The organism is Xanthomonas campestris pv. campestris str. ATCC 33913 (genome assembly GCF_000007145.1).
Lineage (GTDB): Bacteria > Pseudomonadota > Gammaproteobacteria > Xanthomonadales > Xanthomonadaceae > Xanthomonas > Xanthomonas campestris.
This window is the reverse complement of the sequence record NC_003902.1, coordinates 3,514,112-3,566,113: the sequence shown is the minus strand read 5'-3', so window position 1 is coordinate 3,566,113 and position 52,002 is coordinate 3,514,112. Positions and strand designations below refer to the sequence as shown.

At 62.5% G+C, this 52,002-nt stretch carries 71 protein-coding genes and 1 tRNA gene (1 of these 72 running past the window's edge); 19 read left to right on the top strand and 53 right to left on the bottom strand.

The window, feature by feature from the left end:
• From tolR to XCC_RS15620, 8 genes are all read left to right on the top strand, one after another.
• A protein-coding gene (gene tolR / locus XCC_RS15655) for a protein TolR (protein ID WP_011038136.1) crosses the window boundary here: on the top strand, window positions 1–37 show its final stretch. 413 nt of this gene lie to the left of the window's left edge; 37 of the gene's 450 nt are visible here — the last part of the coding sequence; its start codon lies beyond the left edge, outside the window; the stop codon is at window positions 35–37.
• Window positions 27–1,064, top strand: a complete 1,038-nt coding sequence (gene tolA, locus XCC_RS15650; RefSeq protein ID WP_011038135.1) for a cell envelope integrity protein TolA — start codon at window positions 27–29, stop codon at window positions 1,062–1,064. Before tolR ends, tolA begins: the two co-directional genes overlap by 11 nt.
• A gap of 264 nt (window positions 1,065–1,328) precedes the next feature.
• The gene (tolB, locus tag XCC_RS15645; RefSeq protein ID WP_011038134.1) at window positions 1,329–2,648 is read left to right on the top strand and encodes a Tol-Pal system beta propeller repeat protein TolB; all 1,320 of its coding nucleotides are present in this window, start codon (window positions 1,329–1,331) and stop codon (window positions 2,646–2,648) included.
• Between the two features lie 57 nt (window positions 2,649–2,705).
• A complete protein-coding gene (pal, locus tag XCC_RS15640; RefSeq protein ID WP_011038133.1) occupies window positions 2,706–3,224 on the top strand; it encodes a peptidoglycan-associated lipoprotein Pal in 519 nt (172 codons plus the stop codon).
• Window positions 3,225–3,230: 6 nt separating this feature from the next.
• Window positions 3,231–4,049 (top strand): tol-pal system protein YbgF, encoded by an 819-nt coding sequence (gene ybgF, locus XCC_RS15635; RefSeq protein ID WP_011038132.1) that lies wholly within the window; start codon window positions 3,231–3,233, stop codon window positions 4,047–4,049.
• A gap of 44 nt (window positions 4,050–4,093) precedes the next feature.
• The gene (gene queE, locus XCC_RS15630; protein ID WP_011038131.1) at window positions 4,094–4,777 is read left to right on the top strand and encodes a 7-carboxy-7-deazaguanine synthase QueE; all 684 of its coding nucleotides are present in this window, start codon (window positions 4,094–4,096) and stop codon (window positions 4,775–4,777) included.
• 196 nt (window positions 4,778–4,973) lie between these two features.
• Window positions 4,974–5,648, top strand: a complete 675-nt coding sequence (gene queC / locus XCC_RS15625; RefSeq protein ID WP_011038130.1) for a 7-cyano-7-deazaguanine synthase QueC — start codon at window positions 4,974–4,976, stop codon at window positions 5,646–5,648.
• Between the two features lie 46 nt (window positions 5,649–5,694).
• Window positions 5,695–5,770 (top strand) — tRNA-Lys (locus tag XCC_RS15620).
• A 145-nt stretch (window positions 5,771–5,915) separates the two neighbouring features.
• On the opposite strand, the gene XCC_RS15615 is transcribed toward XCC_RS15620, so the two are convergent.
• The 16 genes from XCC_RS15615 to XCC_RS15545 form a co-directional block, all read right to left on the bottom strand.
• Window positions 5,916–7,115: a tyrosine-type recombinase/integrase gene (locus tag XCC_RS15615; protein WP_011038129.1), complete on the bottom strand. Its 1,200-nt coding sequence runs from the start codon at window positions 7,113–7,115 to the stop codon at window positions 5,916–5,918.
• On the bottom strand, window positions 7,115–7,336 hold the full coding sequence (locus XCC_RS15610) for a hypothetical protein (protein WP_016851175.1): 222 nt from the start codon (window positions 7,334–7,336) through the stop codon (window positions 7,115–7,117). Before XCC_RS15610 ends, XCC_RS15615 begins: the two co-directional genes overlap by 1 nt.
• The gene (locus XCC_RS15605) at window positions 7,333–7,539 is read right to left on the bottom strand and encodes a DUF7696 family protein (RefSeq protein ID WP_011038127.1); all 207 of its coding nucleotides are present in this window, start codon (window positions 7,537–7,539) and stop codon (window positions 7,333–7,335) included. The genes XCC_RS15610 and XCC_RS15605 overlap by 4 nt, the downstream gene beginning before the upstream one ends.
• Window positions 7,536–7,808, bottom strand: coding sequence for a hypothetical protein (locus tag XCC_RS15600; RefSeq protein ID WP_164923346.1), 273 nt, complete (start codon window positions 7,806–7,808; stop codon window positions 7,536–7,538). The genes XCC_RS15605 and XCC_RS15600 overlap by 4 nt, the downstream gene beginning before the upstream one ends.
• Window positions 7,805–8,050 carry a hypothetical protein gene (locus tag XCC_RS15595; protein WP_104600173.1) on the bottom strand — a complete coding sequence of 82 codons (246 nt, stop codon included), beginning with the start codon at window positions 8,048–8,050 and terminating at the stop codon, window positions 7,805–7,807. The genes XCC_RS15600 and XCC_RS15595 overlap by 4 nt, the downstream gene beginning before the upstream one ends.
• Window positions 8,047–8,322 carry a hypothetical protein gene (locus XCC_RS15590; protein ID WP_011038124.1) on the bottom strand — a complete coding sequence of 92 codons (276 nt, stop codon included), beginning with the start codon at window positions 8,320–8,322 and terminating at the stop codon, window positions 8,047–8,049. The genes XCC_RS15595 and XCC_RS15590 overlap by 4 nt, the downstream gene beginning before the upstream one ends.
• On the bottom strand, window positions 8,315–8,491 hold the full coding sequence (locus XCC_RS22135) for a hypothetical protein (protein ID WP_165442010.1): 177 nt from the start codon (window positions 8,489–8,491) through the stop codon (window positions 8,315–8,317). Before XCC_RS22135 ends, XCC_RS15590 begins: the two co-directional genes overlap by 8 nt.
• A complete protein-coding gene (locus XCC_RS15585) occupies window positions 8,484–8,894 on the bottom strand; it encodes a hypothetical protein (protein ID WP_011038122.1) in 411 nt (136 codons plus the stop codon). The genes XCC_RS22135 and XCC_RS15585 overlap by 8 nt, the downstream gene beginning before the upstream one ends.
• Window positions 8,895–8,972: 78 nt before the next feature.
• Entirely contained in the window at window positions 8,973–9,236 is a 264-nt protein-coding gene (locus tag XCC_RS15580) for a hypothetical protein (protein WP_011038121.1), read from the bottom strand.
• Window positions 9,233–9,511 carry a hypothetical protein gene (locus XCC_RS15575; RefSeq protein ID WP_164923345.1) on the bottom strand — a complete coding sequence of 93 codons (279 nt, stop codon included), beginning with the start codon at window positions 9,509–9,511 and terminating at the stop codon, window positions 9,233–9,235. Before XCC_RS15575 ends, XCC_RS15580 begins: the two co-directional genes overlap by 4 nt.
• The gene (locus XCC_RS15570) at window positions 9,508–9,726 is read right to left on the bottom strand and encodes a hypothetical protein (protein ID WP_104533278.1); all 219 of its coding nucleotides are present in this window, start codon (window positions 9,724–9,726) and stop codon (window positions 9,508–9,510) included. The genes XCC_RS15575 and XCC_RS15570 overlap by 4 nt, the downstream gene beginning before the upstream one ends.
• 311 nt (window positions 9,727–10,037) lie before the next feature.
• Window positions 10,038–12,725 carry a toprim domain-containing protein gene (locus tag XCC_RS15565; RefSeq protein WP_164923344.1) on the bottom strand — a complete coding sequence of 896 codons (2,688 nt, stop codon included), beginning with the start codon at window positions 12,723–12,725 and terminating at the stop codon, window positions 10,038–10,040.
• A 3-nt stretch (window positions 12,726–12,728) separates the two neighbouring features.
• On the bottom strand, window positions 12,729–12,968 hold the full coding sequence (locus XCC_RS15560) for a hypothetical protein (RefSeq protein WP_011038118.1): 240 nt from the start codon (window positions 12,966–12,968) through the stop codon (window positions 12,729–12,731).
• Window positions 12,965–13,246: a hypothetical protein gene (locus XCC_RS15555; RefSeq protein WP_164923343.1), complete on the bottom strand. Its 282-nt coding sequence runs from the start codon at window positions 13,244–13,246 to the stop codon at window positions 12,965–12,967. The genes XCC_RS15560 and XCC_RS15555 overlap by 4 nt, the downstream gene beginning before the upstream one ends.
• 22 nt (window positions 13,247–13,268) lie before the next feature.
• Window positions 13,269–13,580 (bottom strand): ogr/Delta-like zinc finger family protein, encoded by a 312-nt coding sequence (locus XCC_RS15550; protein WP_074056808.1) that lies wholly within the window; start codon window positions 13,578–13,580, stop codon window positions 13,269–13,271.
• Window positions 13,581–13,586: 6 nt separating this feature from the next.
• Window positions 13,587–13,841: a DNA-binding protein gene (locus XCC_RS15545; protein WP_011038116.1), complete on the bottom strand. Its 255-nt coding sequence runs from the start codon at window positions 13,839–13,841 to the stop codon at window positions 13,587–13,589.
• Between the two features lie 66 nt (window positions 13,842–13,907).
• Here XCC_RS15545 and XCC_RS15540 point away from each other — a divergent pair, with 66 nt between their 5' ends.
• On the top strand, window positions 13,908–14,336 hold the full coding sequence (locus XCC_RS15540) for a helix-turn-helix domain-containing protein (RefSeq protein ID WP_011038115.1): 429 nt from the start codon (window positions 13,908–13,910) through the stop codon (window positions 14,334–14,336).
• A 306-nt stretch (window positions 14,337–14,642) separates the two neighbouring features.
• Here the strand turns inward: XCC_RS15540 and XCC_RS15535 are convergent, their stop codons facing one another.
• The 29 genes from XCC_RS15535 to XCC_RS15395 form a co-directional block, all read right to left on the bottom strand.
• Entirely contained in the window at window positions 14,643–15,032 is a 390-nt protein-coding gene (locus tag XCC_RS15535) for a hypothetical protein (protein WP_164923342.1), read from the bottom strand.
• 79 nt (window positions 15,033–15,111) lie between these two features.
• On the bottom strand, window positions 15,112–15,435 hold the full coding sequence (locus XCC_RS15530; RefSeq protein WP_157382238.1) for an STAS-like domain-containing protein: 324 nt from the start codon (window positions 15,433–15,435) through the stop codon (window positions 15,112–15,114).
• Complete coding sequence (locus XCC_RS15525; RefSeq protein ID WP_164923341.1) at window positions 15,416–16,564, bottom strand: hypothetical protein; 1,149 nt, start codon at window positions 16,562–16,564, stop codon at window positions 15,416–15,418. The genes XCC_RS15530 and XCC_RS15525 overlap by 20 nt, the downstream gene beginning before the upstream one ends.
• 85 nt (window positions 16,565–16,649) lie before the next feature.
• Entirely contained in the window at window positions 16,650–17,636 is a 987-nt protein-coding gene (locus tag XCC_RS15520) for a phage late control D family protein (protein ID WP_011038112.1), read from the bottom strand.
• Window positions 17,633–18,034 (bottom strand): phage tail protein, encoded by a 402-nt coding sequence (locus tag XCC_RS15515; RefSeq protein ID WP_011038111.1) that lies wholly within the window; start codon window positions 18,032–18,034, stop codon window positions 17,633–17,635. The genes XCC_RS15520 and XCC_RS15515 overlap by 4 nt, the downstream gene beginning before the upstream one ends.
• A 12-nt stretch (window positions 18,035–18,046) precedes the next feature.
• Complete coding sequence (locus XCC_RS15510; RefSeq protein WP_011038110.1) at window positions 18,047–20,917, bottom strand: phage tail tape measure protein; 2,871 nt, start codon at window positions 20,915–20,917, stop codon at window positions 18,047–18,049.
• 29 nt (window positions 20,918–20,946) lie between these two features.
• The gene (locus XCC_RS15505; protein WP_005922203.1) at window positions 20,947–21,060 is read right to left on the bottom strand and encodes a GpE family phage tail protein; all 114 of its coding nucleotides are present in this window, start codon (window positions 21,058–21,060) and stop codon (window positions 20,947–20,949) included.
• A gap of 8 nt (window positions 21,061–21,068) precedes the next feature.
• Window positions 21,069–21,371 carry a phage tail assembly protein gene (locus XCC_RS15500; protein ID WP_011038109.1) on the bottom strand — a complete coding sequence of 101 codons (303 nt, stop codon included), beginning with the start codon at window positions 21,369–21,371 and terminating at the stop codon, window positions 21,069–21,071.
• 45 nt (window positions 21,372–21,416) lie between these two features.
• Complete coding sequence (locus XCC_RS15495) at window positions 21,417–21,926, bottom strand: phage major tail tube protein (protein ID WP_011038108.1); 510 nt, start codon at window positions 21,924–21,926, stop codon at window positions 21,417–21,419.
• A gap of 30 nt (window positions 21,927–21,956) precedes the next feature.
• Complete coding sequence (locus XCC_RS15490; protein WP_011038107.1) at window positions 21,957–23,123, bottom strand: phage tail sheath protein; 1,167 nt, start codon at window positions 23,121–23,123, stop codon at window positions 21,957–21,959.
• Between the two features lie 11 nt (window positions 23,124–23,134).
• Entirely contained in the window at window positions 23,135–23,494 is a 360-nt protein-coding gene (locus tag XCC_RS15485) for a GPW/gp25 family protein (RefSeq protein WP_011038106.1), read from the bottom strand.
• Window positions 23,491–24,054, bottom strand: a complete 564-nt coding sequence (locus XCC_RS15480) for a phage baseplate assembly protein V (protein ID WP_011038105.1) — start codon at window positions 24,052–24,054, stop codon at window positions 23,491–23,493. Before XCC_RS15480 ends, XCC_RS15485 begins: the two co-directional genes overlap by 4 nt.
• 78 nt (window positions 24,055–24,132) lie before the next feature.
• Window positions 24,133–24,360: a hypothetical protein gene (locus XCC_RS15475; RefSeq protein WP_164923340.1), complete on the bottom strand. Its 228-nt coding sequence runs from the start codon at window positions 24,358–24,360 to the stop codon at window positions 24,133–24,135.
• Between the two features lies 1 nt (window position 24,361).
• Entirely contained in the window at window positions 24,362–25,567 is a 1,206-nt protein-coding gene (locus XCC_RS22570) for a tail protein (protein WP_011038103.1), read from the bottom strand.
• Window positions 25,568–25,570: 3 nt separating this feature from the next.
• A complete protein-coding gene (locus XCC_RS15465) occupies window positions 25,571–26,119 on the bottom strand; it encodes a phage tail protein I (RefSeq protein ID WP_011038102.1) in 549 nt (182 codons plus the stop codon).
• Window positions 26,112–27,002, bottom strand: coding sequence for a baseplate assembly protein (locus XCC_RS15460; protein ID WP_011038101.1), 891 nt, complete (start codon window positions 27,000–27,002; stop codon window positions 26,112–26,114). Before XCC_RS15460 ends, XCC_RS15465 begins: the two co-directional genes overlap by 8 nt.
• Window positions 27,003–27,159: 157 nt before the next feature.
• Complete coding sequence (locus XCC_RS15455; RefSeq protein ID WP_164923339.1) at window positions 27,160–27,846, bottom strand: hypothetical protein; 687 nt, start codon at window positions 27,844–27,846, stop codon at window positions 27,160–27,162.
• Between the two features lie 34 nt (window positions 27,847–27,880).
• Window positions 27,881–28,093 carry a hypothetical protein gene (locus XCC_RS15450; protein WP_164923338.1) on the bottom strand — a complete coding sequence of 71 codons (213 nt, stop codon included), beginning with the start codon at window positions 28,091–28,093 and terminating at the stop codon, window positions 27,881–27,883.
• 39 nt (window positions 28,094–28,132) lie between these two features.
• Window positions 28,133–28,591, bottom strand: coding sequence for a phage virion morphogenesis protein (locus XCC_RS15445; protein ID WP_011038100.1), 459 nt, complete (start codon window positions 28,589–28,591; stop codon window positions 28,133–28,135).
• The gene (locus tag XCC_RS15440) at window positions 28,579–28,998 is read right to left on the bottom strand and encodes a phage tail protein (protein WP_011038099.1); all 420 of its coding nucleotides are present in this window, start codon (window positions 28,996–28,998) and stop codon (window positions 28,579–28,581) included. The genes XCC_RS15445 and XCC_RS15440 overlap by 13 nt, the downstream gene beginning before the upstream one ends.
• The gene (locus tag XCC_RS15435; RefSeq protein WP_011038098.1) at window positions 28,995–29,483 is read right to left on the bottom strand and encodes a hypothetical protein; all 489 of its coding nucleotides are present in this window, start codon (window positions 29,481–29,483) and stop codon (window positions 28,995–28,997) included. The genes XCC_RS15440 and XCC_RS15435 overlap by 4 nt, the downstream gene beginning before the upstream one ends.
• Window positions 29,483–30,121, bottom strand: coding sequence for a glycoside hydrolase family 19 protein (locus tag XCC_RS15430; RefSeq protein ID WP_164923337.1), 639 nt, complete (start codon window positions 30,119–30,121; stop codon window positions 29,483–29,485). The genes XCC_RS15435 and XCC_RS15430 overlap by 1 nt, the downstream gene beginning before the upstream one ends.
• Entirely contained in the window at window positions 30,121–30,396 is a 276-nt protein-coding gene (locus XCC_RS15425) for a phage holin family protein (RefSeq protein ID WP_005922189.1), read from the bottom strand. The genes XCC_RS15430 and XCC_RS15425 overlap by 1 nt, the downstream gene beginning before the upstream one ends.
• The gene (locus XCC_RS15420) at window positions 30,389–30,745 is read right to left on the bottom strand and encodes a phage holin family protein (protein WP_005929454.1); all 357 of its coding nucleotides are present in this window, start codon (window positions 30,743–30,745) and stop codon (window positions 30,389–30,391) included. Before XCC_RS15420 ends, XCC_RS15425 begins: the two co-directional genes overlap by 8 nt.
• A 4-nt stretch (window positions 30,746–30,749) precedes the next feature.
• Window positions 30,750–30,959, bottom strand: coding sequence for a tail protein X (locus tag XCC_RS15415; RefSeq protein WP_005917735.1), 210 nt, complete (start codon window positions 30,957–30,959; stop codon window positions 30,750–30,752).
• On the bottom strand, window positions 30,959–31,426 hold the full coding sequence (locus XCC_RS15410) for a head completion/stabilization protein (RefSeq protein ID WP_011038096.1): 468 nt from the start codon (window positions 31,424–31,426) through the stop codon (window positions 30,959–30,961). The genes XCC_RS15415 and XCC_RS15410 overlap by 1 nt, the downstream gene beginning before the upstream one ends.
• A gap of 98 nt (window positions 31,427–31,524) precedes the next feature.
• Window positions 31,525–32,244 carry a phage terminase small subunit gene (gene gpM, locus XCC_RS15405; protein ID WP_011038095.1) on the bottom strand — a complete coding sequence of 240 codons (720 nt, stop codon included), beginning with the start codon at window positions 32,242–32,244 and terminating at the stop codon, window positions 31,525–31,527.
• A 3-nt stretch (window positions 32,245–32,247) separates the two neighbouring features.
• The gene (locus tag XCC_RS15400) at window positions 32,248–33,264 is read right to left on the bottom strand and encodes a phage major capsid protein, P2 family (protein WP_011038094.1); all 1,017 of its coding nucleotides are present in this window, start codon (window positions 33,262–33,264) and stop codon (window positions 32,248–32,250) included.
• Window positions 33,265–33,312: 48 nt separating this feature from the next.
• Window positions 33,313–34,155 (bottom strand): GPO family capsid scaffolding protein, encoded by an 843-nt coding sequence (locus XCC_RS15395; protein ID WP_011038093.1) that lies wholly within the window; start codon window positions 34,153–34,155, stop codon window positions 33,313–33,315.
• Between the two features lie 142 nt (window positions 34,156–34,297).
• Between XCC_RS15395 and XCC_RS15390 the strand changes: the two genes are divergently transcribed.
• From XCC_RS15390 to XCC_RS15375, 4 genes are all read left to right on the top strand, one after another.
• Window positions 34,298–36,061, top strand: a complete 1,764-nt coding sequence (locus XCC_RS15390) for a terminase ATPase subunit family protein (protein WP_208019992.1) — start codon at window positions 34,298–34,300, stop codon at window positions 36,059–36,061.
• Complete coding sequence (locus XCC_RS15385) at window positions 36,061–37,092, top strand: phage portal protein (protein ID WP_011038091.1); 1,032 nt, start codon at window positions 36,061–36,063, stop codon at window positions 37,090–37,092. The genes XCC_RS15390 and XCC_RS15385 overlap by 1 nt, the downstream gene beginning before the upstream one ends.
• Window positions 37,093–37,153: 61 nt before the next feature.
• Window positions 37,154–37,363: a Com family DNA-binding transcriptional regulator gene (locus tag XCC_RS15380; protein ID WP_243694116.1), complete on the top strand. Its 210-nt coding sequence runs from the start codon at window positions 37,154–37,156 to the stop codon at window positions 37,361–37,363.
• The gene (locus tag XCC_RS15375) at window positions 37,281–37,985 is read left to right on the top strand and encodes a DNA-methyltransferase (RefSeq protein ID WP_011038090.1); all 705 of its coding nucleotides are present in this window, start codon (window positions 37,281–37,283) and stop codon (window positions 37,983–37,985) included. The genes XCC_RS15380 and XCC_RS15375 overlap by 83 nt, the downstream gene beginning before the upstream one ends.
• Window positions 37,986–38,016: 31 nt before the next feature.
• Here the strand turns inward: XCC_RS15375 and XCC_RS15370 are convergent, their stop codons facing one another.
• The 4 genes from XCC_RS15370 to XCC_RS15355 all read right to left on the bottom strand — a co-directional run bounded on the left by XCC_RS15370 (window position 38,017) and on the right by XCC_RS15355 (window position 42,194).
• Window positions 38,017–38,484 carry a PIN domain-containing protein gene (locus tag XCC_RS15370; protein WP_011038089.1) on the bottom strand — a complete coding sequence of 156 codons (468 nt, stop codon included), beginning with the start codon at window positions 38,482–38,484 and terminating at the stop codon, window positions 38,017–38,019.
• The gene (locus tag XCC_RS15365; RefSeq protein WP_041471195.1) at window positions 38,484–39,662 is read right to left on the bottom strand and encodes an XRE family transcriptional regulator; all 1,179 of its coding nucleotides are present in this window, start codon (window positions 39,660–39,662) and stop codon (window positions 38,484–38,486) included. Before XCC_RS15365 ends, XCC_RS15370 begins: the two co-directional genes overlap by 1 nt.
• 766 nt (window positions 39,663–40,428) lie before the next feature.
• Window positions 40,429–41,715 (bottom strand): Y-family DNA polymerase, encoded by a 1,287-nt coding sequence (locus XCC_RS15360; protein WP_011038087.1) that lies wholly within the window; start codon window positions 41,713–41,715, stop codon window positions 40,429–40,431.
• A complete protein-coding gene (locus XCC_RS15355; protein WP_011038086.1) occupies window positions 41,715–42,194 on the bottom strand; it encodes a LexA family protein in 480 nt (159 codons plus the stop codon). Before XCC_RS15355 ends, XCC_RS15360 begins: the two co-directional genes overlap by 1 nt.
• A 350-nt stretch (window positions 42,195–42,544) precedes the next feature.
• Here XCC_RS15355 and XCC_RS15350 point away from each other — a divergent pair, with 350 nt between their 5' ends.
• Window positions 42,545–42,880 (top strand): hypothetical protein, encoded by a 336-nt coding sequence (locus XCC_RS15350; protein ID WP_011038085.1) that lies wholly within the window; start codon window positions 42,545–42,547, stop codon window positions 42,878–42,880.
• A 519-nt stretch (window positions 42,881–43,399) separates the two neighbouring features.
• Here XCC_RS15350 and XCC_RS22450 read toward each other — a convergent pair.
• Window positions 43,400–43,717, bottom strand: a complete 318-nt coding sequence (locus tag XCC_RS22450; RefSeq protein ID WP_158011231.1) for a hypothetical protein — start codon at window positions 43,715–43,717, stop codon at window positions 43,400–43,402.
• 189 nt (window positions 43,718–43,906) lie between these two features.
• Window positions 43,907–44,212: a hypothetical protein gene (locus tag XCC_RS15335; protein WP_225443879.1), complete on the bottom strand. Its 306-nt coding sequence runs from the start codon at window positions 44,210–44,212 to the stop codon at window positions 43,907–43,909.
• A 340-nt stretch (window positions 44,213–44,552) separates the two neighbouring features.
• Here XCC_RS15335 and XCC_RS15330 point away from each other — a divergent pair, with 340 nt between their 5' ends.
• Both XCC_RS15330 and XCC_RS15325 read left to right on the top strand, forming a co-directional pair.
• Window positions 44,553–45,560 (top strand): sensor histidine kinase, encoded by a 1,008-nt coding sequence (locus XCC_RS15330; RefSeq protein ID WP_029628883.1) that lies wholly within the window; start codon window positions 44,553–44,555, stop codon window positions 45,558–45,560.
• The gene (locus XCC_RS15325; RefSeq protein WP_011038081.1) at window positions 45,557–45,907 is read left to right on the top strand and encodes a response regulator; all 351 of its coding nucleotides are present in this window, start codon (window positions 45,557–45,559) and stop codon (window positions 45,905–45,907) included. The genes XCC_RS15330 and XCC_RS15325 overlap by 4 nt, the downstream gene beginning before the upstream one ends.
• Window positions 45,908–46,042: 135 nt before the next feature.
• On the opposite strand, the gene XCC_RS15320 is transcribed toward XCC_RS15325, so the two are convergent.
• Window positions 46,043–47,296, bottom strand: a complete 1,254-nt coding sequence (locus XCC_RS15320) for an alpha/beta fold hydrolase (RefSeq protein WP_011269569.1) — start codon at window positions 47,294–47,296, stop codon at window positions 46,043–46,045.
• Between the two features lie 569 nt (window positions 47,297–47,865).
• On the opposite strand from XCC_RS15320, the gene XCC_RS15315 reads away from it, so the two are divergent.
• On the top strand, window positions 47,866–49,665 hold the full coding sequence (locus tag XCC_RS15315) for a chloride channel protein (protein WP_011038079.1): 1,800 nt from the start codon (window positions 47,866–47,868) through the stop codon (window positions 49,663–49,665).
• 72 nt (window positions 49,666–49,737) lie between these two features.
• Here XCC_RS15315 and XCC_RS15310 read toward each other — a convergent pair whose 3' ends face one another.
• Window positions 49,738–50,655 carry a LysR family transcriptional regulator ArgP gene (locus tag XCC_RS15310; RefSeq protein ID WP_011038078.1) on the bottom strand — a complete coding sequence of 306 codons (918 nt, stop codon included), beginning with the start codon at window positions 50,653–50,655 and terminating at the stop codon, window positions 49,738–49,740.
• 107 nt (window positions 50,656–50,762) lie between these two features.
• Between XCC_RS15310 and XCC_RS15305 the strand changes: the two genes are divergently transcribed.
• On the top strand, window positions 50,763–51,389 hold the full coding sequence (locus XCC_RS15305; protein WP_011038077.1) for a LysE/ArgO family amino acid transporter: 627 nt from the start codon (window positions 50,763–50,765) through the stop codon (window positions 51,387–51,389).
• A 165-nt stretch (window positions 51,390–51,554) separates the two neighbouring features.
• On the top strand, window positions 51,555–51,980 hold the full coding sequence (locus tag XCC_RS15300) for a GNAT family N-acetyltransferase (RefSeq protein WP_011038076.1): 426 nt from the start codon (window positions 51,555–51,557) through the stop codon (window positions 51,978–51,980).
• Window positions 51,981–52,002 lie beyond the last annotated feature (22 nt).

Genomic DNA, 52,002 nt, shown 5'->3' with positions numbered 1-52,002 from the left:
CGACTCCGGCGGCGCTGCAGGCAGTGATGCACGCTGACGCTTTCCCCCAACAGACAGCGCGCGAGGATGGCTGGGCCCGCCCGGTCATGCTGGCTTTGGCTGTGCACATTCTGGTGGCGCTGGTGTTCATCGCCGGCTGGCTGTGGTCGCCCGAACGTTCGGTAGAGCCAGCCGCTGGCGACCCGAGCATGGAGGCCTCGCTGGATGTGTCGGCTGCCGAGGCCCGCGTTGCCCGCCAGGCATTGAACGCGACCCCGATCGCGCCACCTCCGCCGCCGGCCCCCTTGCCAGAGCCTGCGCCGGAAGACAGCGTGCCGCCGCCGCAGCCGATTCCCGAGCTACGCCCGCAGGATGCGCCGACGCAGCAGCAGGCGCAGGCGCAAGAGCGCGTCGCCCAGCCCGACAAGGTCGATCAGGACAAGGTCGATGCATTGGCCATTTCCGAGGAAAAGGCCAAGCAGGAGCAGGAAGCCAAGCGCCGCCAGGAGCAGATCGACCTCACCGAACGCAAGCGCCAGGAAGAAGCTGAGCAGAAGCTGCGCCTGGCCAAGCAACAAGAAGAGGAAGACGCCAAGAAGAAGCAGGCCGCCGCGCAGCAGGCCGCACAGGCCGAGCGCGAAAAGAAGATCGCCGACATCCGCCGCCAGCGCGAGCAGGCCGACAAGGAAGCCAAGCTGGCGGAGCAGAAGCTGCGCCAGGTGGCTGCGGCACGTGCGCAGCAGGCGTCTTCGGCCGCTGCCGCAACTGCCCAGCCCACGGCAGGGCAGGGCGGCACCAACACCGACCTGTCGGCCAAGTACGCCGCGGCGATCCAGCAGAAGGTGCTGGCGCAGTGGGTGCGTCCGCCGTCAGTCCCGCCGGGCCAGAAGTGCACCATCAACATCCGCCAACTCCCCGGCGGCCAGGTGATGGAGGCCAAGGTCGCGCCGGGCTGCCCGTACGACGAGGCAGGCCAGCGGTCGATCGAGGCCGCCGTGCTGAGCGCCCAACCATTGCCGTACCGCGGGTTCGAATCGGTGTTTCAGCGCAATCTGACCTTTGTGTTCACCGCGCAGGATCAGTAAGCGGGAGGTGTGTGCCGCGCGCCTGGCTCTGTGGCGCTGTACGCGCGAATCCCGCGCCGGGAGTTGCGCAGCACGCAGGCGCATGTGCCCGGACGCGGTGGCCGCAGCCAGGTCCCGCGCCGGGCAGCATCAGCGCCTGCAACGGTTTTGCGCAGTCCCGGCACCACTCGCTTCATTTTCACGTTGTCTCGTTCATGATTGCGAGTATGTTCACTCGCTGATTGGTATCCCTTGCCCACTTTTCCTGCCCGATCCGAGCCGTCCATGAAGAAACCGCTGCGTTGGTTAGCTGCCTTGACCGCCCTGTTGCTGCCGCTGAGCGCGTTCGCGCAACAGCAAGGGCTCACTATTGATATTGTCGGCGGCAGCGCCTCGGCCACGCCGATCACTGTCGTTCCCATGCCGTACCAGGGCTCCGGTACCGCGCCGCAGACCGACGTTTCCGCCGTGGTCAGTGCCGACCTGGACCGTTCCGGTCAGTTCCGCACCCTGCCGGCCGCGCAGATCGTTGAAAAGCCGACCCGCGGCACCGAGGTGCAGTTCCAGACCTGGCGCACGCTCAAGCAGAACTACATCGTGGTCGGCCGCGTGATGGACGCCGGTGAGGGCGCCTATCGCGTCGAATACGAGCTGTTCGACGTCGCCAAGGGCGAGCGCCTGCTGGGCCTGGCAATGACCGCACGCGCCAATGCGATGCGCGATGTCTCGCACCAGATGGCCGACGCCATCTATGAAAAAGTCACCGGCGTGCGTGGCGCGTTCTGGACCCGTATCGCTTACGTGACCGCCAGCGGCAGCGGCGGCTCGATGCGCTATGCGCTGATGGTGGCCGACTCCGATGGCTACAACCCGCAGACCATCGTGCGTTCGGCCGAGCCGTTGCTGTCGCCGAACTGGAGCCCGGACGGCAAGAAGCTGGCCTATGTGAGCTTCGAGCGTGGCAATTCCTCGATCTATCTGCAGGACATCGCCAGCGGCGCACGCGAACTGGTTTCCAGCTTCCGTGGCATCAACGGCGCGCCCTCGTTCTCGCCGGATGGCCGTCGCTTGGCGCTGGCCCTGTCGCGCAGCGGCAACCCGGAGATCTACGTGATGGACCTGGGCAGCAAGCAGCTGACCCAGCTGACCAACCACTTCGGCATCGATACCGAGCCGACCTGGGCACCGGACGGCGGCAGCATTTATTTCACCTCCGACCGTGGTGGCCGCCCGCAGATCTATCAGGTCGCAGCCAGTGGCGGCAGCGCCAACCGCGTGACCTTCCAGGGCAACTACAACGCTACCGCCAGTGTCTCGTTCGACGGCAAGAAGGTCGCCGTGGCACAGGGCAGCGGCAATACCTATCGCATCGCCATGATGGATCGCAGCCTGGGTTCGCCCAGCTGGAGCACGTTGTCGCCGGGTTCGCTGGACGAATCCCCGAGCTTCGCGCCGAATGCCAGCATGGTGCTGTACGCCGCACGTGAGGGTGGCCGGGGCGTCCTGTACGCCGTGTCTGCCGACGCACGGGTCCGCCAGCGCCTGGTTCTGGCCGACGGTGATGTAAGAGAACCCGCATGGGGGCCTTACCGAACCGCGCATTAATGTTAATATTTCGCTGCGTTAAACCACTCATTGGCCCAGAGCCTCCATAGGTATCCCATGAACAAGTCCACCCGCGTCTTGCTTGTCTCCCTGTTGTCCGTTGCAGTGCTGGCCGGTTGCTCCAAGAAGGTGAAGGAAACTCCGCCTCCCGCAACTGACACCACCGCCGGTTCCACCGCTCCGACCGGTCCGTCCACCTCTGGCCTGTACGGCCCGGGCGACCTGGATACCGATGCTTGCCTGCGCCAGCGCGTTGTCTACTTCGATCTGGATCAGGACTCCCTGAAGCCGGAATTCCAGGCCATCATGGCGTGCCACGCCAAGTACCTGCGTGACCGTCCGTCCTCGCGCATCACCCTGCAGGGCAATGCTGACGAGCGCGGTTCGCGTGAATACAACATGGGTCTGGGCGAGCGTCGCGGCAACGCCGTGTCGTCGGCTCTGCAGGCTGCCGGTGGTTCGGCCAGCCAGCTGACCGTTGTCAGCTACGGCGAAGAGCGTCCGGTCTGCACCGAAACCAGCGAAAGCTGCTGGTCGCAGAACCGCCGCGTCGAGATCGTGTACACGGCTCAGTAAGAAGCGATGCGCTTTCGAGTGACATCCCTGTTCGTCGCGGCGGCCCTTGTGGTCGCCGCGCCGGCATACGCGCAGCGGGCCAGTCTCGCTGACCGTGTTGCCGTGCTCGAGCAGCAGCAGGCCAATAGTCAGGCCAACAACGATCTCCTCAATCAGCTGCAGCAGGCGCGTTCGGACCTGCAGGCGTTGCGGGCGACAGTGGAACAGCTGCAGCATGACAACGAGCAACTCAAGCAACAGTCCAAGGACCAGTACCTGGATCTGGACGGGCGTCTGAATCGGCTGGAAGGTGCGGGTGGTGCGGTTCCGCCACTGCCATCGGCCACCGGCAGCGTCACCCCAGCCCCGGCACCGGCCGCGCGGCCTGCAGCGGCGGCGACTTCCGAGAAGCCGCCCACTGTCCACGGCGACCCTGGCACGCTGGCCATCAGCAACGAAGAGCGCACTGCCTACAACGTGGCCTTCGATGCATTGAAGAACGGCAAGTACGACGATGCGTCGCAGCTGTTCCTCAGCTTTCTCGAGCTGTACCCCAATGGCGTCTACACCCCCAATGCACTGTATTGGCTGGGTGAAAGTTATTACGCCACCCGAAATTTCCAGCTGGCCGAGGCGCAGTTTCGCGATCTCGTGAGCCGCTACCCCACGCATGACAAGGCCGCTGGCGGCCTGCTGAAGCTCGGCCTGTCGCAGTATGGCGAAGGCAAGAACACCGAAGCGCAGCAGACCCTGCAACAGGTCGCTACGCAGTACCCAGGCTCCGACGCGGCACGCGTTGCCCAGGAGCGTCTGCAGTCCATCCGCCTCGGTCAGCAACTGCGCTGAGCCGTTTCGCGCTGGCGCCTTCGGGCGCGGCGCATACTTTGCCCATGAACGCCGCCGCCGTCCCCAGCGAGATCGTCCAGTCGCCGTTGCCGCGATTGAAGATCACCGAGATTTTCCTTTCCTTGCAAGGCGAGGCCGAAGCGGCCGGCTGGCCGACGGTGTTCGTGCGCCTGACCGGCTGCCCGTTGCGCTGCACCTACTGCGATACCGCCTACGCCTTCCATGGTGGCGAGTGGCATGACATCGACGCGATCGTGGCCGAGGTCGCCAGCCACGGCGTGCGCCACGTCTGCGTCACCGGCGGCGAACCGTTGGCACAGAAGCGCTGCCTGGCGCTGCTGCACAAACTCTGCGACGCCGGCTTCGATGTCTCGCTGGAAACCTCCGGTGCGCTGGATGTGTCCGCTGTGGATGCGCGCGTCTCGCGCGTGGTGGACATCAAGACCCCTGCCTCGGGCGAGGACCACCGCAACCGCTGGGACAACCTTCCGTTGCTGACCGCGCGCGACCAGATCAAGTTCGTCATCTGCAGTCGCGCCGACTACGAATGGTCGCGCGATGTGGTCGCCACGCAGGCGCTGGATCGGCGGTGCACGGTATGGTTTTCGCCCAGCAAGGGGCAGGTGAGCGCGCGCGAGTTGGCCGACTGGATTGTCGCCGACCGGCTGCCGGTGCGTTTCCAGATGCAGCTGCACAAGATCCTCTGGGACGACGAACCGGGCCGCTGAAACGCCGGCCGTACCGCTGCGGTGCATGTGGAGGCGCGGATTGAGTTGAGGTGAGCGCCGCGGTGTGTGGTGTGTTGCTTGCGCCGGTGCGTCAGGCGCAGAAGATGAAAAGTCTTTTGCCTTATGCGCTGCGCTACCGCCTCACCGACCGACCCTGCTAGCCTTTCCGCTTCTGTTGTCTACTGCCTGATCCGTCATGAAAAAAGCCGTTGTTCTGTTGTCCGGGGGCATGGATTCCGCCGCCGTTATCGCGCTTGCGCAAGAGCAGGGCTTCGCGGTGCATGCGTTGAGCGTGCGCTATGGGCAGCGCCATACCTCCGAGCTGGACGCGGCGGCGCGCGTCGCCGCCGCGCAGGGCGTGGTGGCGCACAAGGTGGTGGACGTTGACCTGCGCAGCATCGGTGGCTCGGCGCTGACCGCTGACATCGACGTGCCGGAGGCAGGAGGCGCGGGAATCCCGGTCACCTACGTGCCGGCGCGCAACACCATCATGTTGTCGCTTGCCCTGGGTTGGGCCGAAGTGGTCGGCGCCAACGACCTGTTCTGCGGCGTCAACGCGGTCGACTATTCCGGCTACCCGGACTGCCGGCCAGAGTTCGTGCGTGCCTTCGAGGTGCTGGCGAATCTGGCCACCAAGGCCGGCGTGGAAGGCGCGGGCCTGCGCGTGCATGCGCCGCTGCAGTTCCTCAGCAAGGCCGACATCGTGCGTGCGGGCGTTCGCCTGGGCGTGGACTTCGGCCTCACCGTCTCGTGCTACAACGCCGACGCCGACGGACGTGCCTGCGGCCATTGCGATGCCTGTCGTCTGCGCGCAGCCGGCTTTGCCGACGCCGGCGTGCCGGACCCGACGCATTACGCGATTTCGTCTTGACGCCGGTGTAGGGTAGAATGCGCACCCCGGCGCACAGTCGGGCAGTGGGCCGTTAGCTCAGTCGGTAGAGCAGAAGACTTTTAATCTTTTGGTCGATGGTTCGAATCCATCACGGCCCACCAATAAATTCAATGACTTAGATGGCGCCGATGGCGCCTTTTTTGTGCGTTTGGAAAAATTGTTGAAAAAAAAAACTGAATTTCATTGTTCCACGGCCCCACTGAGTCGCGCTGCAGCCACGAGTTCGGCAACTGCAGCGCTGTGCGGTCACTGCTTTTTCGGCGGACTCACGACGGGCACCTGGTGGTCGTAACGTTGAGTCATATGAGGCGACTTGTGCCCAGCGGCGTCTTGCTTGTCGGCGCGGTTCCCAACCGTATCGGTGATGCCGCGATGCTTGAGACCGTGCAGCGAGAAGCGCTGATCTTCCCTGATGACCTTCTCTCGAATCGCCATCTGCATCATCCGCTGCCATGCGCTGTCCAGCGCCCCTTTACTTAGGGGTGTACCTGACTGATTGACCAGAAGGCGACGTTTTTCGGGCTTCAGCTCCACGGGGCGGCCGCGCGCCGACATTGCATCTTTCCGATAGCCGACCAGCCACTGCCAAGCCTCCCTCAATTCGTCATTCCACGTGGTGATGTTGTCCCGAGAGCCTTTGCGCCGGTTGCTCCGGATCCCGACCTCGTCAGCATGTGCGTCAGTGAGTTCGGTGACCTCAACCCCACGAAGTCGCAGGTTGTAAGCCAATTGCATCACCGCATGTAAGTAGGGAGAGACGCTGCCAAGGCTGTGTGCCTTGAGCCGGCCGCGCTGGCGAGCGAAGTCTAAAATCGTGGCAAACGCATCGGACTCCGGCATTTTATGCTCGGCCAGCTCCCTCGCCTGCCGCACGCCCTTGGCAGGATTGTGGGCGCAAAGCCCGAATCGCATCCCCCAAGAGAACAACCTTCTGAGGAAACGCAGGACGTGATTTGCCTTGCTTGGACGGGGCTCAATCAATGGCTGCGACGCACTGGCGGAGCGTCCGTTTGCCAGCGTCTCAACAAGACGCTGGATCATGGGGATATTCATCCGCGCAACTTGCATCTTTCCCAGGGTGGAACCGTCCTTCAGCACGTAGCTGCACGCCGCAGCAGCGCATTGGCGATAGTCTTTCTGCGTCCCCGCCGCGAGTTCCTTGAACTCACTGGATGCGGCAATCGGCGGGGTGCCAAGAAAATGATCGCAAAGATAGGCCAGCGTCCCTTGCGCGCTACCTCCCCTAGCCGCTTCGACAATCGCATGCAGCTCGGAGAGACGTGCACTGGCAAGCGCAACCGTTCGCTTCGTGAGACGCCCTCCTTCTTTATGAGGCTCATACATGAACCAGCGGTTGCTCTCCCAATAAAGCCCTTGAGGAAGGGCTTGTTGGTCAACATGGCTAGGAATGGCTGGGTTGAACTTCCGTTTTCTACCGCGTCCCATCAGATCAGCTCCATGGCATTTTCTTGGTTGGCCGCAGGCTCGGCGATGCCAAGCGCGGCATTCACTGCGTCGATCGTTGTCCATATCCGACCCTTGCGGTCGTAGCGGTAGCGGATGCCTTCGCGGTCAGCCCAGCGGCAGACGACGGTGAGGCGTGGCGCCGGGCCGTCCGGCGAACAGATGCGCTGCAGGTCGACGAAATGCAGGATTCGCCCGGTCATAGCAGCTGCTCCTTCTGCCACTGCCGGCGGCTCTTCCATTGCTCGCGCATCTCGTCGCGCAGATCCTGCGCCGCCTGGTCGCCACGCTTGGCGGCGACCAGTTGCTGCAACAGGGCGACCGATCTGGCGTCGGTGTACCCCTGTCGCAGCCAGTAACGCGCTTCGCATTGGCGCCGGTGTACTTCTGTTTCCTCATCGCTCATTGGCCGGTGCCTCCGCGCAGGCGTAGGCCCAGCTGCACCACGTTGCTGTCGGCTGGCGCCGTCTGTCGTAGTACGCGGATGCGGTGCATCCGCTTCCATTCGGCCAGTGCCTGGTCGAAGGCGGAGTGCTTCTTGGTGCGGCCGCATCGACACTCAATGACGTGTCCGCCGCCGGCCTGCAGGCGACGGCTATCAACGATGTGTCGGCCCACATGACCGGCCCTGCAGGCGGGAAGCGGCTCAGGGTGCGAGATCTCGCGCTGTGTCATGCGGTATTTTCCTCCGCTGCCCCCGCGCCGTTCCGGATCGCTCGCTCTGCCTGCCGTAGGTGCGCAGTGGTGTCTTCATCGATCCGATCGAGCGCCTGCGCGATGGTGTAATCCATGTCCGCGAGCCAGTCGTGCCGGTTGAGCACCAGGGCAGCGGTCAACGCTTCCCCGGTAGACAGCGGACCGGGGCCGTCGTTGCGCTGTGCAGCGCGGGATACAGCAATGACGCGATCAAGGTTCATCGCAGCGCCCTCCACGCGGCGCCAACCCGCAGACGAGCCTCGGTGATCGCAACCGTTTTGACACGCATGCGCTGCGCAGTGCGTTCGGCCAGCGCCTGGTCATTGGTCAACATGACCACATCGTTCTGGCTCAGTTGCCAGTCCTCGCCCTTGCGTTGCAGTCGCTCGTCCAACTCCACCACGCGTTTAAGGCCGTAGGCCTGGCAGATCGCCTCGGCGTTGAGCGACTTGCCGCTGGCCATCGGCCCATAGACCACGATTGACTCAGCCATGGGCCACCATCCGGCGCACGGCCATGGCGCGACGGCGGCGCAGGCGCTGCGGGATCTGCCCTACGGCCAGCCCGATATGTGCGGTACGCGTCGGGCGCGAGATCCATAGGCGGTAGAGCAGCGCGCCGCCGATCGTCGGCGCAATCATGATCAGGACCAAATTAAGCATGCGCCACCTCCCGCGCGGCAGCAGCGATCGCCGCCTCGGCAGCGGCGGTCGGGCGGCGCGGCAGCATGTTGGCCAGGTCGAAAGGAAAATCCAGATCGTCCATAAATTTGGCCAGCGCATTGCTGATCCGGTGGGCCTCGCTGGTGAACAGGCGTGGGCCGCTGATCAGCTTCCATCCTTTGCCAGGGCCTCGGCGGCGCTCCCAGCGCTGGGCGGCACTGCTGTGCTGCCCCATGGTCAGAGCGGCTACCACCACGACTGCGTCGTGGGTGATGTAGAGCGTGGCGATCGCGCTGCAATCCTTGCCTACGGCTAAGTCGAAAGCGGCTTCGACGGGCGTGGTAGCCTCCTGGCCGGGTCCGGCACTGGAAATCTGCGAGCGTGTGACAGCGTGCTGTTGCATGTGGCTCTCCTCGAGCTTCGTTGATGGAAGGTCCAGGGGCGGTGTTGACGCACCGCCCGCCGGACCCGCTGGAACAGGTCAGATCAAATCGGCGCCGGTTGGCGGCTTGGTGGGTTCGCGCACGTGCCTGGCGTTGCAGGCGATGTCGAGCAACTCTTCGCGCATGAAATCGGCAACAGCGGCAATGCCGTCGTGACTGATCCCTGCGCGTGTGGCGATGTCGTGATTGAGGGTGGCGAGCAAGCTGGCTGCTTGCTGCACGCGCCACAGGCGGTCGTGTTCTTCTTCGCTGATCGTATAGTCGGCGTCTTCTGGATAAGCGGTTGCACGCACGCTGTTCATCGTGCGGCTCCATTCGCGCGCGCCTGTTTCTGCAGCCAGGTGAGCACGTCGACGGCAAGATCCACACGCATGCAGACATGCAGCCGGCCTAGCACGACGCTATGCGCATCGCCCCCCAACAACACGTCATCAAAGCCCGTTGCTTCGCAAGCGATCAGCACAGGCGCCACATCGTGTTGCGCGTCGGAATGCAGCATTGCCAGCACATAGCCTTGCATCATCTCGAAGCTGAGGATGACGCCTGGGCAGACGCGAAATTGCTTGTTGGCACTCATCGCTGCGCCTCCGCAAACGCGGTATCAACGGCAGCAATCGCGGCTTCAACGTCGGCAAGCGTGAGGGCTTGGATAGCCTTGCCAGTGCCTTCGAGGCGAGCCATCAGGCTCAGCCACGCGGCATGGTTCCATTCAAGGGTGTTGGCGATCAGGCCGAAATAGTGTGCGACCTGGCGCGCCGCAGACGCGGGCGCTTCTTGGGTGTCGTAGGACATTTTGGATTCCGTTTGTGGTCTGGAATCCGCCCACTTGCTGCCAAGCAAGGTGGCGGACGGTGCGGGTTGGCAGACCGGACAAACGGAACCGGCAGGGCCGAAGCCCTCCACGCACCGCCCGCCATAGAACTGGCAGGCATGCGCCCAACTCGACGTCGGGCAATAAAAAAGCGCCAGACATCGGTCGATGGGCGCTATTGCGCCGCTTGTATTCAGGCTGCCAAGCCCGGTCACCGATTGTGCGGCGACGTAGGAATACTCGCTCCGATCCTTGGGGCGTGTCAACGGGAAAATGCGGAAATCTGCGGTACTCACTTCGAGAACACCCAGCACTTCACGGTTGTGCCGGCGCCGAAGCCGTTGGTGAGCACTGCGCTGTTGACGGCGGTGTTGGCCGACACCAGCTTGTGCCGGCGCGAATCCGCCAACAGGCCGCGCAGCACCTTGAGATCGGGCACAACCTGACTGAACTGCGCCGCCTTGGCTGCGAACTGATTGAGGTTGATCGCGATGCGGCTGGCATCGCGGCTATGGTTCACCACAGGCTTGCCGTTGCCGGTGGCCTCCAAGTACTCGTAGACCTCCCAGAACTCGTTTACTTGCGCGTGGTCGGCGCTGATCGCCTTCTGCCGCTCGAACGCCATCTCCAGCAACGCATCGCGCGTGGCCTTGATCATCTCTTCGGGAATGGTGATCACCATGCGCAGGCAATCCAGCAGCGCCAGCATCTGTGCGTGGTTCTTGATGACACGCTCCAGGCGCAGATCCGGCTTCTCGCGCAGGCGCGCCTCGTAAAACTTCACCCGCTCGGCAAACTTCTCCAGGATGGCACCTTCGCAACGCACCGCCTTGATCAGGAAATGGCTTAGTTCTTCGACCTGCAGCGCGTTGAGGTTATCGGCCGCGATGCGGCTTTCAGTGGTGACCTGTGGGCGCTTGAAGTGCAGCTTTACGATGCGGGTGAGGATCGCTTCTGACGCATCGACCGCTGCGTTCTGACTAATCACGATCGTGCCGCGAAATGGCGGCTCGTAGGTGTCGTTGCCGCCATTTCGCACGCCGCGTGTCGCCAGGGTGCCGCCACCGAAGAAGTCCTTCAGTTCGTCCCACTCAAACGTCTTTGCGTGTGCCTTGTCTGGCTCGCTGCGGTCCGCTTCCAGCAGCACTACCGGCATACCGGAGATCTGTCCCATGGCGCGTGCGCGGCCGGCCTTGGACGACTTTGCTGGGTCGAAGCCCTCGTAGTCGGAACGGCCCAGCAGCTTCCACAGGAAGGTCAGCAACGTGGTCTTGCCGGCGCCAGCTTCACCAGTAGCTTCGAGGAACGGGAAGCTCTTGTGCCCGGCGCGGATCTGCTCGGCGAACAGTGAGCCGAACCAGAACGTCATAGCGACCATGCCGTGCGTGCCAAAGCACTGCCACAGCCACGGCAGCCAATCCATGCGGAACGCCTCTGGATCGCGCTGGATCTCTAAGCGGATCGACTTCTGCGTGCTCTTCAGTCGTAGCTTCTTGAAGCTGAAGTAATCCTCTTCGTTGGCGGTGACTACCTCACCATCGCGCACCGCGATGTCGCCAAGCAGATAGGCACGGTGTTCCTTGGAGTAGCCAACAAAGTCGATGGCCTCCACGGTCTTGATTGCCTCGGTCTGCTCTTCAATCAGGCGATCGAGCTGGTGCCCGCTACCGGTGAACATCGCACCGGCGGCCAGGCTGATCAGGCGCTTCTTGAACTCACTGGCGCTGGAGATATGGCCGCCTGTAAAGGTGCCTTTGACACTGTTCGCGTCGTGAGGGAAGTCGATGCGGAAGTAGTACCAGCTTTCGTCGGTGACCTCCTGGCGCTGGAAATACAGCGCTTCCGGATAGCAGTTGGCGATCTTGTTCACCGAGCACGCGGCACGGCGGATCTTCGCCAGCTTGTCCGGATCGATCTCGCTGTCTTCTTCCGGCTCCACGTCGCGCAGCAGCTTCTCGAATCGCACCGTGTCGAACTCGAACCAGTACAAGCGCGAGCGATACTCCAGCCAGAAGTCGGAAGCCTGGTTGTGGTCGTACATGAGCAAGCCCTTCTCGATCGCCGAGCGGGCCATGAGCAAATCGCCCTGATAGCGCGCTTCGGTCAGCGCCGCGTCCCATTGCTTCTGGCTGTCGCCGCCTGCCTGTGCACGTAGGTGCAGATCGTTCCAGTCGATCTTTTTGCCGGTGACCGGCTGCGCGATCAGCGCCGCACGGCTATTGAAGCCCAGTGCATCGGCGCGGCGGGCATGCTTGTGGGTGTAGTCGCGCGCGCCAGGCTCGTTGTCCAGGCCCCACACCAGCGTCGGCAGATTGCCGGCGCGTAGCTTCGCCAGCTGCCGCAGGGACTCATCAGGAAAGGCATTGCACGACATGGCGGACACGGCGCAGACGCCGTGCTGCAGCAGCGCGATCGCATCGAAGATGCCCTCGACAATCCACACCTCGGTCGCCGTGCGCATCAATTCTGCAGCCGCCGGCGCGCACCACCATGCTCCCGCGTAGCTCTTGCCTGGCGCGAAGCGCGCCTTCTGCTTGCCGAACCTGTGCGGCCGATCGATCAGGCGTTCCCACCAGCCGCCCTTGTCGAGCGCGAAGCGCACCGTAGCGGTGCCCTCCTTGACCTTGATGTCGTAGTAGCTTTCCTGCGTGTACAGACCACGCAGCGGCGCCAGCGCGAAGCCGCGCGAGGATTCCAGATAGGCGTCTGCCGATGCGGTTGGCGAGGCCTGGGTCATCGGAAAGCGCTTGGACCAATCGTCGAACAGGTCGTCGTACAGATCCTTGACGTGCAATTCGTGGCCGCACTTGGCTTCGCGGCCGCATTTGATGACCCACGGCTTCGGCTCGAAGGTGTAGAGCTCCTTCTTGCTGCAGGCTGGGCACACGCCGCCGCGCATGTAGCTGGTACCGCTGCGATGCTTGAGGCCATAGTCGCGCTCAAGTCGCTGCAGCACCAGTTGCCGTAGATCCTCCTGCATGGATCAGCCGCCCTTGCGCACAGTGGAGCGCAGCGCCAGCGCAGCCAGGCTCTTGCCGATCGGGCGCGGTGTGGTGATCACCTCGTAAGCACCGCCGCTCGCCAGGTGCGCTTCCACCTGCAGGCGCAGCACATCGGCCTGTTCCCGCTTCTTGTGCGGTGCCACGTACTGCTGGCTGGCTTGCGAAGGCGCGTCAACAAAGCGCGGCGCCTGGGCGGTAGCCCATCCGTTGCTCTGGCTCATGCGCTGATCTCCCGCGCAACGCTGCCGTAGTCCAGCAGTTCCATTGCCGCATCGGTCGCCAGCGCATGCATGGAGTGTGTGCGGCTGCTCATGAGCAGACCGCGCAGCATCAACTGCGCCACGGTGGCTGTGTCGTAGGTGCGTCCAACTTCGCGCTCGTGGTGGTAACGCGGTGCGTATTCGGCACCGGTTTTGGTCAGACCACCGCAGCGAACGGCGGATTGCAGGCACAACTGTTGAGCGGACGTAAGGTCCGCAAGCTCGATCTTGCCCATCATGGATGCCCCCTGAGGCTGAAAACTACGGTGCTGCGGCGTCTAGAAGATCCATCTGCGCGGCATTGGCAACCTCGCGGTACGCTTTGAGTGCCATCGCGCGGAGGTAGCCTGGTGTCGGCGGCAAATCGCTGTGCGCGTGTGGCATGCCACTGGGGCTGCACAGGCCCGTCAGTTCGGTGTGACCGGTGTAGCTGGCACCGCACACCGGGTTGTCGCAGACGTACACGTCGTTGCGAAGAAATCGGTGTGTGAGATAGCTACTGCGCTTGTGCAGTGAGGACCCACAGCCTTCACAAATGAAGACCGCTTTGCGTCGTGGAAGGACGGCTGACATGCCCGCCTAGTTCCGCGAGGATTTCGGGGATTGTGTGGCAGAATCCGGGTTCGGTTTCAGGCCCAGCAGCACTGCTGCGCGGTGTGTGTCTCCGAAATTCCCAACTGTTCTGCCAAGTAGCAAATCGCCCACAACATCGCGGCTCAAGCCATGTTTGCGAGCGAATGAAGCAATGGTGATGCCATTGGCACGAAGCCAGGTTCGAGCTTCATCTGTGGTGCGTGTGGGAGGTGTGGCAGTGGTCTTGCGGCGTGCAGGCATATCGGTGCTTCACGTTGGTGTACGGCAAGAATAGGGAACTTAAGTGCACCTTTCAAGGAGATTTTTGTGTCGGTTGGTTTGAGGTTGAAGCAAGAGCGCAAACGCATTGGTCTGACACAGACCGAGTTGGCGGAACGCTGCGGGTTGACGAAGCGTGCTCAGGTCAACTTTGAAAAAGAAGAGGGCGAACAGTTGCCCGGTGGTGCATACCTGCTCGCGGCTACTACGCTGGGGATCGATGTGCTCTATGTGCTCACCGGCGAGCGCAATGGCATCAGCGCGGATGAGGCACAGGTGCTGTCGGCCTATCGTGTTGCATCGCCAGAGATCAAGTTGGCCGTCAGCGCGGCGCTAGGTGCGGCGGTGAAAGCATCAGGCCGGCACAAGTTCGTGATGCATGCCAACGAAGTTGGGCAAGCGCTAAGCGGCGATATCAGTCAGCCCGGACTGACCATCAACCTGGGCGGAAAGAAAGCCAAAAAAAAGAGCAGCTAGTGCAGCTGCTAGTGGGACAGATGGTCTTGGGAAATTGGCCGTTATCGGCTATACCTGCCTGAACTGTAGAGCTTGCTAGCTCGCAAAGAAAAAACCACCGACTTCTAACCGGTGGCTTCTTTAGGTGTCGGCGCGTGGCTCCGTGCGTTCGAATAGCCGTCATCCTGACAGTTCGAGATGGCCTGACATCCCGGCGCAATCATGGCTCATTGACTGCTAAATCTATGTAGGAAAACTCCTAAAAACAAATAAGTTAAATAAGAATTCGCGAACCTAATAGGTGGAACACTTAAGAAAACAAGTGATTCAGGATTTTTCTTTCCTCGGAAAATTAAATGTATTCTCAATTTTCTCTGCAAGATTATGCATTTCAGTTAAAAGTGGATCTCTTGCTGGTCGTAGAGCGCGGCTTTGATTTTCGAAATCAGGATCGCCTGTTACAAGCTCATCCAAATCAGTCATCAACCTTCGGCATTTAGCCCCATCAGCTATATTTATGGTTGGAAACTTGCCGGCATTGCGTCGAATTCTTCGATACCCAGCTACTAGCAATGCTGCAGATTTTTCTGTGTTATTAATGGAGTCTTGGGATGTATAGTGCTCACTCGCAGCTGCGCACCATTCATGGAGTTCCTCTGTCAAATCTTCACGCCAGCGTTTCACATCTGCGGTCTTCCGTGCAGATGCCTCTCTCATGCGAGAAAGCCTGTCGGTGATGAGGCCTGTGAGTAGAATACATATAACTGTAAACCACCAAGGGGTCGCAACCATTAGATTAACGGGATTCCGCTGATGCTTCGCTTATACGAAGCCAGACTGTTTCAACAGCCTCAGGATCATCTTGAGCCAAGATTGTTACCCTGCGCTTTGCCTCGCTTATTCCAAGAATTTTACCAATCTCACCAAAAGCCTCATCTAAGAAGCCTGAGCTATAGCCGACTGTGCCGGAAAGGTCAAAAGTAACATGATCGTAACTATCAAGCAGGGGAATAGTGACTTTATTACGAAATTCTTCTCCTGAAAACTGGCCATGATCTTTCCTTCGCCCCCCTGGGAAGCGAGAAAAAGATTTGGCTACGTTAAACATGGTGGATTTCATGGTCTGAGTCAGCATGAGATATTGTAGTGGTCGGCAACAGTTGGGGTGGCTTTAGAGACCAGACCACCAAAGTTCCTGATAGTTCCGTGGGCATCGAACGTTCGACACTTTTCTGTCCTGTGGTCCATTGTACATCGCCATTGTTCGCCAGTACACGAAGAGTTCCGTTAAAGTCAAGCCTATCTACGAATGCTTTGAGCTTTTTCAGTCCGTGACCTCGGCGTTTTGAGTCGATTCTAGAGATGCGTTTTCGCACGGCGCGTGAAATGAAGTGACCATCATGCCAGGCCCCCAACTTGCCAATCACACTGCGGCCGAGCTTGCGCCGAATTGTAGAAGCAATGCCTCTACCTTGATCTAGGAAACTGAATGAAATCGATTTGTCTGTGCTATCTGAATAGCCGACCATCCACCATTCACGAAACAAATGTGCTTCAGCTGGACATGATTCGTTAAAAACGTATGCGTGCTGAAAGACATTGTCCATACACTCTACTAACGCTATCTGGAGACGGCGCTTATCTTGAGGTGAAAAAGTGAATTCAGTTTCAAAGCATGTGAGTAGGTCGTCAGCTACCTTTGCTAAGATCTTGTTATGCCGCTCAACTCTGATGTAAGTCCGCGAGTCGTAGGTCGCTGGAAGCTTGGGAGCTTTTATTCCTAATGATTTATAGAAACCTATTTCCGTCAAAAGATGAGAGACATCATGGTTTGCGGGATAAGTGCCGGTGAGCTGCGTCCTTGGTTCGCAGTAAATTCTACATCTTTGAATTTCCGCAAGCATCAGCATCGCTACTTCGGGAGACATAGATGTTACTGAAGTATGATCAAGCACAACCTTACGATAGTTGCCATATAGAGACGCAGATTTTATGCGTGCGATTGCGGAAAGAACATCATTTCTATTTTCGTCAGACGACAAATCCATTGTGGCGGGAAGGCGCACAAATTCAGTTCCACGCACTTTCCCTTTTAGTTTAAATTTATAGTTCTTCGTTGGTATGTGCTGGCCGTATCTGCCAGAAATATAATTGCAATCCTTTCTTTTAATATTTCGGCGCTCACGGTCCTTGGAGCGAACCGTGTGTTTAAGGCCATCCTTAGGGTCTCGATGCCCGGTCTTTTTCAAGTTACCCCTCCATAGGAAATATTTTTAACAGCTTACCAACAATTCCCGCCTGCCAACTATAGGGGGAATTCTTACTTCAACCGGCCTAGTCACTGAATATCTCAAGCTCTAGGTGGCTTTGGAAGCCGACTCTACTGACGGAATGAGTGGCCCGAGAGATAATCCACCCTTGCGAATCTATCGCTGGCTTGAATCCGCCGACCGTAACACTCTGCTCCGGATACAGCTCGGCCCTTCCAATCGCCAACGTGTAGTCGAACTTTGCCGTCCCACGCTTCACGCGTTCGAACTCAGCATGCGCATGCTGGCGTGCCGTTGCCTCATCTGCATAAGACTCGCGCAGGCGCTTGGCGTTGTCGTCTGTGCCGACCAGCACCGACTGCCGCCGCGCCTTGCCCTTGTCCACCCAGTACGCGCGCACGCCGGTGTAAGCATCACGGTCGGCGACTGAGTAGCGATGCTGATCACCATCGCGCCGCGTCAGGGTGACGGTAGGCAACGGCTTGCCGGCCGCTGTAGTGCCGGCGCCGATCGGCGCAAAGACCAACGCACCTCCCTTCACCGTTGCCACCGCATCAAAGCGCTGCCCCAAGCGGGTGAGCAGATTCATGTCGCTCTCGATGGCCTGGTCGAGATGGGGCAGCTTGGTGCGCGCCAGCGCCTCGGCCACGCGTGGCGTCAGCCCATGCTCGCCAGCGAGCGTGTTGAGCACTGCACCCAACGTGGTGTTGTGCCAGCTGCGCTCGCGCCGCGTGCGCATATCGGCGGTGAGATCCGCACTGCGCGCGCGCACGGTGATGATGTCGGGCGCGCCGCTGTACTCCACCTCGTCCACGATGAAGGTGCCTTTGTCGACCAGGCCGGTGGCTTTCCAGCCCAGCGCCACGGCCAGGCGCACGCCGCGTTTGGGCAGCGCCATCTTGCCGTCGTGGTCGTGGATGCGCAGATCCAGCTGATCGGCTTCGCCGCCACGGCATTCGGTGAGGGTGAGATCGAGCAGGCGCGGTGCGATGCGCTCGGTGAGGTCGGTGCCATCGAGCACCACGCGCCATTGCGGAATCGGGTAGCTCATGGGGCGGTCGCCTCGGGCGCAATGTCGTCGGTGCGGCGCAGGCTCAGTTGGAACTCGACCCGGCGTGGCGTGCCATCGGGGAAGAACAGCGAGGCCGTCTCGTTGACAGCCAGCAGCACATACGGCCCATAGACCCAGCCCGTGCCATCGACCAGCGGTAGCGGCTCGCCGGCTGCTGCGAGTCTGCGCAGCGTGGTCAGCGATCCACGCGAGCCGGTCAGGTCCGGCGCGATCAGACCTGACAGCTCGATGGTCTCATCGCCTGGACCCAGGAACTGGCTGGCCGCTCGCGCACCAACGCGATCGCTCGTGGCGTGGCGCCAACTCATCTGCCGCTGCAGCTGCAGATATGCGGCGCTATCGAGGGCAAACACAAACGTGCCGTAGGACATCATCATCGGGGTGGATCCTCAGTCGTCGCGCAGGCTGGAGCGGCGAGTGGCCGCCGTGCGCCGTTCGCGCTCTTCGATCTGGCGGGCGACTTCGCGCGCCAGTGCGTTCGCATCCATTCCGGGTGCGGCATGGACATGGATGACGTAGCTGTTGCTGCCTGCAGGCGCGCTGGCGGCCCGCGTAGGTGCCGACAGCGGCGCCCGGCTGTCGATCGCCGCCACAGGCGCTGTGGCCGTCGCCAGGGCCAGGCCGGCGCCCACCGCACGCATCCGGTTGCCAAGCGCCATGACGGCCTGCACAGGCGCGCCCTGGCCGCGCTGCAGGCCCACGGTGAGGCCTTGCATGGTGAAGTCGCCCAACTGGGCGAACACGCGCGAGGGGCTGTGGATGCCCAGCACGCCCTTGAAGCGATCGACCACGCCGGTGCCGACGCTGGCGATCGCATTGCTGGCGGCGCCGAGCTTGGAGCGGATGCCTTGAACAAGGCCGCTGATCATATCCGCGCCGGCCTGCAGCATCCGGGCCGGCCAGTTGGCCAACTGCAGGTTGATACCGGCCCACAGCTGTAGAAGCCCTTGGCGGATGCGATCGCCGTTGCCGGTGAACACGCCGACGATCAGCGACCACGTGCCCTGGACGGTTTGCCACACGCCGCCGAGGATCTGCTTGATGACCGGCAGCACGAACACGAACGCCTGCACGAGCCAACCGATCGCCTTGACCGCCAGTTGCAGCTGGGTGACCAGCACCGCGCCCAGGATCTGCCCGAAGCCGCGGCCGGCCTGGGTTGCACCGTGCAACTGCGCGGTGGTGGCCTCGAACGGTGTCAGCAGCTGCTTCACCCACGCCCAGGCCTGGCCCATCGCGGCGGCCACCGTGTCCCACACCGGGCCCAGCGGCGCGAGCGCGGTCTGCAGCTCGGCCAGCACCGGCGCGGCCACATCGACGATGCCTTGCCACACGCCGATGGCGAAGGCCTTGATCGGCCCCCAGTACTTCCACACCAGCAGCGCCACCGCCGCAACGGCTGCACCGATCGCCAGCACCGGCAAGCTGACGCCGCCGAGCACTGGCAGCAGCAGGCGCGCGCCGTTGGCGAGCATGGGCAGCACGCGGCCGCCGAACGACAGCGCCTGGCGAATCAGCACGCCGAACCCGCCGCCGCCCGACAGCAGCGCCACGGCGCCGTGGATCTGCGAGAACGCCATCGCGGCGACGCCGCCGGCCACCAACAGCCCGCCCAGGATCGTGACCAGCGCAGCGGCGCCGATCGCCACCTTTGCGATCGCGCCGACCAGGGCTGGATTGGCGCGGATCCACGTTGTGACCTGGCCGACCACGGCTGCGGTGCGCTCGGTCAATTCCTTGAACTGCGGCAGCAGGGTCTGGCCGATCGACTGGGACACCACCACGGCGGTGTTCTTCAGCAGCTGCAGCGAGTTGGCCGAGGTGGCCACCCGCGATGCGTACTCGGCCGACATCGAGCCGCCGTAGCGCTGCGCGTCGGCGACCTTGGCGAAGTTGCCCTGCAGGAGCTCCAGATTGGTCAGCAGCGGTGCGATCGCACCGATCGACTCGCGGCCGAACAGCTGCGTCATGGTCGCTGCCTGCTCTGCTTTGGGCAGTGCGCGCAGCTTCTGCAGCACGGACATGATTGCCCCGCCGGCGTCCTTCTGCATCACCTGGGCCATGGTGGTGGCCTTGATGCCCAGCTTGTCGAAGGCCTCGCGCTGGCTCTTGGTGGCCGACTCGCCCGAGGCCAGGGTGAGCAGCATGTTCTTGATGCCGGTGGCCGAAACCTCCGACTCGATACCCATACCGGCGACGGTGGCGCCCAGGGCCGCCAGCGGGCCGCTCTGCAGGCCGGCGACTTCGCCCAGGGCACCGATGCGGTTCACCACCGCGCTGATCTTGTTGACGCTCGCCGGGCCGGTGTTGCCGAGGTAGTTGATCTTGTCGGCCAGCACGACCACCTCGGCCTGGCCCATGCGAAACGCCGTGCGCCAGGTCGCCATCGTCTGGCCGGCTTCCTCTGCGCTGCTGTCGAATGCCACGCCCATCTTCGCCGCATCCTCAGCGAAGCGGACCAGCTCCTGGCGCGGGATGGACGCTTGGCCGGCGGCCGCCACGATCTTGGCGATATCGGCCGGCAGCATCGGTAGGCGCATGGACAGGTTCTCCACATCGCGGCCCATCTGGGCGAACTGCTGCGGTGTGCTGAAGTCCACGACCTTGCGCACGTCCGCCATGGCGGACTCGAATTCCATCGCATCGCTGATCGGCAGTGCGGAGGCGCGCAAGGCGCGCTGGCCGGCGAACGCCATACCCGCGCCGTAGGCGCTCGCTTGCAGGCCGGCGCCCTGGATGCGGGCGCTGCGGCGCTGTGCGGCGTCGATCGCCACCAGGCGTTGCTGCTGGGCGCGCAGGGCGGTGTTGGTGCTCTCGATCTCGCTGCGCAGCCGGCGCTCGTGGGTGACGAGCTCGCGGGTGCTGATCCCGGCCGTCTCCAGCCGGCCGCGCAGCCGCTGCAGGCCGGCTTCCTGTGCACCATGGGCGGCCTTGAGCTCCCGGGCAGTGCGCACGGCGCGCTCGAACTCGGCATTCATTGCTGCTGTGGGCGTGCCGGCCGCCTTCATCTGTTGGGCAAGCGTGCGCACCGACTGCCTCTGCGCATCGAGCGCGGCCTTGGCGCGCTGCGCCATAGCCACCTGCTCGCGGTAGGCGCCGATGTCGCGGTGTTGGCTGTTGAGCTGGCGCAGCGCATCACGCTGGTTGCGTAGCGCCGTGGCAACGCCACGGCTGCCATTGAGCACGCGGCGGAACGGACCGGTGGCGCGATCGACTGCGGCCAGGATGACCTGCAGGCGCAGATTGTCAGAGGCCGCCATTTAGGCGGCCTCGGGATTCGGGTGGGGCATCATTCGGCTCCGCTTCGCAGGCGGGCACGCTCGCGCCACGCCGTGAGTTCGTGCAGCGACCAGCCGTCCATTTCAGACGGCGGCCAATGGAAGATGGCCGCGATGTCGGCCATCGCATCCTCTACGCAGTCGGGAAGTCCGCTTCCCTCTGTGCCTTGGGCAAGAAAAAAACCTGCACCTCCTGGCCGACCGCCAGCAGGTCGGCCGGATCCATTGCATTGACGTCGGCGGTGGTCAGCGTGGGCGAGGAAATGCGCGGCAGCAGTGTTGCCAGGGCGGTGACATCCAGCTGCAGCACGTCGGTCAGCTTAAGGCCGCGCAGTTCGCCGGCACCGGGCTTGCGCACCTTGAGGTCGGTGATGGTCTGCTCGCCGCGCGTGATGGGCTGGTCGAGGGGAATAGCTGGGGAAAAGGTCGGGGTCATCGGTAGGTCTCAGGTCTGAGGCCTGGCGGCGCCAGGCCGGAAGGGTCAGGCGCCGATGGCACGGCGATGCGGGGCGAGCAGGTCCACGCCGTTGACGATCTCGATCATGTTCATCAGATCGATCTCGATCACGGTGGAGCCATTGATCATCAGCTTGTAATAGCTGGCGGAGGTCTTGACGGAGAACTCAGTGTCGTCGCCGGACTTACCAGTACCGGGATCAATCTCTTTGTGACGGCCGCGGACCACAAATTCGACGGCATCCACCGCGCCGCTGTCGTCGCGCTGGTAGGAGCCGGCAAAGCGCAGCTGCACGGCATTGTGCGTGGTGGCGCCGTACTGATTCAGCACGCTGCGCATCATGCCGCCGCACTTCCATTCGAGCTCGATCTTCTCCTGGCCGAAGTCGATATCGACCGGGCCATTCATGCCGCCGCCGCGATATTCCTCCATCTTGCGGGACAGCGTGGGCAGCTTCACTTCGACCACCTGGCCGAGATAGCTCTCACCGTTATTGAACAGGTTGAGCGCTTTGAGTTTCTTGGGCAAAGCCATGCGTTTCTCCGGGAATCAAAGGCGGGTGCGTTACGCGTTGACGCGTTCGGCGAAGTCGGCCAGGTAGCTGGTGGTGATCTTCTGGTACAGCTGCAGGTTCTCCAGCGGCGGCACCGGCGTGTAGTCGTAGTCAATGCGCAGCGCGCCATCGGCAAGCGTGGTGGCGCTATTGACCGTGCCGTCGAACCAGGCGGTGGCGTCGATCAGATAGCCGGATGCCTTCAGGTCGCGGAACTTGGCGTTGATGTCTTCGACGATGTCTTTGACCAGCGAGGGATGCATCGGCTTGTCGACGTAGAACGCCACGCCCTCGGCGATGGTGTCGGCCAGGACCTGCGCGGTGCGCGTGGCCGTCTCGAAGGCGAACATGTTGTCTTCGGCGCACGTGCGCGAGCCCCAGAAGCGCTGGCCGTTGAAGGTGATCAGCGTGGTGATGTCGCCCTCGTTGAGCACGCCGGCATCGGTGGCCGGATCCTGCAGATCCCAATGCACATCCTTGGAGATGCCGGTGACGCCGGCCACGGGCACGTTGGACAGACTCTTGTGCCAGCCCTGTTCGGTGTCGATCTTGGCGCGCAGACCGAGCGCACGCGCGGTGGCGTACGCGGCGGTCGTGGTGCTGGTGGTGGTATCGAAGGCCAAGAAGTCCGGCCAGATCAGCATCAGCTCGCGGTCGCTGAACTGGCCGCGGTAGGTGACTGCCTCCGCGACGGTCTCGGCGACCGGTCGCACATAGGCCATGGCGCGCAGCTTCTTGGCGATGGTCGCAAGCGCCTTGGCCACCGGCAGCGTGTCCAGGCCAGGGGCGCCCAAGATGCGCGGCCGCACGCCCAGCTGTGCCTGCGCGGCGAGCAAGGCATATAGGCCGGTGTAACCGCTGGACTTGGCCTCGCCGATGACGTTGGACGAGGTCTTGTCCGCGTCTTCGTCTTCGGCCACACGCACGACCACGGTCACGGGATTGGTCTGATCGGCGATGCCCTGCAGGGTGTCGCGCAAGGTGCCTTTGGTGCCGGCACTGGCGATGGCACCCAGCACGTCGGTGAGCATCACAGCCTTGTTGAGCGGGAAGACCTTTTCATCCGCATCGGACGCCGTAGCGACCAGGCCGACAATGGCAGTGGAGACGGTGCGGATGACGCGCGCACCTGCGCTGACTTCGATGACGCGAACGCCGTGGTGGTAGGCAGTGGACATAGGTTCCTCGATCAGGACGAGCGGAAGCGGAGCGGGATGGTCAGGCGCGAGCGCGCATTGGCGGGCGCAACGTCAGTGCGCTGGCCTTCGATGGTCAGTACGAAGCTGCCGGGTGCATCACCGACGACCAGGCCGACGCGCGTCAGCCGCAGGCGCGGCTCCCAGCGCATCAGCGCGGTAGCGGTGGCGCCGTAGAGCAGCGTGCGGGTGGCGCCGTTGAACGGCTGGTCAATCAGCTCGGGGAGCAGCGAGCCGAAGTCGCGGCGGTGCACGCGCGCTCCGACCGGCGTGGTGAGGATGCAGGCGATCGACTGGGCCAGGTGCTGCTCGCCCTCGATCACGCGCCCGGTGGTGGCGTCGACACCGATCACTGCGGGCCCCCGCTGAGCGCGGTACCGGCGGTCACGCCGGTGGTCTTGTGATGCTTGAGGCTGATCCCGCCGCCCACCACGTCGGTGTCGACGGTCGCGGTGCCGGTAATGCCGACCTCGCCATTGATCTGGGTGGCGCCGTTGACCGTCAGCGGGCCGTTGAGCGTGATGCCGCCATCGGCAGTAATGGACGCGGTGCCGCCGCTTGGTAGCGTGGCCTGCAGCGCATGCGCCTCGGTGTCGTAATGAATCTGCGCGCCATCGGCAAAGCGCAGCACGTGGAGCGTGTCTGACGCGGCAGGCGCGGCGAATTGGTCGGAGTACAGGCCGCGTAGCACCAGACCATCGGCCAGGTCGCCTGCAGGCGATAGCACCACGACTTGCTCGCCGATTGCAGGCGCTGACCAGATGATGGTGGTGCCGGCCAGCGTGACCACCCAAGGCAGGTAGTCGGTCAGCATCTCGCCGACCTGCACGCGACAACGTGCGTTGACCAGGTTCACCTCGGCGACGGTGCCGAGGCGAATGGCGTTACTCAGTGCGGAGGATGCGTTGCCCATGCAGTCATGGTCGTCGCGCGCGTGCAGGATGACACCGCAGTTGTGCTGTAGCTGCGTGATCTACGCAGCGCAGCGGTGCTACAAATTGGTAGGCGGCTCAGGTGTAATGACTTCGCGCTGGGTGAACTGCGCGTCGAAGTAATACAGCCCGTCGCGGCGATTGAAGTACATGCCCGGCTCGCAAACGGTTTTGTCTTGGACTGCGCGAAACTCGAAGCCGTCAATGGTGAAGCTGCTATCGGAAACGATGACGTTGACCACCACGTCGTTGCCGGTCTGGATCATTGCATAACGACCAATCGTCATCTCAGCACCACTCAATGAAAACGAAGCCAGGGCACCCGACGGCCCCATCCTTGCCGAACGTGCTTACTCCAGCACCGTTGGACACACCGCCGCCACCACCGCCGCCAGCGCCAAACCCATAGCCCTTGCGGCTAGCCGATGTGGTGTCGCCCGCACTGCGACCGCCGGGCCCGCCACCGCCAAACGCGCACGAGCCTCCGGTGCCGGCAGGGCCGTAGGGCGAAACCGCAGCAATAGATGCCGAGTCACCGCCGGCCGGATAGCCATCTCCGCCGGCCGCGCCGCCAACCTGATTAGCGCCCGTCAGCCCGCCGCCGCCGCCCTGACCTCCAGCCAGGGTGATGAGATTGCCGATGACCGTCGCCCCCCCGGCACTACCGGCGGCTCCAGATGCGCCATCCGTCCGTGAGCCTGCGCCAGCTGATCCACCGGCACCGATGACGATCGGATGGCTGACGCCAGGTGTGACCGCAAAGCGCACGCGCTGAATCGACTGCCCAGCGCCTCCGCCGCCCCCGCCAGTTGCGGTGTAGACCCCCGACCCATTGGACTTCTCGGCGCGGGTTCCACCGCCACCGCCACCACCTCCGCCGGCACATGCGCTCACGTAGATCGCCGTCACCCCTGCCGGGACCGCAAAGGTGCCGGATGCCTCAAAGCGCGCACAGCCGCTGCGGCTGTCGATCGCGGCTTTCAGTGCGTCCGGTGTGACGGCACGTTGTGCATCCGTGCCTGCGATGGCCTCAACACGTGTGGCGAGTTCGACAATGCCTTCCTTCTCGGTGGTGGCAGCCGGATTGGTGAAGTTGGCATTGCCAAACGTCACCGAAGACACCGTGACCCCAGAAAACAGGATGTCGGCGGACATCAGCAGATCCGAGGCGGCGGCCTTCTCCATGATCAGCTCGGGCTGGGAATAGCTGCCCAGCAGCGTGCCGTTTTCCAAGTACAGCCCAAAGCCGCGAACCTCATAGGTTGCCCGGCTCGTGTCGCTGACAGTGACGTGGATGGTGGTGGACGACGTGGTGCCGCCCGAGATGCTGGAGAGCGTCAGGTGCTGGCCTGGGACTGTCTTCAGGTCTTCCGTTGCAGCGAATGCCGCCGCCGTAAAACCGATGCTGGTCACCTTGACGGCGTTGGTGCCGTTCTTCTCGGCGTTGATCAGCGCCGCGCGACCGGCGGTGGTGAGGATGAGTTGTAATGCCATAGCTTATCCCTGCGCCATCATCGACAGACGGCGGTAGTTGATGATGCGAACACCGGTAACCAGCGAGACATTGCCGGTGGCTTGTAGCCCCTGCACGAAGCCGAAGTGCGAGCGGACCGGCTTGGTGCGCTCAACCTCGGCGATGACCTCATCGACAAATCGAGCGCTTGCGGCTCTGCCATCAGATCCATTGAGCGTAAGGGTCAGCTCAAAGGTGTGCGGCTGGCCGCGTGGCTGCTGCTGCCACCACTCGCGGATGGTCACCGCACCCCCGAACGAGGCCACCACCATGCGCACGCTATTGGCGGTGCCCTTGCGGCGTTGGATTGCCATAGCGCTACGCAAGCGCGAACGCTTGACCGCATCGCTCCAGTCGGCCTTCCAGTCGTCAACCGAGAGCGTCCACGCCAGCCACGGCAGATGGCCGGCTGGGCACGTGTCCGGATTCCACAGATCTGGATACGGCAGCGGGATCGCTTCCAGGCGCTCGGTGACGGCCGCCAGGGCGCGTTCCATCGGCGTGGCATTGGGCGGCAGCGGAGAATTACTCATCGATGCCGGCGTGCACGATGTCGATCGCAGTGCAGTACGCAGCCTGCGTGCGGCTAATGCGGATGTCGGCTGCAGGCGAGTCCAACTCAACACGCTGCACGCCATCAGCGAACAGCTTGGCCTTGATGGCCGACTCGGGGACGTCGCGGCCGATGCGGTGCGCCTCGGCAAGATAGGCCTGCAGGCTGCGCAGCGCCTCGCGCATGACCACCGCCGAGTCGGGCCCGGCGTAGGTGTAGACGCGCCCACGAATGGCGTATGGGACGATCTGTGCGCTCTGGACAGCTACCTCGTCGGTCAACGGGCGCACGTCGGCATCGGTGAGGACAGCGGCCACTTCGTCGAGCAGTTCCTGCGGTGCGGTGCCGTCGCCGGTGCGCGATTGCACGGTGACCAGCACTTGCCCAGGCGCGGGGCTGGTAGCGCTGGCATCCATGACGTCGGCCGCCGCGCTGAGCGCGTGATAGATGTACGCGCCCTCGGGGCCGGCAACGCTGAAGCCCTCGGGCGCCAGCTGGATGCGGCGGCGGAAGTCCACGTCCGACTCATGGGTCGGTGCAATGCCGGTCTCAGGTTGCCCCGGAGCGAGCACCAGGCGCGCCACACCGAACAGCGCGCCGAGGTGATCAAGGTTGGTGCCAGTGGCGAAGGCCAGCATCGTCTGCTGCGCCTTGTCGTTGGCGCGCTGGCGAATCAGCAGCTCGCGGGCCGCGAACAGTTGCACGAGCTTGTAGACCGGTTCCGCTTCGGTGAGTGCAGAGAACTCCGGCATCAGTCGGCGGAATTGAGCCAGCGCTTCGGCGAATATCGTTTCGAAGTCCAGAGCCTCGATCAAATCTGGCGCTTGGAGCTTAGATAGGTCAACTGCCGTAAAAGAAGCCATGGCCGCTTGCTGCAAGGAACATGCATCAAGCATCAATGTGACCGCATGCCGCTTCCAGTGACTCAGCTAGTCTTAGCTGGTTTTACAAGGTGAATTGGTGCGTCGGAAATCGTTGTATCCTTTTTCCCTTCATAAATTCGAAAGATAAAATGGTCGCTTACTGGATTTTTTCGTCGCCAGACTCATTCCGTAATTTCTCAAACAAAGCTTCTCGTTCTTTTGCGCAGTAGTCACTCATAGGTTCAGGTTGGCTGGATTCGGATCCGTTTGGATGTCGAGCTATCCGAACTGGAACGGGAAGAACCTGCAAAAATATAGCCCCGGCAATCACATCCATAACGGGGCCGTTACGCCGCAATTGTATAGAGCCAAGATCCAATCTTTTCCCGCCAATATGATCGAATACTTTAATTTCCGCTCTGCTGCCAAGCGCAGAAACACTCCCTTCTAATAAATTAAAATTAAATAAAGGCATGGCTCGGCAAATGGATTTACTAGCTACAGTGCCACTTAAATTTCCTTCTGATGAAGATAGTGTAATTATAAGGTCAGTATCAGACAGGAGCATTTCTTCAAAATCAACATACCCTTCAGGTGTGGCAGACCATGTTCCAGTCCATTCCTCATCCTCGTGAAGCCAGCTACTGAAAGCATGCCATGTTTTATTTACTTCATCTGGAAGTATTCGCGAGTTCTGAAGCGCAGTTGGTCCACTTAGGAGGATCCAGCCGAGGAAAATAAAAACCGGGGCAAGCAATGACAAGAAAGTTATTTTTTGTCTATACCAAGGCACCGCATTATGCGCGCCTTGTTTAGGTTGCGGGGTCTCTTCTTTGCTTGGCATTTTAATTCAATTTCATTAAGTTATTGAAAATGAATTAATCTGGCTCGGCGGGTGTATCGCAAAAATGGCATTCCTCACCATACGAAGAGTCGTAATCGCCAGTGATTTGAACGATTTCTTGATCCTCGGCGCGCTTGCTATCTTTTTCGATACAATCTGTGCAAGCCGTGACTTCCGGATATTGCTCGGAGGCGCTATCTGAACTTAGATCCCCGTAGATCATCGCCGTCTTGAATTCGAGACTCATTTCTATTCCTTTGCGTGAGTGGTGAAGTATGCACCCCGATCATAGACGATAATCACCAAGAGCTGAAATTATTAGATTTCCAATTTCTTTACTGTCGTGCTTGCTTATTCCAATCAATCCACGTTTGGCATAGCGCGCTTTGGGTCCGCCCGCCCGGATACGTTCCGTTAGCCCCTCTTGATGCACACGGGCAATGCGGGACACGCGCCCCACGAATCCTACGCTCACAGCGTTGGGAGTTGCGCTGACCTTGAAGAACTTGGCTTGCCGCAGCTTGGCAAACATCTTCGCGCGTTTGACGCGCCCGGATTTCTGTCGCAGCTGCTGCTTGCGCGGTGCGTATGGCGTGCCATCAGGCGCTTGCTGCTTGCCGATACGTTGGCTCTGCGAGCGCCGCAGTTCCGTTCCGATCTTGCGTGCCAGCGTGCGGCGTTCACCGGGCTGCAGGCGCGCAAGCAGCGGTGCGGCCCAGTTCTCCAGTGCGGTCAGCTCATCCATGTCGTATCGATCACTGGCTCGGGCGCATGCGTGATGTCGTAGCCGACGCCATCCTTCGCAGTCACGACAACGCGCTCGGTCAGCGGCAACTTGATCGACAGATCCACGGCATCGTTGGCGAGGATGTCAGCCTCGAAGGCGATGTCGCCACGGCGCGCGGGATTGGACAGCAGCTCGGACTGATTGACCTGCACCCATTCCAGCAGCGGCAGCATCACGCTGTCCGGGTGGCCGGCGTAGTCGGTCAAGATCAGATTGAGCGTGTACTGGTACTCGAACGACAGTCCCGGCTGGAAAGTGCTGACCAGGCTACCGGCGTCGATAAACACCAGCAGCCGGTCGGCATCGCGTGCCAGATCCGGCAAGGCCGCGACCAGATGCGCGCGCAGGCTGGCGGGCTTGATCATGGCGCCGGCTCCGGTACCTGCAGGTCGATCCAGTCCTGCAGCGCGCTCAGCTGCGCGGCGGTTGCATGGCAGCTGGTGTAGTTGTCTGCGACGGTGCCAGCGATGGCAGAGAGCGTAATGCCGGCGGTCGGCGCATCAGGATCTCCGGTGGGCGGCCCGGCAGGGTTGCCCGTGGCGGCGGCGTCATGCAGCCGCACAAAACCAGCAGGGATAGCGCAAGCAGCATCGGCTTTCTGGGTGACATAGATCGGGATCTCACGGGTGATAGTGGCGCCGGCTTCGCGCACGATCTGCACGCGGTCGACGTACTGCGTCACGACGGTGGTGGAGCCTTTGGCGCTGTCGCGTTGAGCTTCGGCCAGGCGCTTGGCCTGCAGCGCCGCATCGCGGTCTTTCTGCGCGGCGCTGACGCGCTGCTCCTGCCACACGCAGCTACCGACGAGCGCTGCAATCAGCGCCAGCAGGATGATCAGGCGCGTGACCATCAGCTCACGCCCAGGATCTGCAGGGCGCGCTGCGTGCGCGTGACGCGATCGCTGTGGCCTTCGGGCAAGCGCTTGGCACGCACGTTGCCCAAGTTGATCTTGCGGCCCAGGCCAAGCACGTCGCCCGTATCGGCCAGCACGTTGAGGCCGTTGTCGTGCCAGTACGCCGCCGCTCCCAGTGCGCTTGGCTCAACCTGCAGCAGCAGATCCGGCTGTTCTTCCACCGGCAGGCCAATCAGCTCACCGATGCGGCGGTAGTTGCCACGGAACGTGTGCTGCATCGGGCCACGGCCCCGGTAGCGGTGACCGTCGCCGCTGGCGGTGTTGCCGTTGCCCAGGCGGTCGGCGTAGACGAAGTTGGCCAGGCCGACCGGATTGCGCAGGAACTTGGGCGCCTGGGCCGGTGTGATGCGCGTGCCGAACACTTCCAACAGCCGAGCGCTGGTGGTGTAGGTCAGCCCTTCTTCCATGCGCGACAGGCTCAGGCTTTCGTGGCCGACCTGACCGAGCCAGTGCGCAGCGCGGCGCTTGGTGGTGATGCCAAAGCGGTTGGCGGCGGCGAGCAGTGGGCCGTGCCAGCGCTGAGCGCGTTGCGGCGAACACTGCATGATCGAGGCGAGCTGGGTATCGGTGAACATCAATCGACCTTCAGGATGCGCGCCACATTGCCCTGGGCGCGGTAGGTGAGCACCGCCAGCACGATCAACGTGCCCAGGTGCCAGAGACTGACTTGCGAGCCGGCGCCGGCCAGCAGGATGTGCAGCGCCTGGCCGCCGGTGCTGGCGATCAGCAACCACGCGCACCAGCCCGCGCCGCGTCGATGGCGCGCATCGACGGGCCGGTGGTAGGTAAGCAGGCGGACGCAGATGGCGAGCGAGGCCATCAACGTCAGGACGGTGACCAGGCTATGCACTGGGCGGACCTCCACGACGTAGGAAGGAAAAGTCGAAGGACTTGCTCTTTTCGATCAGGCCCAGCGTGACGGTGATCGCGCACGCCGCGCTGGCGAAGGCGGCCACGCCACTGGACTTGATCGGCAACCAGCGCAGGATTTCCGGCGCCAGCTGGTAGCCGGCGATCACGCTCACCGGGAAATAGATCAGCCGCGCCAACAGCGGTTGCTTGGCGGCGGACACCACGAACAGCGCGCCGCCGGCGAAGGCGCCGATCAGCGCATCGCCGTCGATGCCAGGCAGCACGGAGGCAAGGCCCACACCGGTGGCGATCAAAAAGCCGCTCGATACGGAGGTGGGTTCGGTCATCGGATCAGTCCCATAGCTGCACAAGCGGCGTCATCGCCGCTGTGGTGGTGGTTACCTCGGGCAACTCCACCGGCGTGCCGTGCGGGAGCACGGCGCCCAGTTCGGCCAGGCCGGGATTGAGGAGATAGGTGCGCTCGACCAGGCCGGCCGTGCTGCCCAGGTGGCGCCAGCACAGCAGGTCGACGGTGTCGCCTTGCATGGCGTGCACGCGCATCAGATGAGCTCCACCGTGCTGCGCGGTAGGTTCTGCAGATCGCGCACGGCCCAGCGCTGGTCGCGGCGTAGCTCGGTGATGCTCGGTGACAGGTCATCGGCGCGCTGATTTGCGCTGTCGGTGGCATCGAAGCTGCGGTAACGCTCTGTCACCTCAACGGCGGTGGCACACGCAACGGCGCGTAGGTAAAGCTGTACGCGGCGCGAGATTCCATCGACGGTCGTGCTGGGCACGTCGGCCAATACCGCGTAGCCGGCGGCCTGTTGCGCGTCTGCCCACGTCTGCAGCGCATCGTTGACCGCGAGCATTGCGGCGACGATGGCGTGGCGCAGACGCGCATCGGTCACGGTGCCATCCAGGCGCATGCTCGCCCGCACAGTCGCCGGTGCGATCGCGGGCCAAAACGTTGCATTGGCGATCGCATCAGGCGTGGCGCTGGTGGTGCCGGTGGCAGTGAATCCGCTCATGGATGGCTCGGAAGAGATCGCCGGTGGTCGGGGCGTCACCGCAGCGATGGTGTGCTGTGGATCGGCCCCGAGCCGGCGAGGGTTGCGGGGACGCTCGGTTATGCGTTGGTGCCTGCAGGCTCAACGCTGAACTTCTTCAAGAGGCGCTCGGCGCGCTCCAGATCCTTCTTGCCGCCGCAGCTGCCGTGCAGTGCGATGGCGCGCTGCAGGTCGGCCACAGCGGCAGCGGCGATGGGCTGCGCCTGGTCGGCAGGCGTCTCATCGGTGATGCCCGCCAGCGATGCGCGTGCCAGTGCCAGGTGCAGCTTGGCGCGCACCTCGTCGGGCATGTCCTGCTCGGCGGTCAGCGTGGCTGTGTCGGCCAAGACGGCCGCGTCGAACGGTTGGCCGGTCTTCTGTGCAGACAGCGCCGCCTCGGCAATCTCTTCGGCCAACACGCAGCCGACCGTGCGGGAGAAGCGGTCGGGCATCTGCAGGTTGTGCTTGAGCACATAGGCGCCCAGCTCCAGCGCGCCGGCATAGTCGCCGGCATCAATGCGCCACACCATGCAGGTCATGACGATCTCGTCCTGCGCGCCCTGGCCGCCGGCCAGCACGCCGGCCAGATACGGCACGTAGGTCGGCAGCAGCTGCACCTTGAGCGCAGCCTTGCCTTGGGTGGACTGGATCTGCTTCAGCCGCAGGCGATCGCTCTGCAGCTGCGCCATGTGCTGCTCGTAGGCCGTTGCACCGGCCATCAGCTGGTGCGGTGCGCGCTGGGCGGCTTCCAGCTCGGCGAGCACGCGGCTGTGGTGGCGCTTGGCGGGACTGTCAGCCATGGCTTAGGCCTCGATCTCGATGTGCTCGACCACGCAGCCCAGGCCGTAGTCTTCGACCACGTAGGCATCGTTGGAGGACTCGTAGTTCTCGATGCGATCGCGGGCGGGCACTTCCTGGATGTAACGACGACGGCCGCCGGTCTGGTAGTAGATCGACAGGTTCGCCAGCGAGGTGACCATCAGCGCGCCGTCCGGCAGGTACGGCACCTCGGCCACCTGCAGGCCGCCGACGCGGCGCTGGCTCAGAATCAGGTCGGTGGCGATCTTCTCGCTGGCCGCCTGGTCCTTATTGACCATCGGGAAATACTTGTCGTGCATCAGGTCGCGGCCGAGCACCACGACCAGGCTCGGATCCTTGCGGTGCCACGGATCCAGCAGGTTGCTCACCACATCGAACACCAGTGCGTCGAGGTTGCGGTAGTCCGCACCATCGCCGGCGCCGATGACCATCTTGCCTGCCGTCTTGCCGCTGGCCAGCACGCGCTGGGCAGCGTTGGTGCGGTACTGCTGCATCCAACCGATGTTGACGTCTTCCAGCAACGGGAACGCGGCGCGGTCGGTGTCGGCGGCGGCGTGCGTGCCGTTGAAGCCAATCTGCAGACGGTCCAGTGCCTGACGCTTGACGATCGCATCGCGCAGGCGCGCCTGGAAGTCCGGGAATTTGGCCCACGCATCGAGCAGCGCATACGGAATCGCGGTATCGAAGTCGGTCTTCTTGGCGACGTATTCGTTCTTGTCGAGCGCGGCGACGTTGCGCGGGGTGCGGGTCTTGCCGGCGCCGGTGTCGGTGCGGCTGGCAATGCTGCCAGTGACGCCGATGCCCACCTTTTGGCCGGACAATTCGTCCACCGGGATGATGTTGATCTTGGACAGGAACTCGCTGGATTCCTGCATGCGCGTTTCCAGCTTCTGCTGCACGGTCGGATCGACGGCGAAGGAATGGAACGCGGAAGTGATGCCATTGAGCTTGGCGATCTGCTCGGCGAACTGATTGAACTGCAGGCGGGTGGCGTTTTGCATGGTGGCTCCGAAGGTGGGGCGCTGGCGGCGTGTGTGTGTGGTGTGGGATCAGCAGTCGGTCAGCACGGCCACGCCGCCGCCGGTGACCACCGGGCGTGCGGGCTGTGCGGGGTCGGGCTGCTGCGAGAGCGACTCGCGCAGCTGTGCCAGGTCGTTTGCCAGCTGTTCGTGCTTGGTCTTCTGCTCGGCGTGTTCGGCCTGCAGGCGGTTGAAGCGTTCGTCCTGGCCGCGCACGTGCTCGGCGATCTCTTCGACGCCTTCGCCAAGCTCTGCGAACTGCTCGGCGGTGATGCTGGTGGCGTCCTCGCTCTTGAGCGCGGTGCGGATCCGGCTCAGCAGGTTGGCGACCGGACCTTCGCTGACTTCGCTAAATTCCAGCGCGGTTTCTTCGGCGACGGTGAACAGGTTGCCCGGTGACTGCTTACGATCGGCCAGCGGATTGGCGTCGGGGTTTTGGCTAGCGAAGCTGAGCATGGAGGTGCCCAGGCTGGCCGGTGAATCGGTCACGGCCAGGCCGACCAGATACGCCTTGCCGGTATTGGCGAACTTCTCCTGCACCTCGATGCTGGTGTAGAGCTTCTGCTTGGACTTATTGATGGTTATCAGGTCGGCGGTCGGCTCGATCTGTGCAAACAGCGCCAGGCGCTTGGTTCCGTCGATCTCGACCTCTTCGGCTTTGACGGCGGTGACATCGCCATACGCGCGGAACGGCGAGTCCGGCAGCAGGCTGCGCATGTGCTCGATCCAGATGCGCGCACCGTAGGTCTCGCGGTTGTAGGTGGCGGCCATGTCGTCGATCCAGCTGCGCTGAATCGTGCGGCCATCGGTGGTGGCGCCTTCGACGGCCACGCGGAACCAGTTGGAACGGAACTTCTTGGCCTTGGCCGACATGGGTGTCCTCTGCGCTGGATGCGTTTGCGATGACCCATGGTCAAACGCGACGCACAACGCAGCAACGCAATCACCGTGTAAACCAGGCGATTACGCGTCATTGAACTGTCGGGATTAAGAGGTGGGCTGCACCCTGGTCGGCATGCAAAGCGTTGCCACCCAGCTCCCGATGGATACCCGCAGACAGGCCAAGTTCCTGTACTGGATGGGATGGCGCGTGACCGAAATTGCGCAGGCCATCGGCGAGAACGAGAAGACTGTACACAGCTGGAAGTCGCGTGACGAGTGGGATCGCGCAGACAATGTTGAGCGCATCGGTGGTGCACTGGAAGCGCGCCTGGTCGTGCTGATCATGAAGCCGGAAAAGTCCGGCGGCGACTTCAAAGAAATCGATCTGCTGCATCGGCAGTTGGAGCGCCAGGCGCGCATCCAGCGCTACCAAGGCGGCGGCAACGAGGCCGATCTGAATCCGGCTGTGGCGAATCGCAATGCCGCGCCGAAGAAGAAGCCCAAGCGCAACGACTTCACTGAGGAACAGGTCGAGCAGCTGACCACGGCGTTCATCGACGGCTGCTTCGATTACCAGCGCGACTGGTACCGGGCCAGCAATGAGCGCACCCGCATCATCCTCAAGTCGCGCCAGGTCGGTGCAACGTTTTACTTCGCCCGTGAGGCGCTGATCGATGCACTCACCACCGGGCGCAATCAGATTTTCCTGAGCGCCTCCAAGGCGCAGGCGCATCTGTTTCGCGGCTACATGCAGCAGTTCGTGCGCGAGACGATCGACGAGACGCTCTCCGGCGGCGATAGCATCGTGTTCCCTAACGGCGCCGAGCTGTTCTTCCTGGGCACCAATGCGCGCACCGCGCAGGGCTACCACGGCAATTTCTATTTCGATGAGTTCTTCTGGACCTACGGGTTCAACGAATTGAACAAGGTCGCCAGCGGCATGGCGATGCACAAGAAGTGGCGCAAGACCTACTTCAGTACGCCATCGAGCATGGCGCACGAGGCCTACACGTTCTGGACCGGCGAGCGCCGCAACAAGGGCAAGCCGGCCGCGCAGCGGATCCAGGTCGATGTCTCGCACGATGCACTGGCCGGCGGGCGCCGCTGCCAGGACCGCGCCTGGCGGCAGATCGTCAACATCCTCGACGCCCAGCGCCGTGGCTGCGACCTGTTCGACATCGACGAGCTGCGCGAGGAATACAGCCCGGACGCGTTCGCCAACTTGTTGATGTGCGAGTTCGTCGACGACGGCGCCAGCATCTTCCCGCTGGCGATGCTGCAGCCGTGCATGGTCGACAGCTGGGTCGAGTGGGGCCAGGACTACAAGCCGTTCGCCGCGCGCCCCTACGGCGATCGCGCGGTGTGGATCGGCTACGACCCGGCCGAGACGGGCGACACCGCCGGTCTGGTCGTGCTGGCACCACCGCAGCAACCCGGCGGCAAGTTCCGGCTGCTGGAGCGGATCCAGTTCCGGGGCATGGACTTCGCCAAGCAGGCGGCCGAGATCGAGCGCATCACGCGCCGCTACTGGGTGACCTACATCGGCATCGACACCACAGGCATGGGCAGTGGCGTGGCGCAGCTGGTGAAGCAGTTCTTCCCGAATCTGGTCACCTTCAGCTACTCGCCCGAGGTCAAGACCCGCCTGGTGCTCAAGGCGTTCGATGTGATCCACAACGGGCGGCTAGAGTTCGACGCCGGCTGGACCGACGTGGCGCAGTCGTTGATGGCTATCCGCAAGACCATGACGGCCAGCGGCCGCCAGTCCACCTTCACCGCTGGCCGCTCGGAAGAGACCGGCCATGCGGACCTGGCGTGGGCACTGTTCCACGCGCTGCAGAACGAACCGCTGGAAGGACGCACCGCGCGCAACTCCGGCTTCATGGAGATCTCTTGATGTTGACCGACCAGCTGCCCGCCACCGCGCCTGCAGCGCCTGCAGCGCCAGCAGTGCCCGCACGCAGCGAGGCGTTCACCTTTGGCGATCCGACGCCGGTGCTCGATGGGCGCGGCGTGTTGGACTATCTGGAGTGCTGGCAGAACGGGCGCTGGTACGAGCCGCCGGTGGCGCTGGATGGCCTGTCCAAGACCACGCGCAGCAATCCGTTTCTGCAGTCCGGGCTGATCTTCAAGCGCAACATGCTGGCGCGCACCTTCAAGCCGCACCGGCTGCTGACGCGCGAGGCCTTCGAGCAGCTGTCGCTGGACTGGATCACGCTGGGCAATGGCTACCTTGAGCGCCGCCGCAATCGCATGGGCGGTGCGCTGTCGCTGACTGCGCCGCTGTCGAAGTACATGCGGCGTGGCATCACCGAGGGCGAGTACTTCCAAGTGCGCACCTGGCACGACGAACACGTGTTCGAGCCGGGCAGCGTGTTCCAGCTGCGCGAAGCCGATGTCGATCAGGAACTCTACGGTCTGCCCGAATGGATGCCGGCGATGCAGTCGGCGCTGCTCAACGAGTCGGCCACGCTGTTTCGCCGCAAGTACTACAACAATGGCTCGCACGCCGGTTTCATCTTGTACCTGACCGACCCGCAGCAGAGCCAGGAAGACGTCGACGCGTTGCGCAACGCCATGAAGGGCGCCAAGGGGCCGGGCAACTTCCGCAACCTGTTCTTGTACTCGCCAGGCGGCAACAAGGACGGGCTGAAGCTGATCCCGGTCAGCGAAGTGGCGGCCAAGGATGAGTTCAGCGGCATCAAGGGCATCACCCGCGACGACATGCTGGCAGCGCTGCGCATCCCGCCGCAACTCATGGGCATCGTGCCGCAGAACGCAGGCGGCTTCGGCTCGATCCGTGAGGCCGCTGCCGTCTGGGCCGCCAACGAACTCGAACCGCTGCAGGCGCGCATGCTGAAGATCAACGACTGGGTGGGCGATGAGGTGATCTCGTTCACCCCGTACGCGCCGCCAGCGGCCGCGTAATCCTTTCCCACTGCAAGACCACGCAATGCTCAAGAACCTCCGTTGTGGCGAATGCGCCCGCCTGCTGTGCAAGGCCGGCGCCTTCGATGAAATCCAGATCAAGTGCCCGCGTTGCGGCACGCTCAATCACCTGAAGGCCGAGAGCCTCACCTCCGATCGCCGCGAGCGAATCCAAGAAGGCTCTCACCATGAAAAACCAGCTCCTGCAGGGCGACGCCCTGACCATCCTGCCCACGCTCGAAGCGAATTCGTTCGACGCGCTGATCACTGATCCGCCGTATGCCAGCGGTGGCCTGCATGCGGCCGCGCGGGCCAAGCCACCGTCGCAGAAATACGTCCAGGGCGGCGGCGCACAACTGCACGCCGACTTTGTCGGCGACGAGCGCGACCAACGCTCACACTTGAAGTGGATGCACCTGTGGTTATCCGAGTGCGCGCGCGTGCTCAAGGACGGCGCGCCGGTGCTGCTGTTTACCGACTGGCGGCAGCTGCCGCTGACCACTGACGCGCTGCAGATCGCCGGCTTCACCTGGCGCGGCATCACTGTCTGGGACAAGACCGAGGGCGTGCGGCCGCAGTTGGGCAGGTTCCGCAACCAGGCCGAATACATCGTGTGGGGCAGCAAGGGCAACATGCCGCTGGATCGTCGTGCGCCGGTGCTGCCTGGTGTTATCCGCGAGTCGGTGCGCAAGGCAGACAAACATCACCTGACTGGCAAACCTACCGAGTTGATGAGGCAGCTGGTGCGGATCTGTGAAGCAGGTGGCCGGATCCTTGACCCGTTTGCTGGCAGCGGTACGACTCTGGTCGCTGCTGAGCTTGAAGGGTACGGATGGACTGGGGTCGAGTTGACCAGTCACTACTCAGATGTCGCACGGACCCGATTGGCTTAGGAAAATTCACCTACTGGGACGCGATGCCGTCCTAGTAGGTCATCTTCTGTTCGGCCATGAACTGCTCAAGGTCAATACATCGCACATTGAAGTGTTGGCAGATGATGGGAACTTTTGCCGCCTGTGGCTTGTACACCTCGGTCGTGACTACAGCGAAGCCTCTTACTTGAGCGGCAGCAATCACAAATGGATCGGCGACTGGGGTTCCTTTCAGGCGCTGACGTTCGCCGATGATCGACTGAAAGTGCGGTATCGCCAGTATCTGCGCAACCAGCTGCATCTCTCCTGCACTAGGCATGCTGAAAAGTCCGGCATGCTGACCTATCCAGGCACTAACCACCGCATTCGGCTCGCCGTTGTCTAGCTCACGCTTAACCTCCCGCGTGGATAGAAGGTAGCCACCGTGAACGAGGGCATCCATGTGTGCCCAGAAGCTATGAAAAACAGCGGGATAGTAATGCTTAAGACGGCTAAACGGCCCAGTGTCGAACACGTACATCAGTTGCGCTTCCTATGCAGGACCAATTCCTCCAGACCAGGCAATGTGCCAGGCTTTACTCCAAGGTAATCAGCAGCCTTTTCTGGCGAAATTTGGCCGCGTAGACGGCGGCCAAACACCTCTCTGAGCATCCCATCGCTCAAGTATGAGCCTTGATTTGCGTACCAACTCCCGCCGCCACTAGATTCTTTTTGACGTTGCTGATTCCATTCGTCAGCTTTTTCCTCATAGAACTGACGCGTAGCACGTCCTCTATCCAGAAAGCGACGCAGCACCACTTCCCGACTCACCCCAAAGCGTCGGGCGAGTCGAGAGAAATATATGTCAGGCGCATAATCCGCAATGATTGCGAGGTCAGTCGTGGCTGCATCAAATTCTGCACCCGGTATTAAAACCTCGGCCGCGATCGCATTGCAAAAAATTTCGATGGCACGTTCGCGTTGAGGGAGCTCATTCGCATAGCTAATGTCGAACTTAGAAATTCCGTTGACATCGAATAGCACATGCGCGAACTCATGCAACAGCGAGAAGATCTGTCGGGTCTTCGTGGTGCTGTTGTTGAGGTAAATAACAGGGAATTCGCTATCTCTTAGGCAAAATCCAGAGATGGTTTCCTGCTTAAAGCTTTCTTTGAAAACGAATGGGCCGACGCGTTCGACGGCTGCCCTCCATGAGCGTAGCGCCTCATCATCAGTTCCCCAGCCAGCCTGGACCTCTGAGGTGATGCCCAACATAAGGCGGATAGCGGCTGCTTTGCGTACGACGTCATCGCCAGTGCTGAGTTGAACAGCACGCCACGCCTTTATTGCAGCAGGGTTTACGCCTGCGTACAGCTCTTCGAGGCCTAGCTGATACGCGCGGGCTTTTCGAAGATGTAGGTAGGTATCGCGGGACAAATTTGCGAGCTCTTCCGCTGGGAGCGTACGGAACTCTTGACGAGGAGAAGCTTCAGCGGGCGGCGCCGGGAGAAAGAACACAGCTAGCGGCCGTTTATAGACCTCGTACGCGAGCCTTTCTAGCTGTGGGTAGGTGGGGGCCTCCGCCCCGGATTCCCATGCTGCAACTTCCCCCTCACCTTTCTTAAGGCGTGCTGCGACATCGGCTATCGACATGCCGATGCTTTCGCGTGCCCAACGCATCACTGAGGGTTGTACACCTACAACTTGTTCGCCCTTCATTGGCTCTTTCTCTCCATGAGGGAAGTATCGCCTGCAAGCGTCTCCCATTCCAGTCTAGCCGGCTGCGACAGCCGGGAGGAGGCACTCAGGCTGCTGCGCGCGCGCAATCGTCGCCCCGCCACGCCTGCGGTCTTCATAGGGCCATTTCGATGCACTGCTGCATGCCCCCGAAACGGGCGCCAGTCCTAGCGTCATGGGGGGTTCTGGTCCCTTGCTAGACCCTGCGGAATTCCGCGCCGTCACGGGGCAGCAGCGCGCCCTTGCTCGCGTTCGCGCGATGGCCACAGACCGCCAAATTTTTCATGTGACCACCGGGATCGGGTAATCGGTAATTCTTGCCTTTGAGGTGCTCCCAAGTCATTGAATGATATAGCAAAGCCTGGATTACCTTGCAGGGTGATTTTTGGTAACCCGGCGGATCCTGAAAGGTAATGCCATTGATCTATAAGGGTTTTTATAGGATTCAAGATTACCTGCTGGAAAGGTAATCAGATTACCCCCTCATCACCTTTTTATTACCTTTTGAAAAATCCTCTAAATTATTGAAAAATATAAATAATTTTGCTTCTTCAGAGTTTGATTACCTGGATTACCTTGGCCCGATGGGCACATCGAAAATTGCCATATAGGGCTGCGATTAGGCGCTTCATGGTTCAGCTCGTTATTGCTTGCTCACAACTTCGGCCGCGTGTCGACGCCGCTCCATGGCTGAAAGTTGCAAGAAGTCATCCGCAGATCGTGTACTGCTGCCCGCGAGGGCTGCCAGCTAGCAGGAGGCGCGAGGGAGGTCAGCTAGCGATGTGGTGAAGCGGCCCGATAGCAGATCTTGCCGCGATGCCCATTCGGGGGACTTCTGCCAGCCGCTTGCACCCAGCCCGGCCGTGCCGCGACCGAACCGCCGGTTGATGGCATCCAGGGTGCTCATCAGCTTGTCGTCGCCTATGCGTGCCGGGGTGAAGAGGTCGCCCTGCAGATCCTCGGGCGCGGCGAGATCCATTAGGCACACGCCGGCCTTCTTGTAGGTGAAGCCATCGCGCATGAAGCCCTGGAGCAGCCGGCGCACAACCGTGAGCACCACGCGGCTGTCGGATGTAGCCGAGGCAAGTGGCGCGGTGCGTGATGGGTTGTGCTGCGGCACACCGGGCTTGAACGAATCCGTCTCGGCAAAGATGCCAATGGCGCATGTGGTCAGCCCGCGTGCGCGCAGCTTCTCGGTGGCGCGCATGGCAAAAGTTGCCAGCGCCTCCGCCATATCTTGTGGATCGGTCACCCAGGTCCCGAACGACCGGCTGACCATGATCTGCTGACGGTCGGGCTCGACTTCCTCCAGCTGCAGGCATGCATGGCCCTGCAACTCCCGTTGCGTGCGCGCCATGACCACACCGAACTCCGCTAGCAAGTCGTCTGCAGCGGCGTCTCGCAGATCGGCTGCCGTAAAGACGCCGCGTGCCTGCAGCCTCGCGCCCCAGCGCCTGCCAACGCCCCAGAGGTCGCCAACCGCCGTGGCTCGCAGCACCGCATCGAGCTCACTGGCGCTGAGCGCAGCCAGGTCACAGACGCCGGCCAGACTAGCTGGGTAGCTGCCCGGCTTACGCGCTGCATCCTTGGCGACCCGGTTGGCCAGCTTGGCCAAGGTCTTGGTCGGCGCGATGCCAATGCAGTTGGGGATGCCCGTCCATTGGTGAACTCGCTCGCGCAGGTCGACCGCCAGCTGCCGGCAATCGCGGATGCCGGCCAGGTCGAGGAACGACTCGTCGATCGAATACACCTCCACGCGTGGCGCGGCCTGACGCAGGATGACGCCAATGCGAGAAGCGATGTCGCCGTAGAGACCGAAATTTGCGGAGCGCAGCGCTAGCCGGCGACGGATCTGCGGTGGCACCTTGTGGATCGGCTGGCCCATCGTGACACCTAGGGCTTTGGCCTCGTCCGATCGAGCAATAGCGCAGCCATCGTTGTTGCTGAGCACGACCAACGGCCTGCCACGCAGCTCGGGCTGGAACACGCGCTCGCAGCTAGCGTAGAAGTTATTGCCGTCGATCAGCGCGAACATCAGCGGCCGGCGCGGGAATGCGCGCGGGTGACTTGGCGGACTACGCCCACGACGGCGAAGACCTCAACCTCTGTGCCTGGCGCCAGCACGATGGGCGCGCAATGTGGGCTTCGGCTATGGAGCTCGATGTGGTCGACGGCGACCTGAAGAATCTTGCAGACCGGCTGATTGCCATCCCAGATGGCCAGCACCATGTCGCCCTGGATCGGACGCACCGAGCGGTCCACAACCAGGATGTCCCCATCGCAGACGCCGGCCAAGATCATGCTCCAACCCTCTGCCCTGTATAGAAAAGTGGCTGGCGGGTTGCGTATCAGTACCCGGTTAAGATCGAGCTCGTCGTCTTGGAAATCCTCGGCGGGTGAAGGGAAGCCGAGCTGGATCCGGAGCGCGCTGACGGGCAGGCAGAGCGGGACCGGATCGAGACAGGCCGGTCCCAGCAGGCGGGCGTAGGTGTGAGGGGGAGGTAGGGCCAACATGGCGCAACTCTCGAGGCACAAAGTCTCATAGATAGAGACGGCCAGGCAAGTTAGCAAAATTACTAAAAATCGACCCAGAAAATTGCTGACGCCATTCAGCCGTACGCCGTCAAGCGATGGATGGCCTTAGCCGAAAGCATGGCTTACACCGACACCAGAGAATGCTCACTCTTTGACAAGCACTTGCCTGAGTTCGCAAACAAGCGATTCTAGGCAATCTACCCATGCCGGACGCGGGACCCTTGGTCGCTCACCCCGCGAGATGCTTGAGCAGCGTCTTTCCGGCACTTGCAGCTAGAACTCACGCCGTACAGCTCCCGCAGTTAAGATGAAAAAAACGGGAGTTGCAAATGAAACTGATCGCGTACATGGCTCTGGTGTCGCTGCTATGCGGATGCGCCTCTTATTCAGAACGGCAAGCACAGGCGCCGTGGTTCACGCTCGAAAGCGATCGGTCGCCAAAGGAGGTAGAACGCTGTTTGGCGCCGAAGCTCCGGGACATAGCGCCCAGAGTGACGGGCGGGCCAGATGGCGAGGCGCAGGTTTATTCGTTTGTTGCTGATCCCGCAGTACTTGGAACAGTGACCATCATTCCCGACTCCGATGGTTCCAGAGTCGAGATCCGTAGCGTTGTGCAGGGAGGCGTCTTCAAGAAGGCCGCGGCGGCGGCGGAAAGCTGTCGCTGAGAAGGCTGAAATGCATCTATGCAAGCGCCCCTTTCCGCAGGCCTGAGTGGCGGAAAAATTAAGTGCTTAGCAACGTAGCTCCAACGGTTTCACGGATAGCCCCCGGAAAAATTAGCCGGTGCAAATCATTGATCCGAAAGCTAACTTTCTCTGCCTTTTAATCTTTTGGTCGATGGTTCGAATCCATCACGGCCCACCATTCAATTCAGTCAGCAAAAAGGCGCCTTTGGCGCCTTTTGTTTGTCTGTACGAGCCGTTCTGGCTGGCACTCCGCGGCCCCGGTCGGTCGTTGCAGGGAGCGGGCCTGCGTTCCGAGGCGTCTACGAGTGGCCAAGATGGCAGCTCGTGTCCGACATGCATCCCCTGGGGCAACAGTCGTCGCGGCTGTCACGGCTGCCACCGTGATGCCGCGCGCGTAGCACGGCGGTCTGCGGTGAGCGCTGGATGCCGTCAGTCGGTGACGCCGGCCGAAGCTGCTGCCCCGGTCTTGCCCGGGGCCAGTGTCAGGTGGCGATGTGATCAGCCTTTGCAGATCCATTTGCCGGTGACGGCGTAGGTCCTGGCATTGATTGCACGTGCGTTGACCCGGCCCAGCCGCACGGCGGTGGTTTGCGGAAACGCAACGCGGCATTGCGCTGCGCCATCAGCCCATTGCTGACTAAAGATCTCGGTCCGGCCGGGCCCGCCAGCGGTGAAGGAGGTCATCTGAGTCGTTTGATAGACGAATTTCAAAGGCTTTGCGACGGCCAAATTGGTTCCCGCAAATAAGAGAAAAATCGCGGAAGCAATAATGGTCTTTTGAATCGATTTTCGACGCAGGGGCTCGTGCATGTTCATAAGGGTCGCTTTGATAGGAAATGGAGTTATGCGGCTGGTGGAGCGTTGTCATCGCGCAGGCTACGGCGCGGATAAGACGATCCCATGATGCTTGCAGCCTCTTGTGTATTACCGATGTGCGTTATTCAGCATGCTGCGGCGAATGGTTGATTGCCTATCTCAGGATGCTGAGAATTGGACGCGTTCGATTCATTCTTCAGGCGTGTCGACGGCCTCGCCATAGATCTGCGCGCACTGCTCGGGTGACACAAAGCTGACCCTGTAGAAACTTTCCTGATCCTGGATCTGGCACAGCCATTGTGTCCAATGCCTGCGTAGCGTGAGGAAGGAATGCGCGGGAGCGATTGGTGCGTTTCCAGTGCCGCTTGAATATCGATGCGGCGAATGTATTTCATTTTGATAGAGAAAGAAGGCGGCCGTTAAAACCAGTAATGAAGGAATGACGCCCTGTCGGAATTTATTGAGTTTTTCGGGGATTTCCCTTGAGAGGGTCATATTGATCGGCCTCGCCCATTACCGCGTTGGCCGGACAGTACGCAATTTGGTCGCTCGTCTGGAAAATCGCATTCGCTCCGGCGGTTGGTTGTTCCGATCGATTCCCAATATTCAAAAAAGCGCTGCATCGCGGGAAGTGATGCAAGCCGGTCAGATCCCTATCGAAGTGACGCGCGATTGCTCGCACGTCGCCAATAGGTCGAGGTCATGGCACGCGATTCGATGCCAATGGTGCGCCTGGCGTGCGCAATGGATCAGTCCGCCTGGCGGGCGTGGTTCATGATGAGGCTTTCACATCAGCCTGCTATCGTGCACGCCAATTCCGGGGCCAGATGACGTGATAGCCGAGCAGCAAGAAGACGCCGCGAAATCGCGCATCTACAAAGCGCTTTTGCAGGCCACTCCCGATCTCCTGTACGTGTTCGATACCCAGCACCGTTTCATCTACGCCAATGAAGCGCTGTTGGCGATGTGGGGCATGGAGTGGGAGCAGGCGTCCGGCAAGACCTGTCTGGAGATCGGCTACGAGCCGTGGCACGCGGCGATGCACGATGAGGAAATCGAGCGCGTCATTGCCACCGGCCAGCCATTGCGTGGCGAAGTGCCGTTCCCGCACATCAGCAAGGGCGTGCGGGTGTATGACTACATTTTTACGCCGGTGTTCGGGCCCGATGGCCGCGTTGAGGCCATCGCCGGTGCCACCCGTGACGTCACCGAACGCAAGCAGCATGAGCAGCATCTGCAGCTGCTGATCAATGAGCTCAATCACCGGGTGAAAAACTCCCTGGTGATGGTGCAGTCCCTGGCGCGGCAGTCGCTGAAGAACGCCGAAAGCCTGGACGATGCCAATGAAAAGATCGACGCGCGCCTCATGGCGCTCTCCAGTGCGCATAACACCTTGACCCGCGAGAATTGGGTGAGCGCCGATATCGCCGAACTCACACGCGATGCGGTGGAGCTGTGCGAGTCACACCAGGGGCAGCGGTTCGAGCTGCATGGCAGTTCCTGCCGGCTGGACCCGCGCCGCGCACTGGCGCTGGCGATGGCCTTGCATGAGTTGTGCACCAATGCGGTGAAGCACGGTGCGCTGTCGTCCGCGGAAGGGCGCGTACGGATTGCCTGGGAGTGCACCATGCGCGAGGGCGAGAATCGCCTGGAGTTGTTGTGGCAGGAAAGTGGTGGCCCGGAAGTGCAGCCGCCGCAACGCAAGGGCTTCGGCTCGCGATTGCTGGAGCGGGGCCTGAAGCACGATCTCAATGGCGATGTGTCCTGGGTCTTCGATACGGCGGGTGTGTCCTACCGCGTGTCGTTGGCGTTGCCGGCTGCGACCGCGGAGCTGGCAGCATGAGTGCGCGCGTACTGGTGGTAGAAGACGAGTCGCTGGTGGCCATGTTGCTCGAAGATTGCCTGGCCGAACTGGGCTATGAAGTGGCCGGGACCGTGGGCGATGTCAGCACCGCGCTTGAGGCGGTGAAAAAGGGCAATCTGGATATGGCAGTGCTGGACGTCAATCTGGGCGGCACGATGTCCTTCCCGATTGCCGAAGAACTGGATGCGCGCGGCGTGCCGTATATCTTCGTGACCGGCTATGCCTCCAGCGGGATTCCAGAGAAGTTCCGTCACCGGCACGGGGTGCAGAAGCCCTTTCGTTTCCGCGACCTGCAGGACGCATTGGCGCTGTTGCAGAAAGCCTGATCGCGCCTAGCGTTGGCACGCACTGCGCCCGAATCGCTGAAGCGACTATGTCGTCCATGCGATCACCCTGCACGGCAAAACTCTCCGGAACGCCCGAAGATCGCGGCGTTCCGGGGAGTCCTTGTGCAGGATCGATCAGCGCTGCTTGTCCAACAGTTGCTGGCGCACCGCCACGATGCAGCTGTCCTTGATGGCCAGATGCTCACCGGCACTATTGTCGCTGGCCTTGCCGGTGCCCAGGTCCACCAGTGACACCTGGGTGCTGCCGCGCTGCTCGAAGGCGGCGATGGCAGTGGTTGCATTCTTCAGCGGCACGGTGGCGTCATTGGACGAGCCGCACAGCAGCGTCTTGGTCCGCGGGCGCCAGTCCAGCAGGTCGTTGCGGGCCAAATCCTTGCGGAAGGGATTGTTCGGGTTGCTGGCAAAGTCGCGGTAGAAATCGGCCTGGAAGTACTGTTTGACCTTGCCGATCTCCGGCAAATCGACAAACAGGTCCAGCAGGCTCTTGGTGCCGGGGAATTGTGATTCGACGGTGGCCGCCCACGGCGCGCGGAACACCTGCGATGGCGCGGTATAGATGTTTTGATACGCGTGCTGCATGCCGACGATGGCGTAGCTCGCCAGCACCAGGCCGAAGGTGCTTTCGCCGACCGTATTACGCCCGCTCCAGCTATCGACAAAGGTCTGTTCGAGCGCGTACGGGCCGGCAATCGGTGCGCTGGCGACCAGATTGAATTCCTTCGACAGATGCGCTTCGATCTCGCGTTGGCTGGCCATCGCCGCGTGCCCGCCGACCGAGTAACCCGACAACATCACCTTGCCCGACAACGGCGTGTTCAACCGGTCCAGCACGGTGCGGGCCGCGCGCAGCGCATCGATCATCGCGTTGGCTTCGGTCGCGCTGTGCAAATAAGGATGGAAGGGATAGCTGGACTTGCCGAGCCCGAGGTAATCGGTGCTGACGACCACATAGCCCTGACTGGCCAGGTGCGTTACCAGCGGGTCATTGCCCTTGGCATCGCGGATGTCCTTGGCCATCTCATCGCGCCGCAGCGTCTGCGTGCCGTCGCCCCAGCCGAGCAGGGGATAGGGCCCCTGACATTGCGGGCCTCCCGGTACCAACATCGCGGCGGAGGCCGTGGTCGGCTCGCCGTTGACACCAACGGTGGCATAGGTGAATTCGGCCAGCCGCACATTGCATTTGGGCTGTTCAAGCGGCTGGTCGTCTTTGACCAGCACGGCGATCACATCGCGTGGGTAACTGCTCAGGAAGTTGCTGTTCAATAGCGTGCCGAGTGCAGGCGCAGCCAACGCCATGCCGGGCAGCAAGGCGCCGGCAACGGCGATGGCAAGGATGTGGAGCGCTGTGCGGTGTTGGCGTGGAAACATGGGGGTGACCTTGTTTCAAGGGCCCAGGGCGGGCCGGAAGTAGGAGTTGGTCAGTGCGCTGATCGAGGTGATGCCGGGTGCGCGCGTCCGGCGTGCAAGCAGGCTGCAGCGGACTCAGGAGGGGGTGTTCATCGATCAAAGCTCAGCGCGTTGAGAGCGTGCACTATGTGCCTGCATACCGCCGCGAAGAGTCGGCACGGCGAAGCACATGGCCATCGTACGAATCGGCATGGCCTGCGCTGACACTGGTTTAGCCGGCAGGCACGTACCGGCGCACGCACTGCGTTTCACCGCTGGCCGTTGACTGCTGCAATGTGACAGGCGCTATCGTTTTGCCGCAGTGCGTGCGCCTGAGGACTCATGCGTTGGCTGCGCGTTGTCTGTCTGTGGCGCTGACCAGCAGGAGCGTCTGTTGTTCTCAGGAGCGCGCCGCGGCGGCCGGTGAAGTGGGCGCCGCGAGATGAAATACCCAGGGCTTCAACGTTGGCGTCCGCAGCGATGTTGCACAATGACGCATCCTCACTGCGCGCGTGATCCTGCTCTGCCGGGCAGGACGTGCATCTGCCCTCATGCAATCGCTACGCCTCCGCGTTTCCCGGTCCCTACAGCGTGCACGGGTCCCGCTCGATCTGCTGCTGGGCTGGCTGCGCCGGCAGTTTCGCGCCAACGATCTGTGGTTCATCAGCCTGGCTGCCGTGGTGGGCTTGATCGCCGCAGTGCTGACCGTGCTACAGGCAGGTCTGGCCCACACGTTGCAAACGTGGCTGTACGGGTTGGCGCCCGGCGAGCGGCTCAGTACGGCGGACGGCATCGGCGTGCAGCAATTGTTGGTGTTGCCGCTGGGCGGCCTGCTGGTGGGTCTGGTCGCATTGCTGGCGCGCCGCCGTCAACGGCCATTGGTGGACGCGGTGGAAGCCAATGCGCTGCACGGCGGGCGCATGTCGATGCGCGACAACCTGATCGTCGCGGTGCAGACCTTGCTCTCGAACGGGTTCGGTGCATCGGTGGGCCTGGAGGCGACCTACACGCAAATGGGCTCCGGTGCGGGCTCGCAGCTGGGACGGGTCCTGCGCGTGCGTCGTACAGACATGCGCACGCTGGTCGGCGCAGGCTCCGCGGGGGCGATCGCCGCCGCGTTTGGTGCTCCGCTGGCCGGCGCGTTCTACGCATTCGAGATCGTGATCGGTGCCTATACGCCATCGGCGCTGGCGCCGGTGGCGGCAGCCGCGCTGGCTGGCGCGTTCATGGCCAACGCCTTGGGTGCCACGCCATACGCACTGCCGGCGGCGGTGGCCTACCAATTGCAGCCGCGCGACTACGCGATCTATATCGCCTTGGGCCTGGCTTGTGCGGTGATCGGCATTGCGGTGATGCGGCTGGTTGCCGGCATCGAGCGTGGCGTCGGGCGGATCAATCTACCGCTCTGGGGCCGGCCAGTGATCGGTGGGCTGTCGCTGATTCCCCTGGCCGCGTATTCGCCGCAGGTGCTGTCCTCCGGCCACGGCGCCTTGCATCTGGATCTGACCAGCACCACCACGCTGCAGTTTCTGCTGACCTTGCTGGTATTGAAGTGCCTGGCCTCGGGCATCTCGCTGGGATTCGGGTTCCGCGGCGGCCTGTTTTTTGCGTCGCTGTTCATGGGCTCGTTGGTGGGCGCCTTGTTTGCGGTGGGCACCAATCTGCTGATGGGTGCGGCAGTGGTGGATATCACGAGCGCCTCGCTGGTAGGCATGGCGGCGCTTGCGGCGGCGATTGTGGGCGCGCCGATGACCATGGCAATGCTGATCCTGGAGGGCACGCACGATTTCGTGCTGGCCAGCGCTGTGATGGCCGCCGTGCTGGTGGCCAACACGGTGGTGCGTCAGGTGTTCGGTTATTCGTTCTCTACCTGGCGTCTGCACCTGCGTGGCGAGAACATCCGTAGCGCGCGCGATGTGGGTTGGGTGCGCCACCTGTCGGCCGGCAAGATGATGCGCAAGGATGCCAACCACACCCGCGACGACACCAGCGTCAGCGAATTCCGTCGGCGCTTTCCACTGGGCTCCACGCAGCGGGTGGTGCTGGAAGACGCCTCGGGGCGATACGCCGGCGTGGTGCCATTGGCCATCCTGTATGGCGATCGCGTGCGCGAGGATGCGCCGGTGAGCGACTACGCACAGCACCGCGACGCCGCGTTGCTGGCAGACACCGATATCGTGGCGGTGATGAAGGTCTTCGATGCCACCCAGGCCGATGAGCTGGCGGTGATCGATCAGCAGCGCACCGTGCTGGGGGTGTTATCGGAGGGCTTCGTGCGCAAGCGGTATGCCGAAGAGCTGGAGAAACGCGAGCGCGAGTTGATGGGCGAGCGGGCGACTGGCGAGGAGTGAGCGTGGGTTGGCCGCGTGGGCGTGGGCCGCGCGGAGTCTGGAACGCGACACGCGAAGCGCTTCGAGCAGCGCTCAGTGAGCGGCTCCCTGCTTGCCAACGCGCAAGCTTGCCGCCGCTGCGGTTCGCAAGCTATCGCCCAGGCGCTGCAAGGTCGTCGAGCGCACCGCGGCATGCTGCCAGTACAGTGGCACATCCAGCCAGCGCGTCGGGTCGATGATGAGCAGCGTCTTGCGCTCTACTGCCGGCAACACCATCGCCTCCGGCGCCAGGCACCAGCCCAGCCCGCGCGCGGCGGCGTCCACGAAGCCGGTGGATGTGGGCAGGTAGTGGATCGGCGGCGACAACTGCATGCGCGTGATGCGTCGCGCAAAGCGTGCCTGCAGTGCGTCCTTGCGGTTGAACACCATCATCGGTGCGCGGCTCAATCCGGCGGCGTCCAGGCCGCTGCTGAAGTAGCGGGCCACAACATCCGGCGACGCGATGGCGTGGTAGCGCATGGTGCCCAGCGGCTGCACATTGCAGCCTTGCAGTGGCCGGCGTTCGGCGGTGACCGCACCCAGTACCGTGCCGGCGCGCAGCAGCTCCAGGGTGTGGTCCTGGTCATCCACATGCACGTCGAACAACAAGCCGTGCGCCTGGTGCAACTCGGCCAATGCGGACAGCACCCAGGTCTGCAAGGAGTCGTCGTTGACGGCGATGGACAGCGTGCGCGGCGTGCCGCCCACTCCCGCGTCAGGCAGGAAATCGGCCATGGCCTCGGCTTGTAGCACCTGCATCGGCCGCAGCCTGCGGAGCAGACGCTGGCCGGCCGGGGTCGCGCGGCAGGGCGCTGTGCGCAACACCAGAACCTGGCCGAGCCGGTCTTCCAGTGCCTTGATCCGCTGCGAAATCGCCGAAGAGGTCACCGACAGCCTGCGTGCAGCCAACTCGAAGCTGCCTTCATCAAGCACGGCAGCGAACGCGGCCAGTTGGGGGTGCAGCAACTCCATGCGAACTCGGTGGGATTAGATTTCCTTTGGAGCATACAGAATATTTAGGTTTCCTAATCCTAGGGGCGGCGGCAGTCTTGCCGCACGCAACCAACAGACACCGCGCCATGGTCTTCAACGCAGCACTTTCCGGCTTCATTGCCAGCGCCGGGCTCATCATCGCCATCGGGGCGCAAAACGCCTTCGTCCTGCGCCAGGGGCTGCAGCGGCGGCATGTCGGCCTGGTCGTGGCCATCTGCGCCTTCGGTGACATCACCTTGATCCTGGCCGGCGTCGCCGGCATTGGCGCGGTGGTGCAGCACTGTCGGCAGATCCTGCAGGTGTTCCGTTATGCGGGTGCGGCGTTCCTGGCGGTGTACGGGGCGATGGCCGCCCAACGCGCCTGGCGCGGGCAGGGCGCACTGGCACCGGCCGAACGCGAGGATCAGCGCTGGCAGCAGGCGGCGCTGACCTGTCTGGCTTTCACCTTCCTCAACCCGCACGTGTATCTGGACACCATGGTGCTGCTGGGCAGCCTCTCCGCACGCCATGCCGGCGTCCTGCGCTGGGCATTTGCACTCGGCGCCTGCCTTGCCAGCATAACCTGGTTCTGCGCGCTGGGCTATGGCGCGCGTCTGCTGCAACCGGTGTTCCGTGACCCGCGCGCCTGGCGCGTACTGGATGGCTGCATCGCCGTGTTCATGCTGGTGTTGTGCGTAGCGCCCCTGCTGCCGCAGCATACGACCTCGGGTTAAGCGCGGCGAACGCAAGCAAGTGCGCGATCGTCCGTTGGTGCGGATGGTTTGAAGCAGCCTGAGTGGCAAGCTGGCCGTGCCGGATTCTGCTCACCGTCCGCACGCACACGGCGGATGCGCACGTCGCTTGTTCGTCGCTCCACGCCCTTTGCCAGGACACTTCACATGCCGCACGTGCACGTCAGCACCGACAACTCCCTGCTCGATATCGGCTTGATCCATCGCACGCTGTCACAAGACACCGATTGGGCCAAGGACATTCCCCTCGCCCTTGTGCAGCGCGCGATCGATCATTCGTTGTGCTTCGGCGGGTTTGTCGATGGCCGGCAAGTCGCGTTCGCCAGGGTGATTTCCGACTATGCGACCTTTGCGTACCTGGGCGATGTGTTCGTGCTGCCGGAGCACCGCGGCCGCGGCTACAGCAAGGCGCTGATGGATGCGGTCATGGCGCATCCCGATCTGCAGGGGCTACGCCGCTTCAGCCTGGCCACCAGTGATGCGCATGGCCTGTACGCCCGCTACGGGTTTACGCCGCCATTGTTTCCGCAGTCGTTGATGGAGCGGTATGTTCCTGGGTTGTATTCGACCTAGATTCCGGGCGCGCTTTGCAGCT

Bases quoted from the DNA above. Each gene is read 5' to 3' on its own strand.
- tolA (WP_011038135.1), top strand. From the start codon at position 27: ATGCACGCTGACGCTTTCCCCCAACAGACAGCGCGCGAGGATGGCTGG.
- tolB (WP_011038134.1), top strand. From the start codon at position 1,329: ATGAAGAAACCGCTGCGTTGGTTAGCTGCCTTGACCGCCCTGTTGCTG.
- pal (WP_011038133.1), top strand. From the start codon at position 2,706: ATGAACAAGTCCACCCGCGTCTTGCTTGTCTCCCTGTTGTCCGTTGCA.
- ybgF (WP_011038132.1), top strand. From the start codon at position 3,231: ATGCGCTTTCGAGTGACATCCCTGTTCGTCGCGGCGGCCCTTGTGGTC.
- queE (WP_011038131.1), top strand. From the start codon at position 4,094: ATGAACGCCGCCGCCGTCCCCAGCGAGATCGTCCAGTCGCCGTTGCCG.
- queC (WP_011038130.1), top strand. From the start codon at position 4,974: ATGAAAAAAGCCGTTGTTCTGTTGTCCGGGGGCATGGATTCCGCCGCC.
- XCC_RS15615 (WP_011038129.1), bottom strand. From the start codon at position 7,115: ATGGGACGCGGTAGAAAACGGAAGTTCAACCCAGCCATTCCTAGCCAT.
- XCC_RS15610 (WP_016851175.1), bottom strand. From the start codon at position 7,336: ATGACCGGGCGAATCCTGCATTTCGTCGACCTGCAGCGCATCTGTTCG.
- XCC_RS15605 (WP_011038127.1), bottom strand. From the start codon at position 7,539: ATGAGCGATGAGGAAACAGAAGTACACCGGCGCCAATGCGAAGCGCGT.
- XCC_RS15600 (WP_164923346.1), bottom strand. From the start codon at position 7,808: ATGACACAGCGCGAGATCTCGCACCCTGAGCCGCTTCCCGCCTGCAGG.
- XCC_RS15595 (WP_104600173.1), bottom strand. From the start codon at position 8,050: ATGAACCTTGATCGCGTCATTGCTGTATCCCGCGCTGCACAGCGCAAC.
- XCC_RS15590 (WP_011038124.1), bottom strand. From the start codon at position 8,322: ATGGCTGAGTCAATCGTGGTCTATGGGCCGATGGCCAGCGGCAAGTCG.
- XCC_RS22135 (WP_165442010.1), bottom strand. From the start codon at position 8,491: ATGCTTAATTTGGTCCTGATCATGATTGCGCCGACGATCGGCGGCGCG.
- XCC_RS15585 (WP_011038122.1), bottom strand. From the start codon at position 8,894: ATGCAACAGCACGCTGTCACACGCTCGCAGATTTCCAGTGCCGGACCC.
- XCC_RS15580 (WP_011038121.1), bottom strand. From the start codon at position 9,236: ATGAACAGCGTGCGTGCAACCGCTTATCCAGAAGACGCCGACTATACG.
- XCC_RS15575 (WP_164923345.1), bottom strand. From the start codon at position 9,511: ATGAGTGCCAACAAGCAATTTCGCGTCTGCCCAGGCGTCATCCTCAGC.
- XCC_RS15570 (WP_104533278.1), bottom strand. From the start codon at position 9,726: ATGTCCTACGACACCCAAGAAGCGCCCGCGTCTGCGGCGCGCCAGGTC.
- XCC_RS15565 (WP_164923344.1), bottom strand. From the start codon at position 12,725: ATGCAGGAGGATCTACGGCAACTGGTGCTGCAGCGACTTGAGCGCGAC.
- XCC_RS15560 (WP_011038118.1), bottom strand. From the start codon at position 12,968: ATGAGCCAGAGCAACGGATGGGCTACCGCCCAGGCGCCGCGCTTTGTT.
- XCC_RS15555 (WP_164923343.1), bottom strand. From the start codon at position 13,246: ATGATGGGCAAGATCGAGCTTGCGGACCTTACGTCCGCTCAACAGTTG.
- XCC_RS15550 (WP_074056808.1), bottom strand. From the start codon at position 13,580: ATGTCAGCCGTCCTTCCACGACGCAAAGCGGTCTTCATTTGTGAAGGC.
- XCC_RS15545 (WP_011038116.1), bottom strand. From the start codon at position 13,841: ATGCCTGCACGCCGCAAGACCACTGCCACACCTCCCACACGCACCACA.
- XCC_RS15535 (WP_164923342.1), bottom strand. From the start codon at position 15,032: ATGAGAGAGGCATCTGCACGGAAGACCGCAGATGTGAAACGCTGGCGT.
- XCC_RS15530 (WP_157382238.1), bottom strand. From the start codon at position 15,435: ATGAAATCCACCATGTTTAACGTAGCCAAATCTTTTTCTCGCTTCCCA.
- XCC_RS15520 (WP_011038112.1), bottom strand. From the start codon at position 17,636: ATGAGCTACCCGATTCCGCAATGGCGCGTGGTGCTCGATGGCACCGAC.
- XCC_RS15515 (WP_011038111.1), bottom strand. From the start codon at position 18,034: ATGATGATGTCCTACGGCACGTTTGTGTTTGCCCTCGATAGCGCCGCA.
- XCC_RS15510 (WP_011038110.1), bottom strand. From the start codon at position 20,917: ATGGCGGCCTCTGACAATCTGCGCCTGCAGGTCATCCTGGCCGCAGTC.
- XCC_RS15505 (WP_005922203.1), bottom strand. From the start codon at position 21,060: ATGGCCGACATCGCGGCCATCTTCCATTGGCCGCCGTCTGAAATGGAC.
- XCC_RS15500 (WP_011038109.1), bottom strand. From the start codon at position 21,371: ATGACCCCGACCTTTTCCCCAGCTATTCCCCTCGACCAGCCCATCACG.
- XCC_RS15495 (WP_011038108.1), bottom strand. From the start codon at position 21,926: ATGGCTTTGCCCAAGAAACTCAAAGCGCTCAACCTGTTCAATAACGGT.
- XCC_RS15490 (WP_011038107.1), bottom strand. From the start codon at position 23,123: ATGTCCACTGCCTACCACCACGGCGTTCGCGTCATCGAAGTCAGCGCA.
- XCC_RS15480 (WP_011038105.1), bottom strand. From the start codon at position 24,054: ATGGGCAACGCATCCTCCGCACTGAGTAACGCCATTCGCCTCGGCACC.
- XCC_RS15475 (WP_164923340.1), bottom strand. From the start codon at position 24,360: ATGACGATTGGTCGTTATGCAATGATCCAGACCGGCAACGACGTGGTG.
- XCC_RS22570 (WP_011038103.1), bottom strand. From the start codon at position 25,567: ATGGCATTACAACTCATCCTCACCACCGCCGGTCGCGCGGCGCTGATC.
- XCC_RS15465 (WP_011038102.1), bottom strand. From the start codon at position 26,119: ATGAGTAATTCTCCGCTGCCGCCCAATGCCACGCCGATGGAACGCGCC.
- XCC_RS15460 (WP_011038101.1), bottom strand. From the start codon at position 27,002: ATGGCTTCTTTTACGGCAGTTGACCTATCTAAGCTCCAAGCGCCAGAT.
- XCC_RS15455 (WP_164923339.1), bottom strand. From the start codon at position 27,846: ATGCCAAGCAAAGAAGAGACCCCGCAACCTAAACAAGGCGCGCATAAT.
- XCC_RS15450 (WP_164923338.1), bottom strand. From the start codon at position 28,093: ATGAGTCTCGAATTCAAGACGGCGATGATCTACGGGGATCTAAGTTCA.
- XCC_RS15445 (WP_011038100.1), bottom strand. From the start codon at position 28,591: ATGGATGAGCTGACCGCACTGGAGAACTGGGCCGCACCGCTGCTTGCG.
- XCC_RS15440 (WP_011038099.1), bottom strand. From the start codon at position 28,998: ATGATCAAGCCCGCCAGCCTGCGCGCGCATCTGGTCGCGGCCTTGCCG.
- XCC_RS15435 (WP_011038098.1), bottom strand. From the start codon at position 29,483: ATGGTCACGCGCCTGATCATCCTGCTGGCGCTGATTGCAGCGCTCGTC.
- XCC_RS15430 (WP_164923337.1), bottom strand. From the start codon at position 30,121: ATGTTCACCGATACCCAGCTCGCCTCGATCATGCAGTGTTCGCCGCAA.
- XCC_RS15420 (WP_005929454.1), bottom strand. From the start codon at position 30,745: ATGACCGAACCCACCTCCGTATCGAGCGGCTTTTTGATCGCCACCGGT.
- XCC_RS15415 (WP_005917735.1), bottom strand. From the start codon at position 30,959: ATGCGCGTGCACGCCATGCAAGGCGACACCGTCGACCTGCTGTGCTGG.
- XCC_RS15410 (WP_011038096.1), bottom strand. From the start codon at position 31,426: ATGAGCGGATTCACTGCCACCGGCACCACCAGCGCCACGCCTGATGCG.
- gpM (WP_011038095.1), bottom strand. From the start codon at position 32,244: ATGGCTGACAGTCCCGCCAAGCGCCACCACAGCCGCGTGCTCGCCGAG.
- XCC_RS15400 (WP_011038094.1), bottom strand. From the start codon at position 33,264: ATGCAAAACGCCACCCGCCTGCAGTTCAATCAGTTCGCCGAGCAGATC.
- XCC_RS15395 (WP_011038093.1), bottom strand. From the start codon at position 34,155: ATGTCGGCCAAGGCCAAGAAGTTCCGTTCCAACTGGTTCCGCGTGGCC.
- XCC_RS15390 (WP_208019992.1), top strand. From the start codon at position 34,298: ATGCAAAGCGTTGCCACCCAGCTCCCGATGGATACCCGCAGACAGGCC.
- XCC_RS15385 (WP_011038091.1), top strand. From the start codon at position 36,061: ATGTTGACCGACCAGCTGCCCGCCACCGCGCCTGCAGCGCCTGCAGCG.
- XCC_RS15375 (WP_011038090.1), top strand. From the start codon at position 37,281: ATGAAAAACCAGCTCCTGCAGGGCGACGCCCTGACCATCCTGCCCACG.
- XCC_RS15370 (WP_011038089.1), bottom strand. From the start codon at position 38,484: ATGTACGTGTTCGACACTGGGCCGTTTAGCCGTCTTAAGCATTACTAT.
- XCC_RS15365 (WP_041471195.1), bottom strand. From the start codon at position 39,662: ATGAAGGGCGAACAAGTTGTAGGTGTACAACCCTCAGTGATGCGTTGG.
- XCC_RS15360 (WP_011038087.1), bottom strand. From the start codon at position 41,715: ATGTTCGCGCTGATCGACGGCAATAACTTCTACGCTAGCTGCGAGCGC.
- XCC_RS15355 (WP_011038086.1), bottom strand. From the start codon at position 42,194: ATGTTGGCCCTACCTCCCCCTCACACCTACGCCCGCCTGCTGGGACCG.
- XCC_RS15350 (WP_011038085.1), top strand. From the start codon at position 42,545: ATGAAACTGATCGCGTACATGGCTCTGGTGTCGCTGCTATGCGGATGC.
- XCC_RS22450 (WP_158011231.1), bottom strand. From the start codon at position 43,717: ATGAACATGCACGAGCCCCTGCGTCGAAAATCGATTCAAAAGACCATT.
- XCC_RS15335 (WP_225443879.1), bottom strand. From the start codon at position 44,212: ATGACCCTCTCAAGGGAAATCCCCGAAAAACTCAATAAATTCCGACAG.
- XCC_RS15325 (WP_011038081.1), top strand. From the start codon at position 45,557: ATGAGTGCGCGCGTACTGGTGGTAGAAGACGAGTCGCTGGTGGCCATG.
- XCC_RS15320 (WP_011269569.1), bottom strand. From the start codon at position 47,296: ATGTTTCCACGCCAACACCGCACAGCGCTCCACATCCTTGCCATCGCC.
- XCC_RS15315 (WP_011038079.1), top strand. From the start codon at position 47,866: ATGCAATCGCTACGCCTCCGCGTTTCCCGGTCCCTACAGCGTGCACGG.
- XCC_RS15310 (WP_011038078.1), bottom strand. From the start codon at position 50,655: ATGGAGTTGCTGCACCCCCAACTGGCCGCGTTCGCTGCCGTGCTTGAT.
- XCC_RS15305 (WP_011038077.1), top strand. From the start codon at position 50,763: ATGGTCTTCAACGCAGCACTTTCCGGCTTCATTGCCAGCGCCGGGCTC.
- XCC_RS15300 (WP_011038076.1), top strand. From the start codon at position 51,555: ATGCCGCACGTGCACGTCAGCACCGACAACTCCCTGCTCGATATCGGC.